Origin of the sequence: Reyranella aquatilis (assembly GCF_020880995.1) — a bacterium.
GTDB classification, from domain to species: Bacteria; Pseudomonadota; Alphaproteobacteria; order Reyranellales; family Reyranellaceae; genus Reyranella; species Reyranella aquatilis.
Genome location: NZ_JAJISD010000004.1, coordinates 223,768 through 279,477, shown reverse-complemented (window position 1 = coordinate 279,477; position 55,710 = coordinate 223,768). Strand labels below are relative to the sequence as shown.

Here is a 55,710-nt window from a genome sequence, read left to right as displayed (position 1 = left end):
CGGTAATGAAGGCCATCAAGGTCGCGGTGCCGGCCGACGTCGATCGTGGCATTGCGGCCTATGCGGGCGTCGCCGACCGCCTGATGTTCGACGCCGCCGACGGCACGCTGCCGGGCGGCAATGCGACGGCGTTCGACTGGACGATCCTCTCGGGGCGCACCGTGCCGGTACCATGGTTCCTCGCCGGCGGCCTCACGCCGGCCAATGTCGCCGAGGCCGTGCGCATGACCGGCGCACCTGCCGTCGACGTTTCCTCTGGTGTGGAATCGAGTCGCGGTGTGAAATCGATTGAACTGATCCGCGCTTTCGTCGGCGCAGTAAACACCTTGTAAGGAGCAGGCGGCATGAAGATCGAAGAACGGCTGAAGGAGCTCGGCATCGAACTGCCCGAGCCGACCACGCCGTTGGGCAGCTACGTCAATGCCGTCCGCACCGGCAACCTGATCTACATGGCGGGCAAGGGCCCGGGCCTGCCGGGCAAGCCGCTGCCGGTGGGCAAGGTCGGCCGCGATTTCTCGCTCGAACAGGCCAATCGCCTGGCGCGCGACACCGGCCTCAGCATCCTGGGCGCCCTCAAGGCCGAGCTGGGCGACCTCGACCGCGTGAAGCGGATCGTCAAGGTGCTGGGCATGGTCAACGCCACGTCGGAATACGGCAGCCATCCCGAGGTCATCAACGGCTGCTCGGATCTCTTCGTCGAGGTGTTCGGCGAGAAGGGCCGCCATGCCCGCTCCGCGGTCGGCATGGGCTCGCTGCCGCGCGGCATTCCGGTCGAGATCGAGGTGATCGTCGAGATCGAGGACGACGCCCCGCCGCCGCGGGTCGCCGCCGCGCGGCCGGCCGCAAAGCCCAAGGCTGCGCCGAAGCCGAAGGCCGCCCCCAAGGCAAAAGCCGCCAAGAAGAAGAAAATCTAGGGCTTTTGACCGACCCCAGCCGGGACTGCTAAGCCGGCCCGTCCCGATAGGAAAAGCAATGCCCAGCGCACCCAACAGTTTCCGTACCGGCCCCGACGAGCGGGGCCATTTCGGCATTTTCGGCGGCCGCTACGTCGCCGAGACGCTGATGCCGCTGATCCTCGATCTGGAGAAGGCCTACAACGCGGCCAAGGCCGATCCGACGTTTCAGAACGAACTCGATTATCTGCTGGAGCACTATGCCGGCCGCCCCAGCCCGCTTTATTACGCCAAGCGCCTGACCGAGAAGCTGGGCGGCGCCAAGATCTACTTCAAGCGCGACGAGCTCAATCACACGGGCAGTCACAAGATCAACAACGTGCTGGGTCAGGTCCTGCTGGCCAAGCGCATGGGCAAGACGCGGGTCATCGCCGAGACGGGCGCCGGCCAGCATGGCGTCGCCACCGCGACCGCCTGCGCGCTGTTCGATATTCCCTGCGTGGTCTTCATGGGCGCCGTCGATGTCGCCCGCCAGGCGCCGAACGTCGTGCGCATGAACATGCTGGGGGCGGAGGTGCGCGCCGTGACCGCGGGGTCGGCCACCCTCAAGGACGCCATGAACGAGGCGCTGCGCGACTGGGTCGCCACCTGCGAGAACACATTCTACTGCATCGGCACGGTGGCGGGGCCGCATCCCTATCCGGCGATGGTGCGCGATTTCCAGTGCGTCATCGGCAACGAGACCCGCGTGCAGATGATGAAGGCCGAGGGTCGCCTGCCCGACACGCTGGTGGCGTGCATCGGCGGCGGCTCGAACGCCATGGGCCTGTTCCATCCGTTCCTCGACGACAAGGGGGTACGCCTCGTCGGCGTCGAGGCGGGCGGCAAGGGCGTGGAGACCGGCGAACATGCCGCGTCGCTCACGGGTGGCCGCCCGGGCGTGCTGCACGGAAACCGGACCTATCTTCTGCAGGACGCGGAAGGCCAGATCACCGAGGCGCATTCGATCTCCGCCGGCCTCGACTATCCGGGCATCGGGCCGGAGCATTCCTGGCTGAAGGAAGCGGGTCGCATCGAATACGTGTCGGCCACCGACGACGAGGCGCTCGCGGCCTTCCAGATGCTGTGCAAGCTGGAGGGCATCATTCCCGCGCTCGAACCGGCCCATGCGCTGGGGCACGTGATCAAGCTCGCGCCCACCCTGCCGAAGGACAATCTGCTGGTGATGAACCTGTGCGGACGCGGCGACAAGGATGTGTTTGCCGTTGCCGAACGCCTCGGGATGAAGATCTGACCATGAGCCGCATTGCCAAGCGCTTCGCCCGTCTCAAGGCCGACAAGCGGGCCGGTCTCGTCACCTATGTCACCGCCGGCGATCCCAACCTCGACGTCAGCTACCAGATCCTGAAGGGCCTGCCCGCGGCCGGCGCCGATCTCATCGAGCTCGGCATGCCCTTCACCGACCCGATGGCCGACGGCCCGTCGATCCAGCTCGCGGGCCAGCGCGCCCTGAAGGCCGGCATCACCGTCGATGCGACGTTCGACATGGTGCGCCGCTTCCGCAAGGAAACCGGCGACAACGACACGCCGATCCTGCTGATGGGCTACTACAATCTGGTCTACCAGCGCGGCCCCGAGCGCTTCTGCAAGGATGCCGCCGCCGCCGGTGTCGACGGTTTCATCCTGGTCGACCTGCCGCCGGAAGAGGCCGACGAACTCAAGCCCCATGCGGTCGCGGCCGGCATCGACACGGTGCTGTTGACCGCCCCGACGACCGACGACGCGCGCCTGCCGGCGGTGCTGAAGTATTCGTCCGGGTTCGTCTACTTCGTCTCGGTGCTCGGCATCACCGGCACCAGTTCGGCGACGGAAGAAGCCGTGCGCACCCATGTCGAGCGGATCAAGCGTCATACCGATTTGCCGATCGGGGTGGGCTTCGGCATCCGCACCCCGGATCAGGCCGCGGCCATCGCGCGTCACGCCGATGCTGCCGTCGTGGGCTCGGCCATCGTCGAGCGCGTGAAGGCGGGCCTCGACGACGGCGGCAAGGCCAAGCCCGATCTCGTCCCGGGCGTGTTCGCCTACATCAAGGCGCTGGCCGACGGTGTCAGGGGCGTGCGGAAGGCTTAAGTTTTCCCGGCAAGCCAGCTTTTGGCCTCATCCTGAGGAGTGCCCACAGGCGCGTCTCGAAGGATGGGTTACAGGCGCAGTGCGCGTGTCGATGCTTCGAGACGGCTGCTTTGCAGCCTCCTCGGCATGAGTTTCTCTCTTAATCTTCGAAGTTCAGGTCCGCCACGTAGGGATTGGTCTTGCGTTCCCAGCCGAAGGTCGAGGTCTGGCCGTGGCCGGGGACGAAGGTGATGTCGTCGCCGAACGGCCAGAGGCGGTGGCGGATCGAATCGAGGAGCTGCTCGTGGTTGCCGCGCGGGAAATCGGTGCGGCCGATCGAGCCCCGGAACAACACGTCGCCGACGAACGCGACCTTGGCCGGCCTGTTCACGAACACGACGTGCCCGGGCGTATGGCCGGGGCAGTGCACCACGTCGAAGGTGACGTTGCCGAGGTCGACCGTCTCGCCGTGGGTCAGCCAGCGGTCGGGCACGAACGGCTTGTAGACCGGGAAATTGTACTTCCTGCCCGATTCCGGCAGGCCCTCGATCAGGAACAGGTCGTCCTCGTGCGGCCCCTCGATCTTCACGCCGTAATGCTCGGCCATGGTGCCGGCGGCCGAGGCGTGATCGACGTGGCCGTGCGTCAGCAGGACTTTTGTCACCTTGATGCCCTGCTGGTCGATCGCCTGTTTCAGCATGTCGAAGTCGCCGCCGGGATCGACGGCGGTGCCCTCCATGGTCTCGTCGCACCAGACGATGGAGCAATTCTGCTGGAACGGGGTGACGGGGGCGATCATGACCTTGAGCATGCATCCGATCTAATGCCTCCCGCGGGCGGTTGGAAGGGCGTATGGTGGCGGCTCGTCCCGCATCGATGGCAATGAACGTGCGTCTTCTGCTGTGCATCCTGGGCCTTGTCGCCCTGTCGCTGACCTCCGCGCGAGCCCAGATCGCCTCCGTCGCCTCGCCGACCGGCCCGGTTCCCGCGGGTCCCTATGTCGTGGTCGACGTGGCGACCGGCGAGGCCCTGCTGGACCGCAATGCCGGCGCGCCGTGGTATCCGGCCTCGCTCACCAAGATCATGACGATCTACATCGTCTTCGAGGAACTGAAGGCCGGCCGCCTGCAGCTCGCCTCGACGCTTCCCTTCTCGGAGAATGCGCGCAAGAAGCCGGCCTCGCATCTCGGCCTCGCGCCCGGCCAGGCCATCACGGTGGAGCAGGGGATCCAGGCGCTGGTCGCCCGCTCCGCCAACGACGTCGCCACCGCCTTCGGCGAGCAGATCTCGGGCTCGGAGCCGGCCTTCGCCCAGCGCATGACCGATACGGCAAAGCGTCTCGGCATGACGGCCACGATCTTCCGCAACGCCAACGGCTGGCCCGACCCGGAGCAGGTGACGACGGCGCGCGACATGGCCATCCTGGCGCTCGCGATCATCAAGGACTTTCCCGAGTATTACGGTTATTTCCGCACCAAGGAGTTCATGCTGGGCAAGCAGCGGATCGGGCCGGGCGTGAAGTTCCTCGACCTCTATTCGCCCTATGCGGACGGGCTGAAGACCGGCTTCATCTGCGCCTCGGGCTTCAACATCGTGGGTAGCGCGGTGCGCGACGGGCGGCGGCTGGTCGCCGTCGCCTTCGGCTTCCGCCGCTCCGACCTGCGCGACGAGGCCCTGGTCCGCCTGTTCGACGAGGCCTATGCGCTGAAGACCGGCGGGAGCCGCCAGAAGATCTGGCAGACCAAGAATTCGGGAGGCGCACCGACGACGGTGTTTCCCTATGCCGAGTGCAATCCCATGCGCTACGACTATCCCGGCGATGCCGTCTGGCTCGGGACCTTCGGCGACTGGCGCAGCGCCAAGAGCGCGTTCGACGCCGGACAGGCGAGACTCATGGCGATGGGCGTCGCTCACGCCGGGAAGGAATGGATCCTGCCGGTCGCGTCGAACCAGGTGACGAAACAGGCCGCCATCATTGCGGACCTGCAGCCGGAAGCCGCGCAGAAGCTGTGCGCCGAGTACCAGGCCCGGAAATCCTTCTGCGTCGTGAAGAAATCCTCGGAGATCGCCGCGCCGTTCAGCGGGTTCTGGCGCTGACCTTGGCCCGCCCCCTCATTCGTGCGATACCGCGCTCATGAACTGGCTGACCAATTTCGTCCGCCCCAAGCTGCGCGCGCTGGTCGCCCGCAAGGAGACGCCGGACAATCTCTGGGTTAAGTGCCCGAAGTGCGAACAGATGCTGTTCACGCGCGACTGGGAAGCCAACCAGGAGGTCTGCAACCACTGCGGCCATCACATGCGGCTGCGGCCGCTGAAGCGGCTGCCGCACCTGTTCGACGAGGGAAAGTACGAGCTTCATCCGCTGCCGCGCGTGAACGCCGACCCGCTCAAGTTCCGCGACACCAAGCGCTATGACGCGCGCCTCAAGGAGGCCCAGGCCAAGGCCGAGGGCACGACCGATGCGCTGGTCGTGGCGAGCGGCCTCATGGGCAGCCGCCTCTCGATCGTGGCGCTGCTCGACTTCGGCTTCATGGGCGGCTCGATGGGTACGGCCGTGGGCGAGGGGCTGGTCATGGCCGCCGACCTCGCGGTCGCGCGCAAGGCGCCGCTGATCGTCTTCTCGGCTTCCGGCGGCGCGCGCATGCAGGAAGGCATCCTGTCGCTGATGCAGCTCACGCGCACGACCATCGCGGTGCGCAAGGTCAAGGAAGCGGGCCTGCCCTACATCGTGGTGCTGACCGATCCGACGACCGGCGGTGTCTCGGCCTCGTTCGCCATGCTGGGCGACGTCCACATCGCCGAACCCGACGCGATCATCGGCTTCGCCGGCCCGCGCGTCATCCAGGACACGATCCGCCAGGAACTGCCGCCCGGTTTCCAGCGCTCGGAGTATCTGCTGGAGCACGGCATGGTCGATGCGGTCGTGCATCGCCACAAGCTGCGCGAGACGCTGATCCGCATGGTCTCGCTGTTCATGGATCCGCTCGTCGTCGACAACCGCCCGCTCGCGGTCACGTCTTCGCGCTGACGGGATCGCCGCCGTGACCGCGAACGACCCGATCGTTCAGCGTCTGATGAGCCATCATCCGAGGGTCATCACCCTCGGGCTTGAGCGCATCGAGAGGCTGCTGAAGCGGCTGGGATCCCCGGAGAAGAAGCTGCCGCCGCTGGTCCACGTCGCCGGCACCAACGGCAAGGGCTCGCTGGTCGCCCATCTGCGCGCCATGGCCGAGGCGGCGGGCTACCGCGTCCACGTCTACACCTCGCCCCATCTCGTGCGCTTCAACGAGCGCATCCGCATCGCCGGCCGACTGATCGACGATCACGAGCTCGACGAGATGCTGACCGAGTGCGAGGAGGCCAACGGCGACACGCCGATCTCCTTCTTCGACATCACCACGGCGCTGGCCTATCTCGCTTTCTCGCGCGTGCCGGCCGACCTTGGCATCATCGAGGTCGGCATGGGCGGCCGCTTCGACAGCACCAACGTGATCGAACCGGCTCTCTCGGCCATCACGCCGGTCGGCTACGACCACACCGGATTCCTGGGCGACAAGCTCGAGGGCATCGCCTGGGAGAAGGCGGGTATCCTGAAGCGCGCGACCCCCGCGGTGATCGGCCGCCAGCGCGACGTCAGTGCCCAGGTCATCGAGACCGAGGCGGCCAAGCTCGCGGCGCCACTGTTCCGCATGGGGCGCGAGTGGCAGGTGACGCCACATGCCTCGGGCTTCCGCTACGAAAGCGACCTGTTGACCCTCGATCTGCCCGCGCCGGCGCTGATCGGCGCGCACCAGATCGACAATGCCGCCACCGCGGTGGCCTGCATCGAGCGGCTGCGGGCCGCGCGCTTCGACATCGACGAGGGCGCGATCCGCAAGGGGCTCGCCTCGGTGGAATGGCCGGCACGGCTGCAGCGTCTCACGCGAGGGCCGCTGCCGGATTCGCTGCCGCCCGGCTGCGAACTCTGGCTCGACGGCGGCCACAACGAGGATTGCGGCATCGTGCTCGGCCGGATGGCGGCGGAATGGGCGAAGGAGCCGGCCCCGCTGCCGCTCTATCTCGTCTTCGCCATGCAGACGACCAAGGATGCCTCGGGCTTCCTGCGGCCGCTGGCGCGCTACGCCACCGCGGCGCGCGCGATCCCGTTCCCGGAAGGTCATGCCGCCTATACGCCGCAGGAAGCCTGCGCCAAGGCTGCTGACGTCGGCCTCGACTGCATCCCCGCAAACGACATCGGCGCGGCACTGGAAGACCTGTTGGCCACCCAGCCCGCGCCGATGCGCATTCTCATCTGCGGCTCGCTCTACGTTGCGGGCGAGGTCCTTGCCCGCAACGGGTGAGCCGCCCGCTTCAGGTCAGACGACGGTGTTGATCCAGCTCACCAGCTTCTGCTTCGGCTCGGCGCCGATCTTGGTGGCGGCAACCTGGCCGTTCTTGAACAGCAGCAGGGTCGGGATCGAGCGCACGCCGTAGCGCGTCGGCGCCATCGGGTTCTCGTCGATATTGATCTTCACGACCTTGAGCTTGCCGTCCATCTCCTTGGAGATGTCCTCGAGCGAGGGGCCGATCATGCGGCAGGGGCCGCACCACTCCGCCCAGAAGTCGACGAGGACGGGCGTGTCGGACTTCAGGACTTCCTGCTCGAAGGAAGCATCGGTTGCTTTAACGGTCATCGTGGGTTCTCCCAAATACACTACTGGCCGGTCGATGGACCGGCGCCGCCCTTGGCCCAGAAGCTAGGAACGCACGCCCCCGGAGTCAAGGTGGGCCGGCATAAGGCATTGATTTATCGAGTGTTTCCGCAGAAATCTCCATCAGGCGCGGGGCCGCTGTCCAGAGCAGGAAAGCCCTGACGATGCGGCCGGGATAGATCTGCTGCAGCAGCGCCCGGTAGAGCGCGAGCTGGCGGCGATAGGCGAGCGCCACGCCTGCGGCGGATTCGGGCGGCGGGCGGTTGGTCTTGTAGTCGACGATCAGGACCTCGCGGTCGGAAACGGCCAGCCGGTCGACCTGTCCGCTGACCGTGAAGGTGCCCCGCGGCGTTTTCACGGTGCCGATCAGCGGCACTTCCGCGCGCGATCCGGCTGCGAACAGGGCGGCATGAGCCGGCGCCTCGGTGACGGACAGCGCCTCCGCGGCCCAGCTCTCCACATCCTCCGCCGCGAGCGCATGGGCGGGCTGGGCGAGAAAGCGGCGGGCGGCATCGGCGCGCTCGCCGGGCGGCAGGCCGGGAAGATGGCGCAGCAGGTCGTGCAGCAGCAGACCCCGCTTCCAACGTCTGGGGTCGTCGGCGATCAGTGGACTGTAGGCCCGCGGTTCGGCGGCGGCCTCGTCGGGCAGCGGCTGCGACGGCGCGAGCGGCGTCGGCGGATCGGGCTCGCCCGGAGCGGGCTCGCTCCACCAGTCGGGCAACGGCGCCTCCTCGTCGATCGGCAGCTCGGGCTGCTCGCTCTCGACGATGTGTCCTTCATTCACCAGCTCGTAGCCAGCGCCCGACCAGCCTGCGGCGCCGAGCGTGGGGGCGAAGTCGAAGTCACGCGGCACGGCGCGGACACGGTGCGGTGCGTCGGCGGGCAGCTCGGCCTCGGCGCTCGCGCGCAGGCCGGCCTCGATGCGTTCGTACCAGCAGCCGCGATCGGGTTTGCGCGTGCCCGTCCATCCCCCGACATAGAGCCTGTCCTCGGCACGGGTCATGGCGACGTAGAGGAGTCGGTTCTGTTCCTCCAGCGCCCGGTCATGCACCTCGCGTCGCCAGGTGCGCGCCGCGTCGTTGGCGTCGTCGGTGCGCGGCAGCCAGAGGCGGGACTCGTCGCGATCGTCGGCCAGCAGCCGCTCGCGGTTCTGCGGCACGCGCGTGGTGTCGGGCAGATAGACGATCGGCGCCTGCAGGCCCTTGGAAGCGTGGACGGTCAGGATGCGCAGCTCGCGGCGCCGGTTCTGGTCGAGGTCGCGCTTGATCTCGCCGCCGCCGGTCTCGAACCAGCGCAGGAAGCCCTGCAGCGAACCGCCCTCGATCCCCTGATACTGCAGCGCGCGCGCCAGCAACTCGTCGATCGGGTCGGACGCTTCGCGGCCCAGCCGTTCCAGCAGGCGGCGCCGGCCGCCTTCCGGTCCCAGCACGCGGGCGAAGAAGTCGAACGGCGTTTCGTAGTCGGCGCGGCGCAGCCAGTCGGAGAGGGTCGCATGGGCGGCAGCGAACGCGGCCTCGCTGCGGCGCTCGCGCAGGGCGCGCCAGAGGTGACCGGGTCTGTTCCAGGCGAGCGTGAAGAGTTGCTCCTCCCGCAGGCCGATCAGCGGCGACTTCAGGAGCGCCGCGAGGTTGAGGTCGTCCTGCGGCAACAGGACGAATCGCGCCATGGCCAGCAGGTCCTGGATGGCCAGTTCCTGGCCGAGGTTGAGCCGGTCGACGCCTGCGACCTCGACACCTTCGCGCTTCAGCGCGCGTACCAGTGCGTTCACGAACTCGTTGCGTCGCCGCACCAGAACCATGAAGTGACCAGCATGCAGCGTCTCGCCGTCGCGCGCCCGGCGCTCCGTGCCGATCAGCCCCTTGGCGTGCGCGGCAATGAGCTGGGCCAGCCGCTCGTGCGGCAGGGCGAGGCCTCCACCGCTGCCGGCGGCTTCGATGTCCTTCGTATCGACATCATCCTCGCCGCCGGCGACCAGCGGCCACAGTTCCACGCGGCCGGGCTCGTTCTTGCGGCTGGGCAGGTGGACGACATGGCCGGGCTCGGCGACGCCCTTGGCGGCCTCGATCTCCCCGAACACCCAGTCGACCGCATCGAGCACGGCCGGCGTCGAGCGGAACGAGACGTTGAGCTCGACCGGGACGAACATGCGATCGGCGACGCGACTGCGATCGTCGAACCATGTGCGCATCTCCTTCAGCTTGCGCGGATCGGCGCGCTGGAAGCCGAAGATCGACTGCTTGGTGTCGCCGACCGCGAAGATCGTGCGGCTGCGCCCGACGGCCGCACCATCGCCCACGAAGAACTCCGCGGTGAGGCTGCGGATCACTTCCCACTGGTCGGGGTTGGTGTCCTGCGCCTCGTCGACCAGAACATGGTCGATGCCGCCGTCGAGCTTGAACAGCACCCAGGCCGCATTCTCCGCGCTTTCCAGCAGGCGGCGCGTGGCGACGATCAGGTCGTCGTAGTCGAGCACGGCGCGGCGGCGCTTGGCGTTGGTGTAGCGCTCGCTGACATCGAGGCCGAGCCGCAATAGCGCCAGCGTGTGTTCGACCAGCGTGGCGCCGTTGATGCGGTCGAGCGTGCGGGACAGCCGCTCGGCCTCGCCGCGCAGCACGTCCTCGATCCCGGGCATCGCCTGGATGGCAGCCTTGGTGGCGAGCCGTGCCAGGATCTCGCCCTTGGCGGTGAAGAAAGCCTGCGCGTAGGCGGGCAGCATCGCCGCACGGTCGGATGCGGCCAGCCATTCGGCGATCGTGGCGCTGCGGATCTTGTCCTGCTTGCCGCCGCTCGCCAGCGCGCGGGCGGCCTCGCGCAACGCCGCGGCGTCAAAGGCCGAGTCGACGCAGGCGCTTTTCGTCAGCTCCGCGGCCGTATCGTCCGGACGGCAGCCCATTGCCTTGGCGATGCGGGCGCGGACACGGTCCAGGCCGGCCTCGTCGCCGATGCGCGCCAGCAGCCACGCGCGCTCGCTCAGGAGGCGCGTCATCAGCTCGGCATACTCGGCGATCGAGACCTTGCCCGCGACGGTGGCGAGTGCGGCAGCTAGTTCCGGCGGCGCATCGCTGCGGGCCAGCGCCTCCATCTGTTCGTCCTGCACGCGACGCAGGATGGTCTGTGCCTCGGCCTCGTCGAGGATCTCGAAGCCCGGCGCCACGCCGGCTTCCAGCGGGAAGCGCTTCAGCAGCGCCTGGCAGAATGCGTGGATGGTCAGGATGTTGATGCCGCCCGGGGCGTCGAGCACGCGCGCGAACAGGCGGCGCGCGATCACGCGCTCCTTCGCGGTGGGCGCGCGGTCGATCAGCCGGGCGACACCTGAATCGAGCGTCGCCTCTTCGGCCAGCGCCCAGCGGCCGAGCTGGTGGGCGAGGCGGTTACGCATCTCCGCCGCCGCGGCCTTGGTGAAGGTGAGGCAGAGGATGCGCTCGGGCTTGACCTCGTTCAGCAGCAGCCGCGTGACGCGATCGGTCAGGACCTTCGTCTTGCCGGTACCGGCATTGGCCTCGACCCAGGCCGAATGATCGGGTGTGGTGGCGCTGCGCTGCGCGTCGGTCGCCAGAGCGAGGGCATCGAGCAGGTCGCTCATTCGTCACCGCCGCCCGCGGTTGACCATTCGGCGACGCGCTCGAGATGGGCATAGTCGTTGAAATGCGGGCCGTAGGCCGGCCAGGGCAGTGCGGGATAGGGCGTGTCCGGATGGGCGAAATGGTTCGCCATCTTTTCGACCAGCACCATCATCTCGGCCACGAGCGTGTCGCTATCCTTGATCGGGCTCACCTTGCCGCCGTCACCGAGACCGTTGGCCTGCCAGTAGGAGAGACGCACCGTCTCCGCCCTGCCGTCGATCTTCTCGAAGCCGCCGCGTTCGGCCATCGCCGCTTCGAGCAGGAGTTGCGGCGCAAAGAGCGCGTCGAGTTCGTCCTTGGTGGGGACCCGGCCGGTCTTGTAGTCGATGATCTCCCAGGCGCCGTGCTCCAGCTCGTCGACGCGGTCGGCGCGGGCCTCGATGCGCAGTGGGCGACTCGCGGGCCCGACCGTCATCGCGGCCTTGCTCTCGCTGTCGAGCAGCCTCGCGCCGGTGGCGCGCCGCTTGTTCTCCTCGGCGACGAACCAGTGAGCGAGGCGCCGGAAGCGTGGCCACCAGAAGGCTCTTTCGGCGGGCGCGGTCAGCAGATCGGCCAGATGCTTCTCGCCCAGCGCCTCGAATTCCCGCACCGCGTCGGGCGGCAGGATCCCGGACGGATGGGCTTTCAGGAACGCGTCGAGGGCGTCGTGCAGGGCGTTGCCGCGATCGGCGGCGCCCAATTCCTCTTCCAGCGATTTCAGCGCCTCGAGGCGAAGGATGCGGCGTGCGTAGAGACCGTAGGGATCGCGCCGCCACTGTTCGACGCTGGAGACCGAGAGACGTATGGGCCGCGCCTCTACCGGTGGGCGTGGCTCCGGCCGCAGCCAGGGTTCGTAGTTGTCGGGCCGGTCGATCCGCTCGGCCCAGGCCACGAAGCTGCGGCGGCCGCGCTGGATGTATTCCGGCACCGGCGCAGAGCCGCCGGGTTCGTAGCCGAACAGGGCGTCGAGACGGGCCAGCCAGCGCGACGGCACGGTCGGCGCGCCGCCCACCCGCTCGGCGCGCGTCAGCAGGACGCGTTCGGCGCCGAGGGCTGCGATGAAATCGTGGGCGGAGAGACCGATGCGCCGCTCGGGTTGCTGCAGCCCGAGATCCTTGCGCATGGGCCGGTTGATCCATGGGCCGGTCTCGACGGCCGGCGGCCACGTCCCTTCGTTCAGGCCGCCCAGCACCAGCAGGTCGGCGCGCTGCAGTCGCGCTTCGAGCGGACCCCAGATCGAGAGACGGGGATGGCGGCCGAACGACGGACGGATCGTCTCGGGCTCCAGCATGGCGGCGAACAGGCCGGGCCATTCGCCCGCGGCGATCGCCGGCTGGCCCGTCCAGGCCGTACGCAGGCGGCCCAGCGCGTCGGCCAGCGCGGAACCGGCTTCGCCCGCCCACAGCGTCTCCGGCGGCGCGATGTTCTCCGCCGCGGCGACGGTCGCATCGAGCAGCGCGTCGGGTGCGGACTCGCCCTGCATCCGGGCGACGAGGGCGGCGGTCGCCTCGTCGAGGCGATCGATCAGCGTCCGGACCGTCGTGCGATCGTCCGCATCGCCGAACGTCGCCTGCTCGACCAGGGCGCGGATCGAGGCCAGGCCGGGAGCCGGCTTCAGGCCGCGCAGGCATTTGCGGTCGAGGCGCCGCGTCGCGTCGAGCACGGCGGCGCGCTCGCCGCCCAGGGTGCACAGCGGATGCTTGAGCAGCGCCAGCAGCTCGACCGGTGCGAAGCCCGAATCGACCGCCGCGATCAAGGCGTGCAGCAGGCCGGCGGGCGGCGTGTCGGCGAGCGATGCGCCGGCCGAATCGTCGATGTCGATGTTCCAGCGCTTCAGCTCGGCGGTGACGCGCCGCGCCAGTTCGCGGTCGGGCGTGACGAGCGCGGCGGTGCGCGTCGGCGTGTCGAGCACGCTGCGCAGCGCCAGCGCCACGACCAGGGCTTCCTGATGCGGCGTCGCGCAATCGGCGCGCGTCACATGTTCGAGCGAGGCGGCGTCGGGCTTGATCCAGGCTTCGCTGGTCTCGGCGGGCCGCATCAACTCGGTGAGGAGGAGATGACGCGCCGGGCCGCTGGCGATGCCGGGCCACTCTTCGACGTCGGCGCGCGCGCGGCCGAGCGCAAGCAACAACTCGCGCAGGCCGTATTGCGGATGCGACGGTTCGAGCGCGTCCCAGCTCGCCTCGTCCATGTCGCGGTCGAGGCCCGGCAGGACGACGGCACCCTGCGGCAGCTCGGCGATCGCCGCGAGGAGATCGCGCGTGGCGGGTTGCGAGCCGGTCGAGCCCGCGGCGATCACCGGCGTTGCCGGAGGATTCGCGCGCCAGCGAGCGGCCTGGTTGCGGATCGCGCGTGTGCGTCGCTCGATCGCATCGATCCGTCCGCGCTCGGCCAGGACCTGCGGCCAGGTCTCGCCGACGATGGCCAGGAACCGCAGGGTGCGCTGCCAGTGGGTCGCGAAGTTGCCCTCGACGAGTCCCTCGAGCTGGGCGAAGGACACGCCTTCGATGGCGAGTTCGTCGAGCAGGCGGCCCAACTCGCGCGCGAGCTTCAGGGCCTGCGCTGACGATTGTGCGATGGGATGTCCCTGGCCGTCCTTGAAGCGCGCGACGAACTGCGCGAGCAGCGCCTCGCGCTCGGCGGTCTCGATGGCGGGCGGCAGCGTGAGTGCATCGCCGTCGCCGGATGCGATCTCCCATTCTCCGTCGTCGACGTCGCCCAGCGGCGCCATGCGCGGCAGGATCGTAGGCGTGCCGCCGGCGGCGCGCAGGAAGGCTTCGCGCAGGGCGCGGACCGAGCGCCGGGTCGGCAGCAGGATCAGCACGTCGGCCAGCGCCAGCGGATCGTCCGCGTGTTCGGCGAGCACCACCCGCGCCAGCTCGTCGACGAACCGGCGTTCCGTGCCGATGGTGAAGAGTCCCTTCATCCCAGCACGCGTTCAGCCTCGGCCAGCGCGGCCGGCGTGCCGACATGGAACCAGTCGCCGTCATGCACGAGTCCGTAGAGGCGGCCCGCCTGTTCCGAGCGGCTCCACAGCTTCAGGAGCGAAAAGGGACCCTCGGGCGAGCCGTTGAAAAGACGCGAATCGCAGACCGAGATGGACGCGAACAGGTAGGGCGCGGTCTCGGCCGTGCCACGATGACGGGCGCGACCGTCGGGTTCGAGATAGTAGTCGCCACGATCCTTCTCCTCGCGGCCGATGGTCTTCGCCAGCGGATGCAGCAGCAGCAGCGCATCCATGCGGTTGGGATCCCACATCGCGGCAAGGCGCCCCAGCATCGAGTCCGGCCCGTCGCGCCACAGACCGTCGCCGTTCAGCACGAAGAACGGCGCGTTGCCGAGCAGGGGCAGCGCATTGCGGACGCTGCCGCCGGTCTCCAGCAGCCGGTCCTCGCGAACGATGCGGGCGCGGTTGCCGATCCGCTCGGCGATCTGGTTGCCGAGGTGATGCACGTTGACGACGACGTTCTGCACGCCGCTGCGTTGCAGCCGGTCCATCGTGCGCTCCAGCATCGAGCGGCCGGCGACGGGAATGAGCGGCTTGGGAATCGAATCAGTCAGCGGCCGCATGCGTTCGCCACGGCCGGCCGCCAGGATCATGGCGCTGCGGATCACGACGTGGCTCCGATGCGGCGCAGTTCCGGCGGCAGGAGCCGGTCGACCCAGGCGCGCAGCGGCGAAAGCGCCTCATGCTGCAGCGACCGTTCGAACATGCGCCAGACTCGCGGCAGGTATTGCAGGTAGTCGGGCTTGCCGTCGCGCCGCAGCAGGCGGACGAAAACGCCGATGATGCGGGCATGGCGTTGCGCGGCCATCAACGCGAAGCCGGTGCGAAAGCCCGCGGCGTCGGCGATGCCGGCTTCCCCGATGTAACGGTCGAGGCAGGCGGCCTGAACGGCGGGCGCCACGTCGCGGCGCGCATCCTCGATCAGGGACACGAGATCGTAGGAGGGGTGGCCGCGCTGGGCATCCTGGAAGTCGAGCAGGCCGCACGCCCGGACGCCCGGCCGCGCCGGCAGCCACAGGAGATTGTCCTTGTGATAGTCGCGCAGCAGCAGCGTCTCGGTCATGGGAGGAAGAGCCGCCAGGCATTGATGCCAGGCCGCGGTGTAGCATTCGATCTCTTCCGGTGGCGTGGGCTTGCCGGTCGCTTCCGGCAGGTACCATTCGGGCAGCAGCAGCGCGGCCTCGATCAGCGCGTCGCCGGTATAGGCGCCGAGGCCCGGCAGCAGGCTGCGCTCGCCGGCGCGATAGAGCGTGACCAGCACGTCGGTGGCGCGGCTGTAGAGTTCGCCCTCGTCGCCCCCGGCCTTCAGCACCTGGGCGTAGGTGTCGTCGCCGAAATCCTCCAGCAGCAGGAAACCATGCTCGACATCCTCGGCGATGATCTCGGGCGCGCTGAGGCCGAGCCCGATCAGGTGGCGGCCGATCTGAACGAAGGGCCGCACGTCTTCCTGCGGCGGCGGCGCGTCCATCACGACCGCCGAGCCGCGCGGCCGGCTCAGCCGGAAATACTTCCGGAACGAGGCGTCGCCCGCCAGCAGCCGCTCGCCGGCATCGCCCCAGCCGGCGCGGCTCACGAATTCGGCGCGCAGATGGTCGCGTTCAGACTTCGCCAAAACGGGAATCTCCTTCGAGGGTCGCGAGGCGGCCGTCGCCCTCGACCGACAGGTTGATGGTGAGCCGCTCGCGCGGCAGCAGCGGGCCCAGCCGCTCGGCCCATTCGACCAGCGCCACGCCGTCGATCCGGGCCTCTTCCCAGCCCAGTTCGAAGACCTGTTCCGGCTCTTCCAGCCGATAGAGGTCGAAATGCCAGAAGCTGCCGCGTGGCGTCTCGTAGACCTCGACCAGGGTGAAGGTCGGGCTGGGGACGATCAGCGCCGGCTCGCCCGCGGCGGCCCGCAGGATGGCGCGGGCCAGCGTCGTCTTGCCGGCGCCCAGGCCGCCCTCCAGCGCCACGACGTCGCGCGGCCGCAGGCGGGAGGCCAGGCGCGCGCCCAGCCGCTCCGTCGCGGCTTCGTCGGGAAGGGGCAAAGAAAAAGTCGGCATCTTTCGATGCCGACTTCTTAGCATGGGCTCCGGGTCGGCCGCTGTGGGCCGTTACGGATCGCCTAGTAGCGGTAGAGATCGCCCTTGAACGGGCCAGCCTCGGGCACGCCGATGTACTTGGCCTGGTCGGGGCGCAGCTTGGTCAGCTTGGCGCCGACCTTCTCGAGGTGGAGCGCCGCGACCTTCTCGTCGAGGAACTTCGGCAGCGTGTAGACCTGCTTCTCGTACTTGCCCGGGTTGGTCCAGAGTTCGATCTGGGCCAGCGTCTGGTTGGAGAACGAAGCCGACATCACGAAGCTGGGGTGGCCCGTGGCGTTGCCCAGGTTTACCAGGCGGCCTTCGGACAGCACGATGATGCGCTTGCCGTCGGGGAACTCGACCTCGTCGACCTGCGGCTTCACGTTGTGCCACTTGAAGTTACGCAAGCTGGCGATCTGGATCTCGCTGTCGAAGTGGCCGATGTTGCAGATGATGGCGCGATGCTTCATCGCCTTCATGTGCTCGAGCGTCAGCACGTCGACGTTGCCGGTGGCGGTGACGAAGATGTCGGCCTTTGGGGCCGCGTCTTCCATCGTCACGACCTCGTAGCCTTCCATCGCCGCCTGCAGGGCGCAGATCGGATCGACCTCGGACACCATCACGCGGCAGCCGGCCTGGCGCAGCGAGGCGGCCGAGCCCTTGCCCACATCGCCGAAGCCCGCGACCATCGCCACCTTGCCCGACATCATGACGTCGGTGCCGCGGCGGATGCCGTCGACCAGCGATTCACGGCAGCCGTAGAGGTTGTCGAACTTCGACTTGGTCACCGAGTCGTTGACGTTGATGGCCGGCCACAGGAGCTTGCCTTCCTTCGCCATGTTGTAGAGGCGATGGACGCCCGTGGTCGTCTCCTCGGTGACGCCGCGGATCGAGGCGCCGAGCTTGGCGTACCAGCCGGGCTTTTTCTTGTTGGTCTTGAGGATCGACTTGTAGAGGACTTCCTCTTCCTCGTTGGTCGGGTTGGCGACCAGCGACGGATCCTTCTCCGCGCGGGCGCCGAGATGGACCAGCAGGGTGGCGTCGCCGCCGTCGTCGAGGATCATGTTCGGCTCGCCGCCGTCATGCCACTCGAAGATCTTGTGGGTGTAGTCCCAGTATTCCTCGAGGCTCTCGCCCTTGATGGCGAAAACCGGCGTGCCGGCCTTGGCGATCGCGGCGGCGGCATGGTCCTGCGTCGAGTAGATGTTGCACGAGGCCCAGCGCACGTCCGCGCCCAGCGCCTTCAGCGTCTCGATCAGCACGCCCGTCTGGATGGTCATGTGCAGCGAACCGGCGATGCGCGCGCCCTTGAGCGGCTTCTTCGTGCCGTATTCCTTGCGGATCGACATCAGGCCCGGCATTTCGGTCTCGGCCATGTCGAGTTCCTTGCGGCCCCAGTCGGCGAGTCCGATGTCCTTGACGATGTAGTCGGCCATGTGGCGCTCCTTGAAGTGTGCCCGTTTCGGCAGGCGACGAATTGCGAAAGCGGGCGTGTTCTATCAGCGGCGGGAAGCGGCCTCAACGCGCCGGATCAACATATAAGCAATAATTTATGTCGGTATGCGCAGGCCTTTATGCAGGCCTCGCCATCTCTCAATCCTCGCCGAACTTTCCTTCGACGAGCGACGAAATGGCGGCCATCGCCTCCGCGGCCTGGCGGCCCGAGCAGGCCACCTCGACGGTGCTGCCGATCCCGGCGGCGAGCATCATCAGGCCCATGATCGAAAGGCCCGAGACTTCCTGACCCTTGAAGGACACCCGCACGACGGCGTCGAACTGACCCGCGGTGCGCACGAACTTGGCGGCCGCCCGGGCATGCAGGCCCCGCTTGTTGGCGATCGCGAGGCTGCGCTTCAGCGCGCCGATGCTGGCCTCGGCACTGGATCCGGGCAGGGTGTCGCTCACGACGCTTCCTTCGCCAGGATCCGCGAGGCCACCGTGATGTATTTCCGGCCGGCTTCCTGCGCCATGCGAACGGCCTCGGCGATCGGCCGCGTGCGGACGCTGGCGAGTTTGACCAGCATCGGCAGGTTGACGCCGGCGAGTACCTCGACGCGCGCCTGCTCCATGATGGAAATCGCGAGATTGGAGGGCGTTCCCCCGAACATGTCCGTCAGCACGATGACGCCTTCGCCTGTCTCGCAGGCCCGAACCCTTTCCAGGATTTCGGCGCGTCGCTTCTCCATGTCGTCGTCGGCGCCGATGCAGACCGTCGACAGGCACTGCTGCACCCCGACGACATGTTCCAGCGCGGCCTTGAACTCCTGCGCCAGATTGCCGTGAGTCACGAGTACGATACCGATCATATTTTTCTCTACCCTGCGCCCCCGGCCTCCCCGGCCGCCCCGACGTCCCGGTGCGAGAGAGTGACGGACCGGCCTGCGCTTCGCAACCAGTCTGCAAGCTCCTCGGCCAGCGCCACCGAGCGATGTCGCCCTCCGGTGCAGCCGATCGCGATGGTCAGATAGCTCTTGCCCTCCGCATCGAACCTCGGCAGCAGCGGCCCGATCAGGCTCTGCAGGTTTTCCACAAACGGACGGTAGTCGGGATCGGTTGCGATGAATGCCGCCACGGATGGATCGCAGCCGGTCAACGGCTTCAGCACAGGGTCGTAGTGTGGATTCTTGAGGAAGCGGGCGTCGAACACCAGGTCGGCCTCGCGCGGCAGGCCGCGACGAAAGGAAAACGACATCACGGAAATCCGGGTGCCGATGCTGCGTCCGCGGCCGAAATAGCCGCTCAGCATCTGCTTCAGACGGTGGGGCGAGAGCGACGACGTGTCGATGGTGAGATCCGCCGCATCGCGCATCCAGCCGATCTGACGGCGCTCCTCGGTGATGCCGTCGATCACCGGGCGGTCGGGTGCCATCGGGTGAGGCCGGCGCGATTCCGTGTAGCGCCGCTGCAGCGTTTCGGTATCGGCTTCGAGGAACAGCAGCCGCACGGCGAGGCCGGGATGCTCGCGAAGTTCGGCGATCTGGTCGACCAGAGCCCGTGCGTTGAAACCGAAGGTGCGGGTGTCGATGCCGAGGGCCAGGGGCGGGGCTGCTTCACCGGGCGCACCGCCGGTCGAGCGCATCAGGTCGTTGAGCAGCACCAGCGGCACGTTGTCGACGGCGACATAGCCCAGATCGTCCAGCACGTTCAGCGCGGTGCCGCGGCCGGCGCCCGACAGGCCGGTGACCACGACGAACGGCCGACGGTGATCTTGCGTTGTGGCAGGGTCGGGTAGGGCGGGGCTGTCTGGCATAAGCGGGCTATCCCGATCATGCCGCCGGGATTCGCGCGAGAGCAAGGCGCAACTTCGCAGAGGCCGATGCCTCGAACGGTGCGAGCGCGATGACCGGCAAGTCGACGCCCAGCACGTCCTCGCGGGCCGGCTCGGGCATGCGCTCGATCTTCTCCGGCGTCACGAGGTCGACCAGCAGCGCGACCGGCACCCGGGCACGTTGCCTGGACCGGCCGACCTGCACGATGCCGAGGCCCCGCACCTCCATCAGGCCCGAGATCGTGCCTGGCGGTGCGGCGATGAGGGAGCGCCCGCGCCTGAACAGGGCGGTCTGGTCGTCCGCCACCAGCTTCGCGCCGGCATCGATGAGGCGCAGCGCCAGGTCCGATTTGCCGGCGCCCGAGGGTCCGCGCAGCAGGACGCCGCGCCACTGGCGGCCGCTTGCCTGCAGTGCAACGCAGGTCGCGTGGACGTAGGTCTTTACCGTGACGGTCACTTCCGTCCGCTGGCCGAGGGCAACCGCACCGTGAAGCGCGCGCCCAGGACCCTGCCATCCGGCGCGCGCCTGTTGCTCGCGGCGATCGTGCCGCCGTAGGTCTCGACGATCTGGCGGCAGATCGAGAGGCCGAGGCCGGAATGCTGGCCGAAATGCTCGGTGGGGCGCTCCGAGTAGAAGCGCTGGAAGATCGATTCGAGATTGTCCTCGGGAATGCCCTGGCCCTCGTCGTCGATCGTCACGACGAACGGCCCGTTTCGCGGTTCGCGGCCCAGTTCGACGATGATCTTCGAGCCCTTCGGCGAGAAGGAGATCGCGTTGTCGATGACGTTACGGAAGACCTGGCCGTAGCGCCCGTCATGCCCGTGCGCCACGAAGGGCGGATTGGCGGCGACGCGATACTCGACCTCGACGCCGGACTTCTGGTTGGCGGTCACGGCGTAGTGATGGACCATGTCGCGCAGCAGCTTGTCGAGTTCGACCGGGCGGACCTCGCCGCGCATCAGCTCGGCATCGAGGCGCGAGGCGTCGGAGATGTCGGAGATCAGCCGGTTGAGGCGGTTGATGTCGTCCATGACGATGCCCATCAGCTTCGCGCGGCGCTCGGCATCGAGATTGGGATGGCCCGCCATCTCGATCGCCGAGCGCAGCGACGTCAGCGGGTTCTTGAGCTCATGCGCCACGTCGGCGGCAAAGCTCTCGATGGTGTTGATGCGCAGCCACAGCGCCTCGGTCATCGAGCGCAGCGCGTCGTTCAGGTCGCCGATCTCGTCGCCGCGCTTGCCGAGATCGGGGATCTCCGGGCGGCTTTCGCGGGCGAGGCGAACCTCGTCCGCGGCACGGGCCAGACGCACGATCGGCTGGGTGATGGTGCCGGCAAGATAGAGCGACAGCAGTACGGTGATCCCGAGCGCGGCTGCCGCGATGGTCAGCATGTCGTAGCGCACCTCGCGCAGCGATGCGGCGATGGCGCGATTGTCGCGCGTCAGCAGCAGGGCCCCCAGCACCTGCTTGTAGCGCTGCACCGGCACCGCCGCGCTGAGGATCAGCCGGCCGTCGCCGGCGCTGCGCACGGCGGAGGCGTTGAACCCTCGCAGCGCGCTCGCGGCTTCGGGGAAGTCGCGCAGGGTCGGCACCGGCTTGTCGACGTATTCGGGATAGTGATCGACGCGCGAGAGCTGGCGGGCGATCCATTCGCTGACGCGATCGGCAATGTTCGTCTCTGCCTCGGGCGGCGCGCCCGGCGTTTCGGGCGGCGGCAGGGGCACGACGTGTATGCGGCCGACCTCGTTCAGCATCGCCGAATCGCCCAGCAGTTCACCTGTCTCGCTGAACAGCCGGGCGCGCACGCCGGTCGGGCGGACGAGGCGCGTCAGCAGCTGGCGCGCGGCGTCGGCGTCCATGCGGTTGACCGTCGTCTCGCCGCCGACCACCGCGACCTCGCCGATGCCGGCGGCCACCATCTCGCCCTGCACCAGCAGCGAGGCGAGCTCGGTGTCGATCAGCTCCTCCTCGTAGTCGCTGAGGTAGACGGCGCCCAGGGTGAGCAGCGCCACCGGGATCAGGTTGAGCAGCAGGATGCGCCGGGTCAGCGGCGAGTGGCCTCGACCCACGCTGCGCCGCCGGCGCAGCAGCGACGGCGAATCGGCGGAGCCCGTCGCCGGCGGTGGCGCCTTGCGCACCGCACGTGGAAACAGGCGGCCGAGCGCCGTCGCGATCCGGGAACTTAGAGTCGGTGACCCGAGCGGACGCGGCGCGGGCTCAGGAGTCGCGGTATCGATATCCGATGCCATACAGCGTTTCGATCTGCTCGAACTCGCCATCGACCTCGCGGAACTTGCGGCGGACGCGCTTGATGTGGCTGTCGATGGTGCGGTCGTCGACGTAGATCGTCTCGCCGTAGGCCGCGTCCATCAGCTGGTCGCGGTTCTTGACGTGGCCGGGCCGCTCGGCAAGCGACTTCAGCAACAGGAACTCGGTGACCGTGAGGTGCACCTCCTTGCCCTTCCAGGTGCACTGGTGGCGGCTGGGGTCGAGGACCAGTTCGCCGCGCACGATGCGCTCGGCGGCGGACTCGCCCTTGGCGCCGCCCACGTCGGCCCGGCGCAGCACGGCGCGGATGCGCTCGAGCAGCAGGCGCTGCGAGAACGGCTTGCGGATGAAATCGTCGGCGCCCATGCGCAGGCCCAGCACCTCGTCGATCTCCTCGTCCTTCGAGGTGAGGAAAATCACCGGGAACTGCTGCGTCTTGCGGATGCGGTTGAGGAGTTCCATGCCGTCCATGCGCGGCATCTTGATGTCGAAGATGCCGAGGTCGGGCGGTGCCTGGTTGAGGCCTTCCAGAGCCGATGCCCCGTCGTTGTAGGTCTTGATCTGGAACCCTTCGGCTTCGAGCAGCATCGACACCGAAGTGAGGATGTTGCGATCGTCGTCGACGAGGGCGATGTTCTTGCGCACGGCGTGGCTTCTCCTGCAGCGGACAACGGCAATTCGACCATGCTATCACAGACCGGGCCGTCGCCGCCGCCTCCCCGGTCCACAATACTCAACGAATAATTGCGGCTTTTTTGAACCGAAAATGACCCAAGACGACATGTCTCGCACCGTGCGTGCCCTCCTGCGCGGCCTCGATCGGGCGTCCCTGGCCACATTCCTGCCCGCCGAACCGGCCGGCTGGCCCTACGCATCGCTGGTTCTGGTGGCGGTCGATCACGACCTGACGCCCATCCTTCTGCTGAGCGATCTGGCCGAGCATACGCGAGCGATCCAGGCCGACGGGCGGGTTTCCCTGCTGTTCGACGGTACCGCGGGGCTCGATCAGCCTCTGACCGGGCCGCGCGTCACCGTGCTGGGGCGCGCCGAACGGACGCAGGACGAAAGGCTGAAGGGCCGATTCCTGGCCCGTCATCCGGACGCGTCGCTCTATGCGGGCTTCAAGGATTTCGGCTTCTATCGCGTCGCCGTCGAGAGGGCGCACCTGGTCGGTGGCTTCGGCAAGATCCGCTGGATCGAGGCGGCGGAACTGGCGGCTCCACAGGCCCCGGGCCTCGCCGAGGCGGAGCCGGGCATCGTCGGTCACATGAACGAGGACCATGGCGACGCCGTGCAGCTTTATGCCGAGAAGTTGATCGGCCGGACTGCCGGGGGCTGGACCATGACGGGAATCGATCCGGAGGGTCTCGACCTTCGGCGGGGCGGCGAGACCGCCCGGATCGACTTCGACGCTCCGCTCAAGGACGCCGGCGAAGCGCGCAAGGTGCTGGTGGCCCTGGTCGCCCGGGCGCGGACCGCTCCTGCAGCGAAACCGCAGCGAGAATGATTCCGCGGCGCGGCATTCATTTCGCGGTTGCGAAGTCCGATCCACATGATCCTCGACACTAACTTGTCGCAGGCCCTTGCCACCCTATAGCCCTACCAGTAGCGCATAGGGCAAGAACACCCTTTGCCATTCGGATCAGCCGGAAAGCAGGAGAAACGCTGTGCATCAGGCGGGCTTCGTCGTACCGAAACTTGGACTGGAAACGCTCGGACTCAAGAACCCGGGCAACGTCTACTGGAATCTCCAGGTTCCCTCGCTCTACGAGGAGGCGGTCCGCCGCCGCGAAGGTGTGGTGGCCGATGGTGGCGCCCTGGTCGTCCGCACCGGCATCCACACCGGCCGCTCGCCCAACGACAAGTTCATCGTCGAGGATTCCGAGAGCAAGCCCCGCATCGACTGGGGCAAGACCAACAAACCCATCACCCCCGACCGCTATCGCGCGCTCTACAACCGCATGCTGGCCTACGCGCAGCGCCGCGATCTCTTCGTGCGCGACTGCTGGGCTGGTGCCGATCCCGCCCATCGCATCGGCGTGCGCGTGGTCAACGAGACGGCGTGGCACAACCTGTTCGCCCGCAACATGTTCCTGCGGCCCCGGCGCGAGGAACTCGAAGGCTTCAGGCCCGAGTTCACGATCCTGAACCTGCCGGGCTTCCAGGCCGATCCGAAGCTCGACGGCACGGCGTCGGACTGCGCCATCCTCGTGAATTTCACCGACCGCGTCGTGGCGATCTGCGGCACCTGGTACGCCGGCGAGATCAAGAAGTCGGTGTTCACGATCCTGAACTACCTGCTGCCGGACAAGAACGTGCTGCCGATGCACGCGTCCGCCAATCTCGGCCCGAAGGGCGACGTCGCGGTCTTCTTCGGCCTGTCGGGCACCGGCAAGACCACGCTTTCGGCCGATCCGACGCGCACCCTTATCGGCGACGACGAGCATGGCTGGGCCGAGGACAGCCTCTTCAATTTCGAGGGCGGCTGCTACGCCAAGGTGATCAAGCTCAGCCGCGAGGCCGAGCCCGAGATCTACGCCACCACCGGCCGCTTCGGCACGGTGCTGGAGAACGTCGTGATCGATCCGGCGACCGGCCGCCTCGATCTCGACGACGGCGCCTACACGGAAAACACCCGCGCCTGCTATCCGCTCGACTTCATCCCGAACACCTCTTCCACCGGCATCGCCGGCACGCCGGAGAACATCGTGATGCTGACGGCGGACGCGTTCGGCGTGCTGCCGCCGATCTCGCGGCTGTCGCCGGAGCAGGCGATGTATCACTTCCTCTCGGGCTACACGGCGCGCGTCGCCGGCACCGAGAAGGGCGTCACCGAGCCGCAGGCGACCTTTTCGACCTGCTTCGGTGCGCCGTTCATGCCGCGCCATCCGACCGTCTATGCCAAGATGCTGGGCGAGAAGATGGCCCGCCAGAACGTGAAGTGCTGGCTGGTCAACACCGGCTGGTCGGGCGGCGGCTTCGGCGTCGGCGAGCGCATGTCGATCCGCCATACGCGCGCCATGGTGCGCGCCGCGCTCGACGGCACGCTGGCGGGTGTCGCCTCCTCGACCGATCCGCACTTCGGCATGCAGGTGCCGAGCGCCTGCCCCGACGTGCCGGGCGACGTGCTCAACCCGAAGAACACCTGGAAGGACAAGAAGGCCTACGACAGCGCCGCACGCGATGTCGCCCAGCGCTTCGAGAAGAACTTCCAGCAGTTCGAGAGCCACGTCGACGACAAGGTCAACAAGTCGGCCATACGCGCCGCCGCCTGAGGCCAGCGCGACATCGCTTCTGCACGGCGGACATCCTATGATGTCCGCCGCGTGAGCCCGATCTCCGAAAATTCCCTTCCTGCAGCGGCAGCCGCCATACGCCGGCGCTGGCGCCTGCCCATGGTGGCGGCGCTGGCGCTCGCCTTCGTCTCGCTCTCGCTGATTTCCGGCGTCGCCTACATCGTCGTTCTGGCCGGGGCGAGCGGTACGGCTGAACGGTTGCTGGTCGATCGGGCCGCGCGCGTGGTCGACGGCCAGGTTGCGCTCGTGCGCAGCCGGCTCGACCCGGTGGGCGAGCAGCTCGAACTGATCGCGGGGCTCGCCGCGGCCGGGCGCATCGACATCGAATCGCCCGTTGACGTCCGCGAGTCGCTGGCGGTCATGATGCAGCAGGTGCCCGCCGTTTCGGCCGTGGGCTTCGCCACCCTCGACCTCAAGCTGCACCGCGCCATCCGCGAGCCGGATGGCCATATCGATCGTGACACGGTCTCGCTGGTCGACATGCCGCAGGGCATGCAGCGGTTTCGCCAGCTCCAGACGGCACAGAGCACCTTCTGGGGCGCGATGTTCTGGAGCGAGTCCCTCCAGCAGCCGGTGGTCAACGTCCGGACGCCCGTGCGCCGCATCGACAACGCCTTCATCGGCGGCCTGATCGCCACGGTGGCGGTCGGCGATCTCTCCTATCTCATCGATCCCAAGAGCGGCGGCGACGGCGGCTTCTTCATCCTGATCGGCCGGGACAAGGTCCTGGCGGCGCGCCGCCTCATCGACCCGCGCGGGCTGGGCCTCTCCGAGGACCATCCGCTGCCCACGATCAAGGACGTCGACGATCCCGTCCTCGCCAAGATCTGGGATCCTCCGGTGCGCTCGCCGCAGATCGACCGCGCGCTGGGTTCGCTCGGCCATGTCGTCGAGTCCGGCGGGCGGCGCTGGGTGTTCGTCTATCGCGAGTTGAAGCGCTTCGGGCCCGACCCGTGGCTGATCGGCCAGTACTACCCGATCGAGGATGCGACCAGCGATCTCGACCGGCTGACCAACGGCGCCATCGTGGGCGCCATCACCCTGGCCGTGGCGGCGCTGCTCGCGCTGCTCATGGGGTTGAGCATGGCACGCTCGATCCGGACCCTGACGTCGGCCGCCGAATCGATCGAGCATCTCAGGTTCGACGAGCCTTTCCACGGCCGGTCGCGCCTGCGCGAGATCGACGATGCCGGCCACAGTCTCGACAAGGCGCGCGGCGCGCTGAAATGGTTCGGCGCCTACGTTCCGCATCGCCTGGTCTTCCGGTTGATGGAGCTCGGCGAGGACGCCGTGGCGTCGCGCCGCCGCGTCGTCACCGTGATGTTCACCGACATCGTGGGCTTCACACCGCAGGCCGAGGACCTGCCGGAGCAGGAAACGGCCGACATGCTCAACCATCACTTCGCCCTGCTGGGCGCCTGTATCGAGAACGACCAGGGCGTGATCGACAAGTATATCGGCGACTGCGTGATGGCCGTATGGGGCGGCCTCTCCAAGATGGAGGACCATGCCGACCACGCGGTGCATGCCGCGCTCGAGATGGCGCGGGTCGTGAGGGAGGACAATCGCCAGCGGGCCGCCTCGGGCAAGGCGCCGGTGCGACTGCGAATCGGTCTTCACTCTGGACCGGTGGTCGTCGGCAATATCGGCGCGCCGGGCCGCGTCAATTACACCGTCGTCGGCGACACGGTGAACGTCGCGCAGCGCTTCGAGCAGCTCGGCAAGGAATTCCTGCGCGACGACGAGGACGTCATCGTGCTCGCGAGCGGCGATACGATCGAGGCGATGAAGCATCCGGAAGTGCTGGGCCAGTTGCCGACGCCGGAATTGCGGCACGTGAAGGGCAGGGACGAGCCGGAGCAGGTCTATCGCCTGGTGTGAATGAAGGCCCCGCGCTGGACGGGATACGGTCTTCGCCGGTACTGTGCGGCCGTTCTTTTTCGTCGGCATTTTGAGGAGACGAGCAGCACATGGAACGACGCAAACTTCTTGCATTGTCGACGGCCGCTCTCGCTCTTGCCCCCTTCCACGCGCTGCGTGCGCAGGACTCCAACCAGCCGTTCACCCGCGAGCAGCTCGACCAGATGCTGGCGCCGATCGCGCTCTATCCGGACGCGCTGCTGGCGCAGGTGTTGATGGGCGCGACCTATCCGCTGGAGATCGTGGAGGCGGCCCGCTGGTCGCAGGCCAATCCCAACCTGAAGGGCGACGCCGCGGTCGCCGCTGTGAAGGACAAGAGCTGGGACGTCAGCGTGAAGTCGCTGACCGCCTTCCCGCAGACGCTCCAGATGATGAGCAACCAGCTCGACTGGACCCAGAAGCTCGGCGACGCGATGATCGGCCAACAGAAGGACGTGGCGGCCGCGGTCCAGCGGCTGCGCGCCAAGGCCGAGGCGGCCGGCAACCTGAAGTCGACGCCGCAGCAGAAGGTGACGACGCAGTCGAGCGGCGGCGCCAATGCGATCGTGATCGAACCGGCGAACCCGGAAGTCATGTACGTGCCGTACTACAATCCGGCCTGGGCCTACGGCCAATGGCCGTATCCGTCCTATCCGCCGCCCTATTATCCGCCGCCGCCCAACTACGGCGCGGCGCTGATGACCGGCCTGATGTTCGGCCTCGGCGTGGCGGCGGGTGCTGCGATGTTCGGCGGCTGGCACTGGGGCTACAGCGGCGGCGGCTGGGGCAACAGCTACACCACCGTGAACGTCAACCGGGCGACCAGCATCAGCGCCAACAACTTCAACGCCGACCGCTATCGCAACGGCCAGTGGAACCACGATCCGGCGCATCGCGACGGCGTGCCGTACCGGACGCCGGCCGAGCGTCAGGAGTTCGGCCAGCATCGTCCCGATGCCCAGCAGCGCGAGCAGTTCCGCGGCCAGCTCGACGGACGTGGCAACTACACGCAGCGGCCGGGCGAGAATCGGCCGGCCGAGAACCGTCCCGCGGAGAACAGGGCGGCGGAGAATCGCGGTTTCGAGAACCGGTCCGCCGGCGATCGCGGCGCGTTCGGCGACATCAACCGTGGCGGCGCCGGTGCCAGCCGCGACTTCGAGCGCGGCAGCCAGTCCTGGGGCAACCGGAGCTGGGGCGGCGGCGGCGGTGAGCATTTCGGCGGTGGTGGCGGCAGGTTCGGGGGAGGACGGCGATGAGCGGCACGATGTTCCGGCGCGGCCTCCTGGCCCTTGTCGCGTTCGTCGGCCTTGCGGGGGGCCTCGCAGGGGGTATGGCGGGCGGTGCGATCGCCCAGCAGGCGGCCCAGTCCACGGCAAAGCCGCAGGGTTTCCCGACCGCCGAGGCGGCCGCGAACGCCTTCACCGAGGCCGTCCGCAAGATGGATACGAAGAGCCTGGGCGAGCTGCTCGGGCCGGAATGGCGCGAGTTCGTGCCGGCGACCTCCGAGCAGCTCCAGGCTCGGCGCGCGGCCTATCTGGCCGCCTGGGACGCGGCCCATGAGGTCAAGATTTCGGGCGACAAGGCGACGGTCGTGGCCGGCAAGGCCGGCTGGACGCTGCCCATCCCGATCGTGAAGGACGGGACGGAATGGCGGTTCGATGCGGTGGCGGGGTGGCGCGAGATGCGCCTGCGCCAGATCGGACATGACGAAACCGCCGTCATCCAGACGATGCTGGCCATCGTCGACGCCCAGCGCGACTACGCCGCGATGGATCCGATGAAGACCGGCTCGCCGGTCTATGCGCGTCGCCTGCTCAGCTCGCCCGGCAGCAAGAACGGCCTCTACTGGGAGACCAAGCCCGGCGAGCCGCAGAGCCCGCTGGGGCCGGCCGTCGCCCGCGCCCAGGTGGACGGCAATTCGCCGGACGGCCATTACGGCTACTACTTCCGCCTGCTCTATGCGCAGGGGCCGGCGGCGCCCGGCGGCGCCCGCGACTACATCGTGAACGGCCGCATGATCGGCGGCTTCGCAGCCATCGCCTGGCCGGTGCGCTACGGCGTGACCGGGGTGATGACGTTCATCGTCGACTACAAGGGCGAGGTCTATCAGCAGGACCTCGGGCCGGAGACGGCGCAGCGCGCCGGGATGATGACGACCTTCAATCCTGATAAGGGTTGGGTTAAGGCGGACATGACGCCTCCGTGACGGAGGCGTCCGCGTGAAGGGGAGAGGTTAGATGAAGACGAAAATCCTGACGCTGATCGTGGCTGCGGGTTTCCTCGGCGGTTGCAACCAGCCGATGTCCGATGGCGAGAAAGGTGCGCTCGTGGGCGCGGCCGCCGGCACCGGTATCGGCCTCGTGACGGGCGGCAGCTTCGGGACGGTAGTCGGCGCCGGCCTGATCGGCGGCGCGGTGGGCTATCTCGGCGGCACCGCCATCGGCAACAGCAAGTAGGGGCGATCGGCATGACCTCCAGGATCCTCCTCGCCCTCGCGGGCTTCGGCGCCGTCGCCGCCGTTGCGACCTCGGCCCAGGCCCAGATGCCGCCGCTCAACTTCGACCAGGCCGCCTACATCACCTGCAAGGAAGCGCATGCGATGAACCCGGAAGCCCGCAAGGCGCTGGCGGTGTTCCTCGCGGAGCATTCGGCGCGTGTGCGCGGCGTGGTGATCCCCGACGGCGAGCAGGGCGCCCAGCTCGCCCACCTGGTGCGCGGCGGCTGCACCCTGTCGCCCGACGCCTACCTGTTCACGGTGGTGGATCGCGCCATCCTGGCCGAGATGGCCAAGCTGCCGAAGCGCCGCTAGTTACGTCTCGCTACAGCTTCCAGCGGGTCACGCCGAGCGCTGCCAACAGCAGGTGGGTGGCGTGACGCAGGCGGCAGAGGCGAAGTCCTGCGCGTCGGAAGTCTTTCATCTGGAGCGCCGACGGATACCCGAGATACTGGCCGTCCGAGAGCCGCTGCGCTTGTCCCGTGGTCCTGTCGGCCGCGAGACGCGCCAGCGCGGTCGGCAGGGCGCGCGCACCGGCGGAGAAGAATTGCGTCGTCAGTTCGCCGACCGACGTCGCGCCATCGATCGGCACTTCGACCTGGGCAATGATGCGGCCGGCGTCGATCGTGCCGTCTTCAATCGCGTGAACCGTGGCGCCTGAAATGTGCTCCTGCCTCGCTCGCGCCCACAGCACGGGGCAGGGGCCACGCAGTCTTGGCAGCAGGGACGGGTGAACATTCACCGCCGCCACCTTCGGCAGACCGATCAGAGGGGGCTGCAGGATCTGGTCGAAATTCATGACGACGATGAAATCGGGGGCGCAAGCCTGTACCTCGGCAAGCGCCTCGGCGGAATTGACGTCGGATGTTTCGACGAACCGCGCACCATGGCGCCGCGCCAACTCGGGCAACGTCGCCAGTGAAGGGGGGCGGCCGGTGAGGCGCGAGAGCCAGCGCGCGAAAAAGGCGACGACCGGTACCGATATCAGGTCGAAGCCCAACCAGAGGTTGAGAGGGATCCCGAAGCGCCGGAAGCCAGAGGTCGTCTGCTCCCAGAAAGTGCCGTGACTGGAGCCGAACCGCCGCGAGGACAGGACAAGGCCAATGTGGTCGCCGAGCTCTGCGAACACCGCGTTCAATGCCGGAAGGCAGCACAGGCTGTCGATATGGCAAAATACGATGGTGCGCGTCTTTGGCCCGTTCTCCGTGGCGGAGGGCATGCGGCCCTACTCCTTCAACATCCGCGCACTCAGCCAGGCGGGAAGCAACGCCGTAAACCAGACGCCGATGGCGAGGCCGAAGGGGAATGCGATGCGCGGCCTGTTGCGGGAGAGACCCTGCCGAATGATCTGCGAGGCGCGACCGGTGCTCATCGTTTTCGGTCTGGGATCGGCAATCGCATCGGTCATGCGGCTCGTGACATAGCCCGGGCAGACGACGCTCAGCCCGACATTCGCCTTTGCGAGGGGGAAGCGAAGGCTCTCTCCCCAGACGCGTATCGCGGCCTTGCTCGCGTTGTAGGAAGCGGATCGCGGACGACCGAAGAAAGCCGCAAGGGACGCGATCACGCCGACCTGTCCTGCACGCCGTGCCATGAGGCGATCGATCAGCGGTTCGACGGTGTTGAGTACGCCGGTGACATTTACCGCGATGGTCCTGTGGGCCGAATCGAAGGGTTCGATTCCCAGGTTGTTCTGATCGAGCGATATTCCGGCGTTGGCAATCAGCAGGTCGACGGGATATGCGTCGTCGAACGCCCTCAGCCAGTGCGCCATTGCAGATCGGTCGGTGGTATCGACGGTATCGGCGAGCACGATCGCGCCCTTGGCTCGGCAGGCATCCGCAACCGCGGACAGACGCCGGGCGTCACGGCCCGTCAGACCAAGAACGACGCCGGTAGCGGCATAGTCGATGGCCAGCGCCTCCCCGATGCCACTCGAAGCGCCAGTGATGATGATGTGGCGGAATGTTTTCATGTGGGGCAGAAGTCCCGAAATGATAGTGACCTTGCGGGTGGTGGACCACGCATTTATGTTGATCGGCAGCGCATTGGCCGATGGTCGAAAGTCGGGACGTGACCCGTAGATTGCTGTTCGACGTCACCGGGCTGCTTCACTGGTACGCCTTTTTCCCGAATCCCTCTGGCATCCAAAGGGTGACCGAAAAGCTGCTGTCCTCGACCGCCGTTCAACGGAGCGCGCAGGTGGAGTTCGTGGCGCGGGCGCTTGGCGGTGACGTGCTGTACAGGGTCGATGGCGGCACATTGCGTGACCTCCAGGATCCGCTGCGGCGCCAGGCGGCGATAGCCCGCCTGCGCGCCCTCTTCACGATGACCATGCGACAGGCAAGGCGCAGGGGGCCGTCGTCGGACATGGCCATCGTCCACGTTCCCTACTTCCTCCTCGGCCGGGCTCGTCTGGAGTCGGTGGTCGAGGCATGGTTCGGCAGGCGATTGCCGACCGCCCTGCCGCCGCTGGACGTCGTGCCGGAGCCCGGGCCGCAGGACACGTTCTTCAACCCAGGAGATTTGTGGTGGCAGAATCACTATGCCCCGTTCGTGCTTGGGCTGAAGGCCCGCACAGGGGTGAAGGTCGTGCAGATGATTCACGACCTCTTCTTCCTCGAACGGCCCGACTGGGCTTCGCCGACCTTCAAGCACACATTCGTGTCCACGTTCGGCCGGGTCGCCCCCGGCGTTGATCGTTGGCTGACCAATTCGGCCTTCGTGAAGGAACAGCTCGGGACCTACATGGCGAGCCACTCGCTGCCTCCGCGACCTGTCGAGGTCCTACCCATGGGCTGGGACAGTTTCGCGGTTCCAAGGGGGGAGGATTGCTCCGGCCCCACGGCGGCGCTCCGGCGCTACGGGCTCGTCGGTCGCCCCTTCATCCTGTTCGTCGGAACGGTCGAGCCACGCAAGAATCTGGCAACGCTCCTCGATGTCATGGAGGGCTTGCGCCGGGATCTCGGCGAGCGTGTCCCGGGATTGGTGGTCGTGGGCGGCTACGGCTGGAGCGCGAAGGGTCTTGCGGCGCGCCTGTGGCGTACCCCGCACACCAAGTGGTTGACCAGGGTTCGCGACGCCGATCTGTCCATCCTCTACCGCGCCGCGCTCTTCACCGTGTCGCCCAGTCATTCCGAGGGATGGGGACTGCCGGTGCAGGAGAGCATCGCCCATGGCGTGCCCTGCATCGCCTCGGACGGCGGAGCGTTGCGCGAGTCCGGCCATGGCCTCGCGGTTCATTTCGATTCTTCCGATCCGGCGAGCTTGAAATCCGCGATCGCCCACTGGATCACCGATGCCTCCGCCCTTCAGCGAGAGCGGGTGAGAATTGCCGAGGCCCTGGGCACGAAGCGTTTCCCGACGTGGAACGATGCGGGCCAGGTGTTGCTGAAGCAAGTGAGTCTCGACGGGAACGGAAGCCACCTGTGAGCGCACGGTTGCTCTACGACCTCACGGGGCTGGTTCATTGGTATGCCTACTTCCGGCACCCAGGCGGCGTGCAGAGAGTTATCGAAAAGGTGGCGTCCTCAGATGTCGTCCGCCAATCGCCCGCCGTCGAGTTCGTGGTGCGCATACTCGGCAGCGATCGCTTCTACAGGATCGCCCCCGAGCTGATTGCCCACCTCGGGAGCGGTCGCTCCTCGGCAATATCGCGCCTGCGACGCATCCTGGCGCAGGGGTTGAGATTGGCGACGCTTCCGGAAATGATGTCCGAAGGTCGTCATTTCCATCTGCCGTATCTGGCGGCCGGGCTGACCCGGATGGAAGGCCTCATCGAGGCCTGGACGGAAGGAGCCGCGCGCGAGTCGTCGCCGGCGCTCGACATCGTTGCGCCGCCCGGCGCGCAGGACGCGTTGTTCAATCCCGGCGATCTCTGGTGGCAGAAGAAATACGCCGCGACGGTCGCCGGCCTGAAGAAGCGAACCGGGGTGCGGATCGTCCAGATGATCCACGACCTCTATCTCATCGAGCGGCCGGAATGGACTCCCGCCGGCGCGGTGCGGATCTTTGCCAGGCAACTTCACGGAATCGCCCCGAGCGTGGATTGCTGGCTGACCAGTTCGCAATTCGTAAGGCACCAGGTGCAGCGCTACCTCGCTGACCGGTCGGTCCCGGAAAAGCCGATCGCCGTCCTGCCGATGGGCTGGGACAGCTTCGATGCCTTGCGCGACGCGACCCGCGATCGTCTCTCCCAGCGCATGGTCCTCGAGCGTCACGGACTGACCGACAGGCCCTTCGTGCTGTCGGTCGGCACGATCGAGCCCCGCAAGAACGTGCCGGCGCTTCTCGATGCAACCGATGGGCTGCGCGCCCGCTTTGGCGACGCCATGCCGCTCCTGGTCGTAGCCGGCGGCTACGGCTGGAAAGCGGCCGAGGTGCGCGCCCGGCTGGCAGCGGGCTCCCGCAACGGCACTCTGCTCTGGCTCGACAATCTTTCCGACGGCGATCTCGGCGTCCTCTACAGGAACGCTCTCTTCACGGTCATGCCGAGTCACGGTGAAGGCTGGGGGCTGGCGGTACAGGAGAGCCTTGCTCTCGGCGTACCCTGCATCGCCTCGAGTGCCGGGGCGACACGCGAGGCCGGGCTCGACCTCGCCACGTATTTCGATCCCGCAAGTGCCGAGGGATTGGCGCGGGCAATGGCCGCCTGGATCTCCGACGGCGCGGCCTTGGCGGCCGCGCGGGACAGGATCGCGCAGGCGCTGGCGACGCGGAGGTTTCCCAGCTGGAACGACGCGGGAAGCGTGCTGCTCAGGTCAGCTTTATCATGACGTGCCGGGCATAGGCCGGGCGCGTCGTCAGCCGCTCGTACCACGCCCGGACGTTCTTCAGGTCCGGGCGTTCTATTTCCAGCGCATACCAGCGATGGATGAAGCAGCCGACCGGGATGTCGCCGATCGTGAAATGGTCGCCCGCGACGTAGCGCTTGCCCGCAAGCCAGCCGTCGAGCCGACCGAACAGCCGGCCGGCCTCGGCGGCGGCCTTGCCGATGGCCGCCATGTCGCGCTTTTCCGGCGGCGTGCGGATCAGGCCCCAGAAGGCGATGCGCATCGGCTCGGCGATGGTGCTGAGCTGCCAGTCCATCCAGCGGTCGGCCTCGCTGCGCTGCCCGGGGTCGGTGGGCCACAGCGAGCCCGCGGCATATTTGGCTGCGAGATAGCGCACCGCCGAATTGCTCTCCCAGATGACGCGCCCGCCATCGTCGATGGTCGGCACGACGCCGTTCGGGTTCATGTCGAGGTACCATTTCTGGTCGTTGCCGCCGAACGCCCCGCCGACGTCGGTGCGCTCGTACTTCACGCCGCACTCATCGGCGCACCACAGCACCTTCATCACGTTGATCGAATTGGCGCGTCCCCAGATTTTCATCGGATCACTCTCCTTGAGTTCAGCATTCCCATTCAGGCTTCCCGTCGACGATGCGCAGGATTTGTTTCGCGTTCGGATCATCGTTGGGGAACGGAGATTCTCCTTGGAATCCTACTCGCGAGTCGTCGAGCCACACGGGATTGGACCGCAGGCCATATTCTTGGCCCGTTCCCGGACACGAAGGTAGGCCTGGCAGGCGAATTCCGATGGGCGTTGCCTGCCTCAGGTCTATCAGTTCCAGGCCGCCGTTCGGATACCCAATGCTGTTGTCCACGCCTATCGCATACTTGCCCGAAGGCGAGAGAAGAGGTGGAGATCCGACGGGCAAGAGGCGGCCGTCCCGAGCGGAGGCCAAATACACTTCCAGTCCTTCCCAAAGAGCGACTTCGACGATGTACTGGCGATGGCTTGGCCAATATCCGATCAGTCGATGCTTTCGGCAGCCATCATATCCTTCGCAAGACTCGCCGACGATGGTGTTGTCGATGAACTTCAGGGACCGATCGTTATCGAGCTTGAGCTGGAGGACGATCCCATTGCGATAGGCGCGGTCGCGCAACTTCTCCAGAGCCGCACGGTCGGCGCTGTCTGGAACGGAGATATGCTGACTCTGCCAGTCGCAGCATTTCTCCTGGACGACCACTGCGATGGAAGGAGTCGTGATAAGCGGCGGCAGGGCCCCTATTTCCTGCGCGAACACGCCGGGGGCGACTGCCGCAAGGAGCAGGGCGAGGAAGGCGCGCACGCTCTCGCCCCTAGTGTGCTTCTGCCCAGTTCTGGCCGACGCCGGCTTCGACGACCAGCGGCACCGTGAGTGAGGCGGCGCTTTCCATGATCTTGCGTGCCACGTCCCTGGTCTTGTCGAGTTCCTTCTCGGGCACCTCGAACAGGAGTTCGTCGTGTACTTGTAAAAGCATCTTCGCCTTGAGCTTGGCGGCGGTGAGTGCGCCGGGCAGGCGGATCATCGCGCGCTTGATGATGTCGGCGGCGCCGCCCTGCAGCGGGGCGTTGATCGCGGCACGCTCGGCGAAGGCGCGCATGCCCTGGCTCTTGTCGTGGATGAAGCGCAGGTGGATCTTGCGGCCGAACGGCGTCAGCACGTACCCGTGCTTTCGCGCGAAATCCTTGGTCCTCTCCATGTAGTCGCGGATGCCGGGATAGCGCTCGAAATATCGGCCGATATATTCCTTCGCCTCCTGCTGGCCGATGCCCAGCTGGTTGGCGAGGCCGAAGGCCGAGATGCCGTAGATGATGCCGAAGTTGATGGCCTTGGCGCGCCGGCGCATCAGCGGGTCCATGCCCTTCACCGGTACGCCGAACATCTCGCTCGCCGTGATCGCGTGGATGTCGTCGCCCCGCGCGAAGGCTTCCTTCAGTGCCGGAATGTCGGCGACATGCGCCAGCAGCCGCAGCTCGATCTGAGAATAGTCGGCGCTCAGCAACTTGTGGCCGGCCTCGGCGATGAAGGCCTGGCGGATCTTGCGGCCTTCTTCCGATCGCACCGGGATGTTCTGCAGGTTGGGATCGGTCGAGGCGAGCCGTCCCGTGGCCGCGCCGGTCATGTGATACGAGGTGTGGACGCGGCCGGTCTTCGCATCGACCTGTCGCATCAGCGCGTCGGTGTAGGTGCCCTTGAGCTTGGCCAGCTGGCGGTGCTCCAGGATCTTCACCGGCAGGGGGTGACCCTGCGCCGCGAGGTCTTCCAGCACCGAGGCGTCGGTCGCCCACGAGCCGTTCTTGTTACGCTTGCCGCCGGGAAGCTTCTGCTCGTCGAACAGGATTTCGCCCAGCTGCTTGGGTGAGCCGACGTTGAACTCGCGGCCGGCGATCTTGTGGATCTCGCCCTCGAGCTCGGCCAGGCGTTTCTCGAAGTCGGCGCTCAACCCCTTGAGTTTCACCGCATCGACCTTGATGCCGGCGCTTTCCATCGACAGCAGGACCGGGATCAGCGGCCGCTCGATCGTCTCATACATCGAGGTGACGCGCTCGGGAACCAGACGCGGCTTGAGGCGCGCCCAGAGCTGCATGGTGACGTCGGCATCCTCGGCGGCATAGTCGCGTGCCTTGTCGAGCGGCACCTTGTCGAAGGTCACCTGCTTGGCGCCGCTGCCGGCCACGTCTGAGAACTTGATGGTCTTCTGGCCGAGATGCAGCTCGGCCAGCTCGTCCATGCCGTGATTGTTCTTGCCGGCGTCGAGGACGAAGGAGATCAGCATCGTGTCGTCGACCGGGCCGATCTCGATCCCGTGCCGGCGGAACACCGCCATGTCGTACTTGATGTTCTGGCCGACCTTCAGCACCGCCGGGTCTTCCAGCAAGGGCTTCAGCCTGGCGATGGCGGTCTCGAGCGGGATCTGCCCGTCGAGCAGCTTGCCGGCATCCCTGTCGCCGCCGTCGCCCAGGAGATCGAGCGCCCCCTGCACGGCGCCGCCGGGCGTGCGATGCATCAGCGGCAGGTAGGCCGCGCGCCGCCGCGTCGAATTGACGTCGCCCCACGGTCCTTCGAGCAGGGCCAGCGACACGCCCACCAGGCCCGCATTGTTCGAATCGAGTCCGTCGGTCTCGCAGTCGAAGGCCACGGTGCCGGCCCGCGTCGCCTCGGCGATCCACTCGTCGAGCAGCTTCACGTCCTGGATCAGCTCGTAGTCCGCGGTCGTGAAGTCGCGGTTGGGCTTCTTCGACGCGGAAGCGGCAGGTACGGCCGTCGGCTCGGCCTTCTTCACCGGCTCGGGCGCGGACGTCGGCGCGACCGGCGCCGTGGCCTCGCCCAGCTCGCTGGTGAAGCGCTGCAGCAGCGTCCGGAAGCCCTGTTGTTCGAGCCACGGCAGCAGCACGTTGGGATCGGGGCGGCGCTTGTCGAAGGAATCGGGATCGGCCGGTGCCGGGACGTCGTCCCGCAAGGACACGAGCTGCTTGGAGATGCGGATCAGCTCGGCATTGTTCTCCAGCGATTCGCGCCGCTTGGGTTGCTTGATCTCCTTGGTGCGCTCCAGCAGCGTTTCGAGCGATCCGTACTCGTTGATGAGCTGCGCCGCCGTCTTGATGCCGATACCCGGCGCACCGGGCACGTTGTCGGTCGAATCGCCGGCCAGCGCCTGCACGTCGACGACCTTGTCGGGCGTGACCCCGAATTTCTCGAACACCGCCTCCGGCCCGAGCTTGATCTTCTTGATCGGGTCCATGAGCTCGACGCCCGGCCGCACCAGCTGCATCAGGTCCTTGTCGGACGAGACGATGGTGCAGGTGCCGCCGGCTTCCAGCGCCAGGCGGGCGTAGGTCGCGATCAGGTCGTCGGCCTCGTAGCCCTCGAGTTCGCACACCGTGACATTGAAGGCGCGCGCGGCCTCGCGGATCAGCGGGAATTGCGGGATCAGGTCCTCCGGCGGATCGGGCCGGTTGGCCTTGTACTTGTCGTAGATCTTGTTGCGGAAAGTGACGCTGCCGGCGTCGAGGATCATCGCGATGTGGTCGATCTCGGGATTGTCCAGCAGGTCGGCCACCAGCATGCGGCAGAAGCCGAACACCGCGTTGATCGGCGTGCCGTCCGGCCGGTTCATCGGCGGCAAGGCATGATAGGCGCGGAACAGGTAACCCGAGCCGTCGATCAAATAGAGGTGACGGATCGGCTTGTTCTCGCCGTCCGCCGGGGTCTTCGCGGGAGCCTTGGATTTCGCCATGGCCAAGGCCTAGCACGCGGCGCCCTGCGGGGGGAGGTGCGCCGTGCTAGGATCGGTGCATGGCTATCGTGCTTTCCGAAAACTTCCGCGCCCTGTTCTACGCGCCTTTCTACGCGGCCCACGCGACCGGCGCCTTCGCGCGCGCCGGCGTAGAGGTCGAACTGCGGCCTTCGCCCGATCCGCTGGCCGCGGCCCGGGCGCTGCGGGCCGGCGAAGTCGACGTGATGTGGGGTGGCCCGCTGCGCGTCATGATCGCGCGCGATACCGATCCGACGTCGGACCTGGTCTGCTTCTGCGATGTGGTGGCGCGCGATCCGTTCTTCGTGATCGGCGCGCGGCCGCGTCCCGACTTCAGGCTCGCCGATCTCCTGTCCGTGAAACTCGCGACGGTATCGGAAGTGCCGACGCCCTGGGTGTGCCTGCAGGACGATCTGCGGCGCGCCGGGATCGATCCCGCGAAGGTCGACCGGGTCACCGACGGGACCATGGGCGAGAACGAAATCGCGCTGCGCGAAGGCAGGATCGATGCGATCCAGGTCTTCCAGCCCTATGCCGAGCGCCTGATCTCCACTGGCGCGGGGCACGTCTGGTACGCCGCCGCCGATCGCGGCCTCACCGCCTACACGACGTTGGTGACGCGGCGCGGACTCCTCGAGAGCCGGGCCGACGAACTCTCGCGCATGATCCGCGGTGTGGATGCGACCCTGAAATGGTTCGGCACGGCGCCGTCGTTCGACATCGCCGATGCGGTGCAGTCGTTCTTTCCCGACGTGTCTCGCGACCTGTTCGCCGCCTGCATCGACCGCTATCGCGCGCTCGGCCTGTGGGGGGCCGATCCGGTGATCCGCCGCGAGGGGTACGATCGCCTGCACGCCGCCATGCGCTCGGCGGGCACGCTGTCGAAGGACATCGCCTTCGACGATGTGGTCGACACGAAGCTTGCCTCCGCCGCAATCGCGGGCGTCACTCGGGCTTGATGCCCTTGTCCTGGATGATCTTGCCCCAGCGAGCGGACTCGGCGCGCACGAAGGCGGTGAACTCGGCCGGCGTGTTGCCGCCGGGTTCGGCGCCCAGGGCCGCCATCTGCTCCTTCACGCTGGCGCTGCGCAGGGCCTTCGCCACCTCCTCGTAGAGCCTGCCGGCGATCGCGGGCGGCGTGTCCTTGACCAGGAAGAGTCCGTTCCAGCCCACGACCTCGTAACCCGGCAGGCCGGATTCGGCGATCGTGGGAATCTCCGGCGCCAGCGCCGCGCGATGGGCGGTGGTGACGCCCAGCGCCTTCAGCTTGCCCGACTTCACCAGCGGCAGGGTGCCCGGCATGTTCTCGATCATGAAGCTGAGCTGGCCCGCGACGAGATCGGCCAGTGCCGGTGCGCCGCCGCGATAGGGAACGTGCGTCACGTCGATGTTCGCCATCGAGCGGAATAGTTCGGTGGCGAGGAACGGCGTGCTGCCGACGCCGCCCGAACCGTAGTTCAGTTCGCCGGGCTTGGCCCGCGCCAGCGCGATCAGCTCCTTGACCGAATTGGCCGGCAGCGAGGGATGGGCGACCAGCAGCAGCGGCGCGGTGTTGACCAGGGTGAGCGGAATGAAATCCGTCATCGGATCGTAGGGCATCCTGGCCATCAGGAAGGGATTCACGACCAGCGACGGATTGCCCATCAGCACCGTGTAGCCATCGGGCGGCGCCTTCGCGACGACGTCGGCGCCGATCGTGCCGCCTGCGCCGGGGCGATTGTCGATTACGATCTGCTGGCCGAGCGCGGGGCCGAGATGCTGCGCCAGCAGACGCGCCATGATGTCGAGGACGCCGGCGCCCGCCGGGAACGGCACGACGATGCGGACGGGCCGGTCGGGCCAGCTTTGCGCAAAGGCGGTGCGCGCGAGCGGCGCGGCGAGAAGCGGGAGGGGCAGGGACAGAGCGAGCAGGCGACGCTTGGACAGGGACGGCATCAGGCACCTCGAAGCGATCATGCAACTCTAGTGCACCATGGCCATGATGCCAGCGTCGTGCTGCGAGGCGTTCGCAAGAAACCGCGACGTTCGGTGCCTTGCAGGTGTTGTCGCAGCGGACTATTTACGCCCCGTCATCGGGGAGTAGCCGGCCTCACCCCAGAGGCGGATGTGTCAACAGACTTGGTTCTCCGGAACCATGGCCCATCCGGCGACCGACGGTCCAACGGACCGCGCTTGGCGAGACCTTTGGCTTTCCAGTGCCTTTACCCGCGGGATCGGGCGGCATCGGGAGCCATAGGTTTATGCTCGGTCCCGCCATGTGATTCCGCCGTGGAAGCCTTTCTCGTTTCAACAGGACTCGTTGCCGTCGCCGAGATCGGGGACAAGACGCAGCTCCTGGCCATGATCCTCGCCACTCGCTATCGCCGTCCGGTGCCCATCATCCTGGGCATCCTGGTCGCGACGCTCGCCAATCACGCGCTCGCCGCCTGGGCCGGCGCCACGGTCGCCGCCTGGCTGGGACCCGACGCGATGCGCTGGATCCTCGGCGTCATGTTCCTCGCGATGGCCGTCTGGTGCCTGATCCCCGACAAGGCCGACGAGGGCCCCAAGGTCGCGGGCGCGGCCGGCGCGTTCATCGCCACGGCGGTCGCCTTCTTCCTGGTCGAGATCGGCGACAAGACGCAGATCGCCACCGTGGCGCTTTCCGCGCGCTTCAACGATCTGGTCGCCGTCACCGCCGGCACGACCTTCGGCATGATGATCGCCAACGTGCCCGCCGTGCTGTTCGGCGACGTGCTGTCGCGCAAGGTGTCGCTGAAGCTGGTGCGCTCGCTCGCGGCCGCCGCCTTCGTCGCGCTCGGCCTGATGGCCTTGCTGAAGTTCGACATGGGCCTGCTGGGCTGAACCCACGCTCTTCTCATCCCCCGTCTTACGGGGAGGAATTGAACTTGGCTAAGCCACCTTGTTGGTGAGTCGGCCCAGCCCGTCGATCTCGATCGTGACACGGTCGCCGCGCTTCAGGAACTTCGGCGGCGTGAAGCCGATGCCGACGCCGACCGGCGTGCCGGTGGCGATGACGTCGCCCGGCTTCAGCGTGATGCCGGCGGAGATCGTCTCGATCAGGGTCGGGATGTCGAAGATGAGGTCGCGCGTGTTGGCGTCCTGGCGCAGCTCGTCGTTCACCCAGCACTTCACGTTGAGGTTCTCGGGATCGACCTCGTCGGACGTCACCAGCCAAGGACCCATCGGGCAGAACGTGTCGAGCGATTTGCCGAGGAACCATTGCTTGTGCTTGCCCTGCAGGTCGCGCGCCGTGACGTCGTTGATGATCGTGTAGCCGCAGATGTGGCGGTACGCGTCGGCCTTGGCGATGCCGCGACCGCCCGTGCCGATGACCAGGCCGAGTTCGGCTTCGTAGTCGACCGAATCGCTGACGCCCTCGGGATAGCGAATGTCCTCGCCGTCGGCGATCACGCATTCCGGCGCCTTGGTGAAGATGATCGGCGCCGTCGGGATGGCATCCGCCGCCGAGCTGGCGCTGCTGTCGAAGCCCGAGCGCGTGAACTCCTTCGCATGCTCGTGATAGTTCTTGCCCACGCACATGACGTTGCGCGCCGGCCGCGGAAGCGGCGCCTCGATCTTCACGGCCGACAGCGGCAGGCCAGCGCCCGCCGGCTTCAGCCTCGGCTTGATCGCGTCGAGTTCGCCGACGATGGCGCCGAGATCGGGAACGGCGCGGCCCAGCATCTCTTCCAGCGGCCAGAAGGTCCTTCCGTCGGCGGCCACCAGGGCGGCCTTCAGGGCGCCCGCATGCGTGATCGTGGCGAGCTTCATTGTGCCTTGGCCTACTCGCCCGCGTCCTTGCCCCAGCCCTTCTTCTCCGCATCGAAGAACGAGGCGAAGACCTTGCGGATCGTGCTCTCGCCGATATCGCGCGTGATGAACACGACGCGGCTCTTGCGGTCGTCACCCTCGGGCCAGGCGTCGAGCGTGGCCGGCGGATGGAAGACGTGCTGCACGCCGTGGATCACGACGGGCTTGTCGGTGTCCTTGACGTTCAGGATGCCCTTCATGCGCAGCAGGTCGGGGCCGCGATAGGTCACCAGCGCATCGAACGCCGCCGCCACGGTCGACCAGCTCATCGGCTCGTCGAAGGTCATGCAGAAGGAGCGGATGCGGTCGTCGTGGCGGTTCACGTCGTGCGGATCCTGCTCCCCATGGCCGTGCCCATGATCGTGGCCATGGCCGTGGTCGTGACCATGGTCGTGCCCGTGATGGTGATGGCCGTGCCCGTGTCCATGTCCATGGTCGTGGCCACCCTCGTAGGCCTCGGCCTGCAGCCATTTCTTCACGTCGGCGCTCTTGGTCTCGGGATTGTAGAGGCCGGCATTGAGGATCTGGTTGGGGTCGATCTCGCCCGTCGCGACCGTGTGGAACGGCGCGCCGGGGTTGAGATGCTGCAGCCGGTGCTTCAGCTCGGCGAGCTTGGGCGCGTCGGCGATGTCGACCTTGGTGAGCAGCAGGCGGTCGGCCACGGCGGCCTGCTTCACCGCCTCCTCGTGATTGTCGAGCGTGCTGGCGCCGTTCACGCCGTCGACCGTCGTGACCACCCCGTCGAGGCGGTAGCGCGAGGCGAGCAGCGGATCGGTCATCAGCGTGTGCAGGATGGGCGCGGGATCCGCGAGGCCCGTGGTCTCCACCACCATGCGCTTGAACGGCGAGACTTCGCCGCGCGAGCGCTTCAGGAACAGCTCGCTCATGGTGCGCACGAGATCGCCGCGCACCGTGCAGCACAGGCAGCCCGAGTTGAGCGTCACCATGCCTTCGTCGTCGGACTTCTCGACCAGCAGATGGTCGAGGCCGATCTCGCCGAACTCGTTGATGATGACGGCGGTGTCGGCGAGCTCCGGCCGGCGCAGCAGCTTGTTCAGCAGGGTGGTCTTGCCGCTGCCGAGGAAGCCCGTCAGCACGGTGACGGGAATGCGCTGCTCGCCGGCGTTCTGCGTATCGCTCATCGGGGGATCCTGTGGGGTATCCTGTGTTCTGGCTTCACGCCCGCCAGAAACGCCCGGCCTTCCTGAACTCCTTCCAGGCCCGCTCGAGCTTGCGGCGCCGGCGCTTCTCGCCGCTTGCCGCCTGCCTGGCGAGACCCTTGAGAGGCGCGGCCGCGTCCTCGGTGGGACGGGCGGCCGTGGCGATGTCGGCCAGCATGCGGGCCGCCACCGCCCGATCGTTCAAGGCGCCGAGCGCGCCCTGCAGGCGCACCGTTGCTTCGATATAGGGCTTGGCGGCAGGCGACGCAAAGGCGGGGCTGAGATAGGTCGCGGCGTAGCGCAGCTTCTTGATGTCGATGCGCAGGCGGTGGAGTTGTTCCTCGCTCAGCCGCTCGAAGGATCGTCCGCGCCGAAGGGCCTTGCCGTGACGCGCGTCGAGGATCGCCCGGCCGAAGATGTCGAGACGGGTCGGCGCCCCATCGGGAGTCGTCTCCGTGGCCCAGGGCTGCGCTGATCGTCCGGCAGCGAACGCTTCGAGCTGCTCGTCGAACGCCGCATAGCGGGCGCTCGACAGGGCAGCACGGGCCCGCTGCAGGTGACTGTCGGCAAGGCGCCCGGCAATTCGCTTCACCACCGGCGGAACGTCGGTGACGCTTTCCGTCAGGAAAACATGCAGATCGCGTGCGGGTCCGCATTCTCCCGCCAGCCATTTTGCCTCGGCCGACAGGGCTCGGATCGTCGAGCCGTCCACGGCGGGACGGAACACGCTGAAGGCGGCGCGCAACCGGCGCAGCGCCACGCGCGCCTGATGGATGCCGATGGGCCGCCGGCTCTTGAGCACGATGGCGCGAAACTTCGACAGGTCGGCCCGGCAGGCGGCCGCGATCTGCCGCAGCGCGACATCGGGGGATGTTTCGGCGTCTATTCGGGACCTGGCGGCAGGCATCTGTCCGACCGTAGCGGCCATGGGACGGGGGGCAACCTCAAAGAGCGACAGTCTGATGAAGGTTTTATTGCAGCACGGAGGCTGTGGAATTCTCCCCACTAGCGCGAATTTTCGCTTGCCGGCCCGAGGGTTAGGGGGCGCCCGAGCGGTCGATTGCAGTGGCGGCAGGCGTCCGGCGTGGCCTAAAATCGCGCCATGAGTATCGATGCGGCAGCGTTCAAGAAGGGCATGCGCCACCTCGCGGCGAGCGTAACCCTGATCACCACCCGTCTGAAGGACCAGCGAGGCGGGCTGACCGCCACCGCGGTCTGCTCGGTGTCGGCCGAACCGCCGCAGATCCTGGTCTGCGTCAACAAGACCGCGAGCGCCCACGATCCCATCGGCGAGGCCGGCTTCTTCTGCGTCAACATCCTCTGTCCCGACCATCGCAAGCTGGCCGAACGCTTCGCCGGCATGGACGGGATCGAGGGAGACGACCGGTTCAACGACCTGGGAGAATGGACGACGCTCACGACGGGTGCGCCGGTGCTGAAGGGCTGTCCGGTATCCTTCGACTGCAAGCTGGTCACCGAACTCTCGGCCGGGACGCACACGATCTACATCGGCGAGATCGTCGACGTGGCGCTGCACGACACGGCGTCGCCGCTTCTGTATGCCGACGGTACGTTCGTGCACGGTGCCGCGCTGAAGAAGGCCGCCCAGGCGGCGTGACGCAGCGGGGTTGCGCCCCCGCGCCAACCCACTATGTTCCCGCCCGCCCGAAAGAGCGCCTGCTGGGGCGTCGCCAAGCGGTAAGGCAGAGGATTTTGATTCCTCCATTCCCAGGTTCGAATCCTGGCGCCCCAGCCAAAGCGCCCTGTCCGAGGGCCTGGACGTCCGTCCGGGATGAACCGCTCGAGCGACAAGGTCTATGAACTTTCTCAAGAATACGCTTCTCGTCGTCGTCCTTACGGCCGTGTGTGCGCTCTGCCTCGAGGGGATGACCCGGTTGTTCCTCGACACAGGCATGCTCTACGAGCTGGAGATGTGGCGCTATGCGCGCGATGTGAAGGTGCGCGACATGCGGCCCGATCTCGGCCACCGCCATCGTCCCAATGCCGAGGCCCAGCTCATGGGCGTGAAGGTGACGACCGATTCGCGCGGGTTCCGTTCTTCGGAGATTCCGGAGAAGGCGCCGGCCGGCGTGGCGCGTATCGCCTTCGTCGGCGATTCGACGACCCTGGGTTGGGGCGTCGCGCAGGACGAGACCGCCGCCGCCCGCGTCACGGCCGCCCTGCTCAAGGAAGGGCGCAAGGTCGACAGCTACAATCTGGGCGTGGGCAATCACAACACGCTGCAGGAACTCACGCTGTTTCGCGACACCGCCGCGAAGCTGAAGCCCGACATCATCGTGCTGAGCTATTTCATCAACGATGCCGAGCCGATGCCGACGTACAACCAGACTTCCTGGCTCGACGAGCATTCGGCGGCCTGGGTCGTGTTCAAGTATCGTCTCGATTCGCTGATGCGCCAGTTCGGCGAGGCGCCCGACTGGAAGCGCTACTATCGCGAACTCTACAAGGATGACGCGGCCGGCTGGCAGCAGACCCGCAAGGCCATCCAGGGCTTCGCCGCGACCGCGCGCGAGATGGGCGCCAGGCTGGTCGTGTTCAACATTCCCGAGCTGCGCGAGCTGAAGCCCTATCCGTTCAACGACGTCACCGCCAAGGTGAAGGCCGATGTCGAGGGGCTGGGCGTGCCGTTCTTCGACATGCTGCCGACGGTCCAGAACCTCGACCCGGCCAGCCTCTGGGTGACGGTTCCCGACCCGCATCCCAACGGTGCGGCGATGGCTGCCTTCACCACGATGATGGTGCCGGAACTCAACAAGCTGCTCGACGGTCTGTGCAAGGACCAGGGCAAGGGCTGCAAGTAATGCGCTTCCTGAAGGACGCACTGCTCTTCCTGGTCTCGATCGCCATGTGCGTTGTCGTGGCCGAAGGCGTCGTCCGCTACATCGACGGCTACACGATCTTCTACATGCCGCTCAGCGAGCCGACCGGGCTCGCCAGCGTGAAGCAGGACTCCGTCGACAAGGTGCCGCGCGCGCCGGGCGTCGAGCGCGACTGGTTCGCCACCGAGCCCGCGCCGCTTCCCAACAAGCGGGCCATTCCGGATGAGTGGGAGCGGATCTATCGCTACGTCGAGGCCAATCCCGTCGGCGGCTGGACGTTCCGTCCCTCCGATGTCTTCAAGGTCTGGAACACGAGCTTCTCCGGCGATCCCTGCAAGCACTGGTTCCTGCGCCACGCGCCGGGCCAGCTCTTCCTCTACGATGCTCCCGACGGCCAGGACCGGCCGCCCTATCGCTTCCTGCCCGACGTCACCATCCCTAGCGGGCTCACGACCAACCAGATCGGCTGGCGCGGTCCGCCCATCGAGAATCCGCGACCCGAGAAGACGGTGCGCATCGTCTTCGTCGGCTCCTCGACCGTGGTCGAGGCGCACCATCTTCCCTATTCCTGGCCCGAATATGTCGGTCACTGGATGAACATGTGGTCGAAGGCCAAGGGCCTCGGCATCCGGTTCGATGTGCTGAACGCTGGCCGCGAGAGCATCATCTCCGACGATATCGCGGCGATCGTGCGCAACGAAGTGTTGCCGCTCCGTCCGGATCTTGTCGTCTATCACGAGGGCGGCAACCAATTCCGGCCGGCCTCGATCGTTGAGAAAGTGCCGACCGATCCCGTCACCCGCCCGTCGAACGCGCAGGAGCCGGCGGCGGTGACGTGGTTGAAGGCGGGCGCGCGCTATTCCGCCCTGATCGGTCGCATCCAGGCCGCCTTCGCCATGGCGGGCGCCGGGACCGGCGGCGGCGGCGAATGGCCCAAGCCCGACTACAAGGTGATCTGGCCGGAAGGGCTCGACGAGATGTCGCCGCAGCTCGACTTCGCCAGGCTGCCTGTCAGCCTGAACCTCATCCAGTGGGACCTCGACCAGATCCGCGGCGACCTCAAGTCGATCGGCGCCGACATGGCCCTTTCATCCTTCTTCTGGATGGTGAAGGACGGGCTCGTCGTCGATCCGGTCCGCCACCGCTACATCATCGAACAGCTCAACGCCGCGAACTGGCCCTACCGCTATCGCGACCTCGAACGGCTGGCGAAGTTCCAGAACCGCTACTTCGCGAAGTATGCCGCGACGCACGGCATCGAGTTCCTCGACATTGTGGGCAACATGCCGTTCGATCCGGACCTGTTCACCGACGCCGTCCACACCAACTATGCCGGTACGCGCATCCGCGCCTGGGCGGCGTTCAACCTGCTGGTGCCGATCGTGGAGAAGAAGCTGGCGGACAAGGCCTGGCCGCGCGCCTGGCCCGCGGGCGCCTCGACGGCGCTGCCAACCTTCACGCCGCGGCTGACCAAGCTCGAGTGCAAGAAGTAACTCAGGCCGCGTAGCGGCCGAGATGGTCCAATAAAAGTTCGTTCACTCGTGCCGGCCTCTGGTCGGCGGCGTAGTGGCCGACACCGGGCAGCACCTCGAAGCGATAGGGCGCGTCGATGAACTCGCCCGTGCCCTCGGCCGCGGCGCGGCCCACCGTGTCGTCGGCGTCGCCCCAGATATAGAGCGTCGGCACCTTGATGGGCCCGAGCGGCATGCGCTCGCCACGCGCTCGGTACCAGGCGAGGGCGGCTTCCATAGCCGGCGCCGAGCCCAGCACGGAGAGGTGGAGGTCGATCGCGTCCTTCGGCACGCCTTCCTTCGCATGACGCTTCCTAAGCCAGGCGCAATCGTCCGCCAGCAGCTTCGGTACGGCATCGGGTTCGAGGAAAGCCTGGTGGTGGCCGGAGCGCCGCTTCTGGTCGCCGTCGGGCATCGCGAGCGCCCGCGCGAACGACATCGGATGTGGGCGGGACAGGATGGTGAGCGACCGCAGCTTCTCCGGGTGGCGGAAGGCGATGGCCCAGGCGAGGCTCGCGCCCCAGTCGTGGCCGACCAGATGGAAACGCTTGTCGCCGTGTCCCAGCGCCGAGACGATGTCGAGCGCGTCGCCCGTGAGCCTATCGAAGCGATAGGATTCGAGATGGGTCGGATCAGGCCGCGCGCCGGCCGAGTAGCCGCGCTGGTTGGGCGCCACCGCGAAGTAGCCCGCCCGGCCCATCACCGGCACCTGCGCCTTCCAGAAATGCCGCGAGACTCCGAAGCCGTGCAGCATCAGCACCAGCGTGTCGTCGTCCTTGCCGGCCACCGAGGCATCGAACACCAGGCCGGGCGCGGTCTCGATCCTGCGAACTTCCATTCCGCTCATTCTCCCTCGTCGCTGCCCGCGCGCCCCCATTTGGCTTCCAGGCGACGCCAGGCACGAGCCAGCCGCGCGGCGCGATCCTCGAACAGGTCGGGCGCGCCGTCCTTGCCCAGCACCATTTCCTCTACCGCATGATGGGGCCGCCTGCTGCCATCGGCCAACAGATGTTCGACGGCCACGCCGCGCTCTGCGAGACGGCGCGCTACCAGCACGGTTCGATGGCAGTCGAGCGGTTCCTTCTCCGCGCACATCAGGCAGAGCGCGGTGTCGCGCGCGCCTTCGATCACGCGATCGAGGCCGGCCTTGAAGTCGGGGCGCGCGGCGAGCTGATCGTAGCTGCTGCCGGCGCCAGATTTGTCCACGGGCGGCTTGCCGCCGAGCGCCGCGCCCTCATGCACATAGTCAATGCCCGCTTCGGCCAGCGACCTCGCGAGCCTGTCGCGGCCGAACTGCGGATGACGGCGCGACCACGGCGTGGAGCGCACGTCGACCAGCCGCTCGACGCCGCCCGCCTTCAGCAATTCCACGAAGCGTTCGATTGGATGATTGGAGTGTCCGATGGTCCTGATCGGTTTCATGCGAGGCGACGCACCCGGTCGATGAAGGCCAGCGTCGCGGCCGAGGCTTCGTCGCGGCGACGGGCGAGGTTGAGCGGCACCCGGAAGGGCGGTCGCCCGGTCAGCGGCCGGTAGGTTACACCTTCCAGCGGGAGACGGCTGAGCGACGCCGGCACGATGGTGATGCCGAGCCCGGCCGCTACGAGATTGAGCGTCGAGACGATGCGCGGCGCCTCCTGGCTGATGTGCGGGCTGAAGCCAGCCGCGCTGCAGGCCGCGATGATCACGTCGTACAGGCCGCGCCCTTCGGAACGGCGGTAGAGGACGAAATCCTCGGCTGCGAGATCCTTCAGGGCGAGCTTTGGGCGGCGCGCGAGCGGGTGGCGCGCCGGCAGGGCGGCGGCCATCTCCTCGTGCAGCAGCTCTTCGACCGCGAGTCCCTGCGGGTCGGCGAGGCCGGCGCGGATGAAGGCGATGTCGAGCCGTTCGTCGCGCACGGCCGCCAGCAGGTCGCCGGAACTGTTCTCCTCCAGAACGAAGGAGATGTCGGGCCGCTCGCGCCGGAACTCGCGGATGGCGCGCGCCACCAGCGGATGGAACGGCGCCGAAGTCGTGAAGCCCACGGCGATGCGGCCGGTTTCGCCGCGCGCCGTGCGCCGGGCCTTCACGGTGGCGCGTTCGACCGACGCCAGGATCGCCTCGGCGTCGGCGAGGAAGGAGCGGCCGGCATCGGTCAGGCTGACGCCGCGGGGATGGCGCAGCAGCAGCGGCGCCCCGATCTCGCGCTCGAGTGCCCGGATCTGCTGGCTGAGCGGCGGTTGCTGCATGTGCAGCTTCTCGGCCGCCCGTGTGACGTGACCCTCGTGGGCCACGGCGACGAAGTAGCGGAGATGGCGCAATTCCATGAGGATATCCGTTAGGTATCGAGAGACTATTTATCATATATTTGAACACTGCATACACCGGGACTAGATCGGACCTCGTCCTTCCCGAAAGCGCGCGGGGTGCTTTCCGGAGGACAGGCGAGGGCGGAATGACGATCGCGACGGCGCTGGGACTTGGCCTCCTGATGGTGTTCACCGCCTTCCTGTCCGGCATCTTCGGGATGGCGGGCGGCATGGTGCTGATCGGCGTGCTGCTGTTCGTGCTGCCGCTGCCCATGGCCATGGTGCTGCACGCGGTGACGCAAATGGCGTCGAACGGCTGGCGCGCCTTTCTCTGGTGGCGGCACATCCAATGGCGGATCACGGTCTACTACGTCACGGGCTGCTTCATCGCCGTCGGCCTCTGGTCGCTCACGCTCTACGTGCCGGAGAAGGCGGTTGCGCTGCTGATGCTGGGCCTATCGCCCTTCCTGCTGCGGATCGTGCCGGCGCGGCTGATGCCTGCAACCCTGGGGCCGCTGCAGGCGCTGGGCGGCGGTGTCGCCTGCATGGCGCTGATGCTGCTGACCGGCGTCACCGGCCCGCTGATGGACCAGCTCTTCCTGCGCTCGACCATGAACCGGCGGCAGATCGTGGCGACCAAGGCCTCGTGCCAGGTGTTCGGCCATGGCTCCAAGCTGCTCTACTTCGGCGCGCTGATCGAGGGCGCGGGTTCGGTCGAACCCTGGGTGCTGGCGATGGCCGTGGCTGCCTCGATGCTCGGCACATCGCTCGGCAAGCAGATCCTCGAACGCCTGTCCGATGCCCAGTTTCGCAGCTGGGCCGGCCGGCTCATCACGGTGCTCGGCCTCTACTATGTCGGCTATGGCTTGGTGCTGCTGGCCGGGATTGCCTAAGATGGCGCGTGGACATTCCGGCAGGATTTAGAGAACTCACCGAAGCGACCGGCTTCACCGCGGCCAACGGACCGTGGTTCGAGAAGGTCGAGGGCAACAGGGTCTGGCGTGGCTTCATGCCCGGCCCGCAACATGCCAATGCGCTGGGCATCGTGCATGGCGGCATGCTGGCCGCCTTCATCGATGCGGCGCTGGGCTCGGTCGTCTATCGCGCGATCGACCGGCGCTGCGTCACCCTGAAGCTGACGCTCGACTACCTGACGCCGGCGCGGGTCGGCGACTGGCTGGAGGCGACGGGCGAATTGCTCGGCCATGACGAGCATGTGGCGCAGGTGAGGGGCCGACTCTATGGTCCGCGCCACGATGTGCTGGCCGGGCTGGGCGATTTCGCGCTGCTGCGGCCGGGACGCCCCCTCAAGGTCCGGAGTTAGCGTGTCTTCAGAAATACCCGACGATCCGCCCGAGGGCTTCAAGCTCGTCGATTTCGCGCGCGGTCGGCCCGAGCCCACCTTCAACACCCATGTCGGCAACATGTATGTGAAGCGCGGCGAGAAGGGCACGCGCGACGAGTTCGTGCTGGCCATCCGCGTCCAGCAGAACATGTGCAACCCGGCGGGCGGGCTGCATGGCGGCATGATGATGACGGTGGCCGATCTGGTCGGAACGATGGGCGGCGGCTATCTCGCGGGTCTGCGCAAGTTCCTGCCGACCGTCAGCATGACCTTCGACTTCGTGGCTCCCGCGCGGGTCGGCGACTGGGTCGAGGGCCGCGCCGAGCTGATCCGTCAGACGCGCACGCTGCTCTTCACCAACATCTACCTGACGGTGGGCGAGCAGAAGATCCTGCGCGCCTCCTCGATCGCCAAGATTTCGTCGGGCGACGGGACCGGCTACACGAAGACCTAGACTCTTAACGCGTCGAGTTCACCAATCCACCTCATCCTGAGGAGGCGCGCAAAGCGCGCCGTCTCGAAGGATGGGCTGCAGACGTAGTGCTCGTACCCACCCTTCGAGACGCTCACTGCGTTCGCTCCTCAGGGTGAGGCGTTGTTTGGATACCTGCCGTGATCAGCCCTCGCCTGGAAAGGCGCTAGCGGCCCGGCGGGCGCGACCTGAGGGACGACTTCAGGAAGTCGACGAAGGAGGTGACGCGGGCCGAGATGCCGCGCCGCGCCGGGACCAGCGCCAGGATGTCGGCGCCTTCGAACGACCAGGGCGCCAGCACGCGCCTGAGCTCCCCGCGCTTGACGAAGGGCGCGGCGTCCCATTGGGAGCGCAGCACGAGGCCGAGACCCGCCACCGCCCAGTTGCGCACGACCTCGCCGTCGTTGCTGGTGAGCGTCGGCGTCACCCGCACGGCGCCTGCGCGGCCGCCGCGACGATGGCGCCACAAGGTTACGTCCTCGTTGTTCTCGCGCACGCAGAGGCAATCGTGCTGCAGGAGATCGCGCGGATCGGCCGGGATGCCGCGCCGCTCCAGATAGGCCGGCGCGGCGCAGACCCAGCGGTCGTTGCGCGCCAGCACGTGCGCGACCCAGGTGGAATCGCGGACCGCGCCGATATGGACGAGGACGTCGGCGTCCTCGCTGTCGGTCCACGGCCGTTCGGAGAGATCGAGCGTGACGCGGATCGCTTTGTGGCGTTCGGCGAAGCGGGCAACCAGCGGCGCGACGTGCAGCCGGCCGAAGCCGAAGGGCGCCACGATCCGCAAGGGCCCCGACAGGGCGCCACCCTCCTTGCCGATCAGGTCGGTGAGGGCGCCGATGCGGGCCAGCATCGCCTGCGCCTCGCTCACCAGATGCTCGCCCTCGCCGGTGAAGCGGACGCGACGCGAGCTGCGCACGACGAGGCTGACGCCCAGCGCCTGCTCGAGCTTCTTGAGGCGCAGCGACAGCGCGGGCGGCGTGACGTTCAGCGACCGGGCGGCGCCGCTCAGTGAGCCGGCCCGCGACAGCGCGTCCATGAATTGCAGGTCGGCGAGCGAGATCATTCAGTTTTCCTTAACTGAACTGTTGGTCTGATTTAAGCACCGATGGCCCGCCGCCTGCTACCGTGACGGCATGACGACGACCTTTCCCAAAGCCGTGCTGTTCGACCTGCTCACCGCGCTGCTCGATTCCTGGACGCTGTGGAACGACGTGGCCGGCTCCGAAGAACGCGGCCGCGCCTGGCGCGCCGAGTATCTGCGGCTGACCTATGGCTGCGGGGCCTACATTCCCTATGAGCAGCTGGTGCAGGAGGCGGCGGTGGCGACCGGGCTGCCGGCCGCCGCGGCCGACACATTGGAAGCGCGCTGGCTGGAGCTGCCGCCGTGGAGCGGCGCGCAGGCCACCCTCGACGCGCTGGCGGGGCGGACGAAGCTCGCCGTCGTCACGAATTGCTCGATCCGGCTGGGTCGGCAGGCGGCGAATCGCCTGCAGGTAAGTTGGGATTGCGTCGTCACGGCCGAGGAGGCGGGTTGCTACAAGCCCGATCCTCGCCCCTATCGGCGGGCGCTGGCGACGCTGTGCGTCGCGCCGCACGAAGCGGCCTTCGTTGCGGGCTCCGGCTACGACCTGTTCGGCACCTCGGCCGTCGGTCTCAGGACCTACTGGCACAACCGCGTCGGCCTCGCGCGTCCCGAAGGTGCGCCGCCCGCCGCCCTCGAGCGACGGACGCTCGACGATCTTCTCCCCTGGCTGGAAGGACGTTTGTCATGATCTTGCGCCGACTTCTGCTCGCCCTCGCGCCGCTCCTGCTGGCGGCCGGCACGGCCACCGCCCAGAGCTTCCCCACCAAGCCAATCACGCTGATCGTGCCGTTCCCGGCGGGCGGTCCCAGCGACGCGCTGGCCCGCGCGCTCGCGCAGGGCATGGCAGCGGATCTCAAGCAGACCGTCGTGGTCGAGAATATCGGCGGCGCCAGCGGCACGATCGGCCTCGCCAAGCTCGTGAACGCTGCGCCCGACGGCTACACGATCGGCTTCGGAACGATCGGCACGCACGTCGCGAACGCCGCCTTGTTCAAGAAACTGCCCTACGATCCGCTGACCGGCTTCGAACCGATCGGCCTCGCCGGCACGGCGCCGCTGCTGCTGGTCGCCAAGGCCGGCCTGCCGGTCTCGAACCTCAAGGAGTTCATCGCCTATGCCGAGACGAACAAGGCGGGCATGACCTATGGCAGCGCGGGTGTCGGTTCGATCTCTCACTATGCCTGTGTCGTGCTGTTGTCGGCGCTCAAGCTCAACATCACGCATGTCCCCTATCGCGGCGTGGCGCCGGCGATGAACGACCTGATGGGCGGCCACATCGATTTCATGTGCGACCAGACGACCACGGCGCTGCCGCAGATCGCCGGCGGCAAGATCAAGGCGCTTGCCGTGCTGAGCGACCAGCCGTTGCCGCAACTGCCGGGCGTCGCCACGGCGGCCAGCCAGGGCTACGACGTGAACCTGCGCTCGTGGAACGCTCTGTTTGCGCCCAAGGGCACGCCGCAGCCCGTCATCGCCCGCCTGAACGAGGCGCTGCGCGCGGCGGTGGCCGATCCGGCGCTGGTCAAGCAGATGACCGCCGTCGGTGTCGATCTGCCGTCGCCGGACGCGTTGCAGCCGGCTACCGTGACGACGCTGATCGCACGCGGGCTGGAGAAGGACGTGCCGGCGCTGAAGGCGCGTGGCGAGTATCTCGACTGAAGGGTGACCTCTTGAAGCTGATGGACATCGAAACCCCGGCGGCGCTGATCGACGAGCGCCGCATGGCAGGCAACATCGCGCGCATGCAGACCCATCTCGCCGCGCTCGGCGTGCGCCTGCGGCCGCACGTGAAGACGTCGAAGTGTGTCGAGGTTGCGCGGGCGCAGCAGCAGGCGGGCGCCGCCGGCATCACGGTCTCGACCCTGAAAGAGGCCGAGCAGTTCTTCGCCGCGGGCTTCTCCGACATGCTTTATGCGGTCTGCATCGCGCCAGACAAGCTCGACCGCGCCGTGGCGCTCATCCGCAATGGCTGCTCGCTGACGCTGCTCGTCGATTCGGTGACGGCGGCCGAGGCTGTCGTGGCCAAGGGCAAGGCCACCGGCCTGACCTTCGCCGTGATGATCGAGATCGATTCCGACGGGCATCGCTCGGGCGTGCAACCCGAGGCGCCCGAGCTGATTAAGATCGGCCAGGTGCTGCAGACGGGCGGTGCGACGGTGAAGGGCGTGCTGACCCATGCCGGCAGCTCCTACGATCTCGACACGCCGGCGGCGCTGCAGGCGCTGGCCGAGCAGGAGCGGGCGCTCTGCGTGCGCGCCGCCGAGCGGCTGCGGGCCGTGGGCATCGCCTGCCCTGAGGTCAGCATCGGCTCGACCCCGACGGCGATTGCCGCGCAGAACCTCGAAGGTGTCACCGAGGTTCGCGCGGGCGTCTACGTGTTCTTCGATCTCGTGATGTCCAATGTCGGCGTCTGCACGCCGCGGGACGTGGCGCTTTCCGTATTGACCACAGTGATCGGGCATCAACCCGAGAAGGGCTGGGTGATCGTCGATGCCGGCTGGATGGCGATGAGCCGCGACCGCGGCACGCAGCGCCAGA

General features: G+C 67.5%; 54 protein-coding genes, 1 tRNA gene and 1 riboswitch (2 of these 56 cut by a window edge). Of the genes, 28 read left to right on the top strand and 27 right to left on the bottom strand.

The features are described 5' to 3' along the window. The 4 genes in view from LJ725_RS11760 to trpA are tightly spaced (at most 58 nt apart) and all read left to right on the top strand, a layout consistent with a single transcriptional unit that may run on beyond the window. On the top strand, positions 1–332 hold the 3' portion of the coding sequence (locus LJ725_RS11760; RefSeq protein WP_230550841.1) for a phosphoribosylanthranilate isomerase. The gene continues 307 nt to the left of window position 1, outside the view; 332 of the gene's 639 nt are visible here — the last part of the coding sequence; its start codon lies off the left edge, out of view; the stop codon is at positions 330–332. 12 nt (positions 333–344) lie between these two features. Further along, positions 345–914: a RidA family protein gene (locus LJ725_RS11755; RefSeq protein ID WP_329958359.1), complete on the top strand. Its 570-nt coding sequence runs from the start codon at positions 345–347 to the stop codon at positions 912–914. A 58-nt stretch (positions 915–972) separates the two neighbouring features. Continuing rightward, positions 973–2,187, top strand: coding sequence for a tryptophan synthase subunit beta (trpB, locus tag LJ725_RS11750; RefSeq protein WP_230550840.1), 1,215 nt, complete (start codon positions 973–975; stop codon positions 2,185–2,187). Positions 2,188–2,189: 2 nt separating this feature from the next. Beyond that, a complete protein-coding gene (trpA, locus tag LJ725_RS11745; RefSeq protein ID WP_230550839.1) occupies positions 2,190–3,023 on the top strand; it encodes a tryptophan synthase subunit alpha in 834 nt (277 codons plus the stop codon). A gap of 139 nt (positions 3,024–3,162) precedes the next feature. Here trpA and LJ725_RS11740 read toward each other — a convergent pair whose 3' ends face one another. After that, entirely contained in the window at positions 3,163–3,813 is a 651-nt protein-coding gene (locus LJ725_RS11740) for an MBL fold metallo-hydrolase (RefSeq protein WP_230550838.1), read from the bottom strand. Between the two features lie 71 nt (positions 3,814–3,884). Here LJ725_RS11740 and LJ725_RS11735 point away from each other — a divergent pair, with 71 nt between their 5' ends. Genes LJ725_RS11735 through LJ725_RS11725 form a run of 3 tightly spaced genes read left to right on the top strand, consistent with a single transcriptional unit; the run spans position 3,885 to position 7,342 of the window. Continuing rightward, positions 3,885–5,099, top strand: coding sequence for a D-alanyl-D-alanine carboxypeptidase family protein (locus tag LJ725_RS11735; RefSeq protein WP_230550837.1), 1,215 nt, complete (start codon positions 3,885–3,887; stop codon positions 5,097–5,099). A 37-nt stretch (positions 5,100–5,136) separates the two neighbouring features. Beyond that, positions 5,137–6,030: an acetyl-CoA carboxylase, carboxyltransferase subunit beta gene (accD, locus tag LJ725_RS11730; protein ID WP_230550836.1), complete on the top strand. Its 894-nt coding sequence runs from the start codon at positions 5,137–5,139 to the stop codon at positions 6,028–6,030. 13 nt (positions 6,031–6,043) lie between these two features. Further along, positions 6,044–7,342 carry a bifunctional folylpolyglutamate synthase/dihydrofolate synthase gene (locus LJ725_RS11725; protein WP_230550835.1) on the top strand — a complete coding sequence of 433 codons (1,299 nt, stop codon included), beginning with the start codon at positions 6,044–6,046 and terminating at the stop codon, positions 7,340–7,342. Positions 7,343–7,357: 15 nt separating this feature from the next. Here the strand turns inward: LJ725_RS11725 and trxA are convergent, their stop codons facing one another. The 13 genes from trxA to LJ725_RS11660 all read right to left on the bottom strand — a co-directional run bounded on the left by trxA (position 7,358) and on the right by LJ725_RS11660 (position 22,544). Further along, positions 7,358–7,675, bottom strand: a complete 318-nt coding sequence (trxA, locus tag LJ725_RS11720; protein WP_230550834.1) for a thioredoxin — start codon at positions 7,673–7,675, stop codon at positions 7,358–7,360. A gap of 85 nt (positions 7,676–7,760) precedes the next feature. Continuing rightward, the gene (gene addA / locus LJ725_RS11715; protein WP_230550833.1) at positions 7,761–11,276 is read right to left on the bottom strand and encodes a double-strand break repair helicase AddA; all 3,516 of its coding nucleotides are present in this window, start codon (positions 11,274–11,276) and stop codon (positions 7,761–7,763) included. Next, positions 11,273–14,221 carry a double-strand break repair protein AddB gene (addB, locus tag LJ725_RS11710; RefSeq protein WP_230550832.1) on the bottom strand — a complete coding sequence of 983 codons (2,949 nt, stop codon included), beginning with the start codon at positions 14,219–14,221 and terminating at the stop codon, positions 11,273–11,275. The genes addA and addB overlap by 4 nt, the downstream gene beginning before the upstream one ends. Then, entirely contained in the window at positions 14,218–14,910 is a 693-nt protein-coding gene (locus tag LJ725_RS11705; RefSeq protein WP_230550831.1) for a nucleotidyltransferase family protein, read from the bottom strand. The genes addB and LJ725_RS11705 overlap by 4 nt, the downstream gene beginning before the upstream one ends. After that, a complete protein-coding gene (locus tag LJ725_RS11700; protein WP_230550830.1) occupies positions 14,907–15,914 on the bottom strand; it encodes an aminoglycoside phosphotransferase family protein in 1,008 nt (335 codons plus the stop codon). The genes LJ725_RS11705 and LJ725_RS11700 overlap by 4 nt, the downstream gene beginning before the upstream one ends. Further along, a complete protein-coding gene (gene tsaE, locus LJ725_RS11695) occupies positions 15,901–16,344 on the bottom strand; it encodes a tRNA (adenosine(37)-N6)-threonylcarbamoyltransferase complex ATPase subunit type 1 TsaE (RefSeq protein WP_230550829.1) in 444 nt (147 codons plus the stop codon). Before tsaE ends, LJ725_RS11700 begins: the two co-directional genes overlap by 14 nt. Positions 16,345–16,406: 62 nt before the next feature. Then, positions 16,407–17,798, bottom strand: coding sequence for an adenosylhomocysteinase (ahcY, locus tag LJ725_RS11690; RefSeq protein ID WP_230550828.1), 1,392 nt, complete (start codon positions 17,796–17,798; stop codon positions 16,407–16,409). A gap of 157 nt (positions 17,799–17,955) precedes the next feature. Beyond that, positions 17,956–18,267, bottom strand: coding sequence for an HPr family phosphocarrier protein (locus tag LJ725_RS11685; protein WP_230550827.1), 312 nt, complete (start codon positions 18,265–18,267; stop codon positions 17,956–17,958). Beyond that, positions 18,264–18,668, bottom strand: coding sequence for a PTS sugar transporter subunit IIA (locus tag LJ725_RS11680; RefSeq protein WP_068189501.1), 405 nt, complete (start codon positions 18,666–18,668; stop codon positions 18,264–18,266). The genes LJ725_RS11685 and LJ725_RS11680 overlap by 4 nt, the downstream gene beginning before the upstream one ends. Positions 18,669–18,676: 8 nt before the next feature. Beyond that, entirely contained in the window at positions 18,677–19,549 is an 873-nt protein-coding gene (gene rapZ / locus LJ725_RS11675; RefSeq protein WP_230550826.1) for an RNase adapter RapZ, read from the bottom strand. 79 nt (positions 19,550–19,628) lie between these two features. Next, positions 19,629–20,087, bottom strand: coding sequence for an HPr kinase/phosphorylase (locus tag LJ725_RS11670; RefSeq protein WP_230550825.1), 459 nt, complete (start codon positions 20,085–20,087; stop codon positions 19,629–19,631). Beyond that, positions 20,084–21,880 (bottom strand): sensor histidine kinase, encoded by a 1,797-nt coding sequence (locus LJ725_RS11665; RefSeq protein ID WP_230550824.1) that lies wholly within the window; start codon positions 21,878–21,880, stop codon positions 20,084–20,086. The genes LJ725_RS11670 and LJ725_RS11665 overlap by 4 nt, the downstream gene beginning before the upstream one ends. Next, positions 21,849–22,544 (bottom strand): response regulator transcription factor, encoded by a 696-nt coding sequence (locus LJ725_RS11660; protein ID WP_082752272.1) that lies wholly within the window; start codon positions 22,542–22,544, stop codon positions 21,849–21,851. Before LJ725_RS11660 ends, LJ725_RS11665 begins: the two co-directional genes overlap by 32 nt. A gap of 121 nt (positions 22,545–22,665) precedes the next feature. Here LJ725_RS11660 and LJ725_RS11655 point away from each other — a divergent pair, with 121 nt between their 5' ends. The 7 genes from LJ725_RS11655 (at position 22,666) to LJ725_RS11625 (ending at position 29,903) form a co-directional block, all read left to right on the top strand. Continuing rightward, on the top strand, positions 22,666–23,406 hold the full coding sequence (locus LJ725_RS11655) for a HugZ family pyridoxamine 5'-phosphate oxidase (RefSeq protein ID WP_230550823.1): 741 nt from the start codon (positions 22,666–22,668) through the stop codon (positions 23,404–23,406). Positions 23,407–23,566: 160 nt separating this feature from the next. After that, positions 23,567–25,174: a phosphoenolpyruvate carboxykinase gene (locus LJ725_RS11650; RefSeq protein WP_329958358.1), complete on the top strand. Its 1,608-nt coding sequence runs from the start codon at positions 23,567–23,569 to the stop codon at positions 25,172–25,174. Positions 25,175–25,225: 51 nt separating this feature from the next. Beyond that, on the top strand, positions 25,226–27,076 hold the full coding sequence (locus LJ725_RS29170; RefSeq protein WP_230550822.1) for an adenylate/guanylate cyclase domain-containing protein: 1,851 nt from the start codon (positions 25,226–25,228) through the stop codon (positions 27,074–27,076). An 89-nt stretch (positions 27,077–27,165) separates the two neighbouring features. Next, the gene (locus LJ725_RS11640) at positions 27,166–28,350 is read left to right on the top strand and encodes a DUF3300 domain-containing protein (RefSeq protein WP_230550821.1); all 1,185 of its coding nucleotides are present in this window, start codon (positions 27,166–27,168) and stop codon (positions 28,348–28,350) included. Beyond that, on the top strand, positions 28,347–29,300 hold the full coding sequence (locus LJ725_RS11635; protein ID WP_230550820.1) for a DUF2950 domain-containing protein: 954 nt from the start codon (positions 28,347–28,349) through the stop codon (positions 29,298–29,300). The genes LJ725_RS11640 and LJ725_RS11635 overlap by 4 nt, the downstream gene beginning before the upstream one ends. A gap of 31 nt (positions 29,301–29,331) precedes the next feature. Then, a complete protein-coding gene (locus LJ725_RS11630) occupies positions 29,332–29,550 on the top strand; it encodes a complement resistance protein TraT (protein WP_230550819.1) in 219 nt (72 codons plus the stop codon). A gap of 11 nt (positions 29,551–29,561) precedes the next feature. Next, on the top strand, positions 29,562–29,903 hold the full coding sequence (locus LJ725_RS11625) for an HdeA/HdeB family chaperone (RefSeq protein ID WP_230550818.1): 342 nt from the start codon (positions 29,562–29,564) through the stop codon (positions 29,901–29,903). Between the two features lie 10 nt (positions 29,904–29,913). On the opposite strand, the gene LJ725_RS11620 is transcribed toward LJ725_RS11625, so the two are convergent. Then, positions 29,914–30,807, bottom strand: a complete 894-nt coding sequence (locus tag LJ725_RS11620; RefSeq protein ID WP_230550817.1) for a methionyl-tRNA formyltransferase — start codon at positions 30,805–30,807, stop codon at positions 29,914–29,916. A gap of 6 nt (positions 30,808–30,813) precedes the next feature. Then, the gene (locus LJ725_RS11615) at positions 30,814–31,563 is read right to left on the bottom strand and encodes an SDR family NAD(P)-dependent oxidoreductase (RefSeq protein ID WP_230550816.1); all 750 of its coding nucleotides are present in this window, start codon (positions 31,561–31,563) and stop codon (positions 30,814–30,816) included. Positions 31,564–31,673: 110 nt separating this feature from the next. Between LJ725_RS11615 and LJ725_RS11610 the strand changes: the two genes are divergently transcribed. Both LJ725_RS11610 and LJ725_RS29165 read left to right on the top strand, forming a co-directional pair. After that, positions 31,674–33,020: a glycosyltransferase family 4 protein gene (locus LJ725_RS11610; RefSeq protein ID WP_230550815.1), complete on the top strand. Its 1,347-nt coding sequence runs from the start codon at positions 31,674–31,676 to the stop codon at positions 33,018–33,020. After that, the gene (locus LJ725_RS29165) at positions 33,017–34,363 is read left to right on the top strand and encodes a glycosyltransferase family 4 protein (protein WP_230550814.1); all 1,347 of its coding nucleotides are present in this window, start codon (positions 33,017–33,019) and stop codon (positions 34,361–34,363) included. The genes LJ725_RS11610 and LJ725_RS29165 overlap by 4 nt, the downstream gene beginning before the upstream one ends. Here the strand turns inward: LJ725_RS29165 and LJ725_RS11600 are convergent. From LJ725_RS11600 to polA, 3 genes are read right to left on the bottom strand one after another with little or no spacing between them, the layout of a single operon-like run. Then, positions 34,344–34,961: a glutathione S-transferase family protein gene (locus LJ725_RS11600; RefSeq protein ID WP_230550813.1), complete on the bottom strand. Its 618-nt coding sequence runs from the start codon at positions 34,959–34,961 to the stop codon at positions 34,344–34,346. The genes LJ725_RS29165 and LJ725_RS11600 overlap by 20 nt on opposite strands. 19 nt (positions 34,962–34,980) lie before the next feature. After that, complete coding sequence (locus LJ725_RS11595; protein WP_230550812.1) at positions 34,981–35,706, bottom strand: hypothetical protein; 726 nt, start codon at positions 35,704–35,706, stop codon at positions 34,981–34,983. Between the two features lie 10 nt (positions 35,707–35,716). Beyond that, positions 35,717–38,638: a DNA polymerase I gene (gene polA / locus LJ725_RS11590; protein ID WP_230550811.1), complete on the bottom strand. Its 2,922-nt coding sequence runs from the start codon at positions 38,636–38,638 to the stop codon at positions 35,717–35,719. Between the two features lie 59 nt (positions 38,639–38,697). Here polA and LJ725_RS11585 point away from each other — a divergent pair, with 59 nt between their 5' ends. Next, complete coding sequence (locus LJ725_RS11585) at positions 38,698–39,615, top strand: ABC transporter substrate-binding protein (protein ID WP_230550810.1); 918 nt, start codon at positions 38,698–38,700, stop codon at positions 39,613–39,615. On the opposite strand, the gene LJ725_RS11580 is transcribed toward LJ725_RS11585, so the two are convergent. Then, positions 39,602–40,591, bottom strand: a complete 990-nt coding sequence (locus tag LJ725_RS11580; RefSeq protein ID WP_230550809.1) for a Bug family tripartite tricarboxylate transporter substrate binding protein — start codon at positions 40,589–40,591, stop codon at positions 39,602–39,604. The genes LJ725_RS11585 and LJ725_RS11580 overlap by 14 nt on opposite strands. A 127-nt stretch (positions 40,592–40,718) precedes the next feature. Then, a riboswitch (yybP-ykoY riboswitch) is annotated at positions 40,719–40,859 on the top strand. 65 nt (positions 40,860–40,924) lie between these two features. Here LJ725_RS11580 and LJ725_RS11575 point away from each other — a divergent pair. Then, positions 40,925–41,500, top strand: a complete 576-nt coding sequence (locus LJ725_RS11575) for a TMEM165/GDT1 family protein (RefSeq protein WP_230550808.1) — start codon at positions 40,925–40,927, stop codon at positions 41,498–41,500. 48 nt (positions 41,501–41,548) lie between these two features. On the opposite strand, the gene LJ725_RS11570 is transcribed toward LJ725_RS11575, so the two are convergent. From LJ725_RS11570 to LJ725_RS11560, 3 genes are read right to left on the bottom strand one after another with little or no spacing between them, the layout of a single operon-like run. Then, positions 41,549–42,430, bottom strand: coding sequence for a fumarylacetoacetate hydrolase family protein (locus LJ725_RS11570; protein WP_230550807.1), 882 nt, complete (start codon positions 42,428–42,430; stop codon positions 41,549–41,551). A gap of 11 nt (positions 42,431–42,441) precedes the next feature. Next, positions 42,442–43,611, bottom strand: a complete 1,170-nt coding sequence (locus tag LJ725_RS11565) for a CobW family GTP-binding protein (RefSeq protein WP_230550806.1) — start codon at positions 43,609–43,611, stop codon at positions 42,442–42,444. Between the two features lie 34 nt (positions 43,612–43,645). Continuing rightward, complete coding sequence (locus tag LJ725_RS11560; RefSeq protein WP_230550805.1) at positions 43,646–44,557, bottom strand: CHAD domain-containing protein; 912 nt, start codon at positions 44,555–44,557, stop codon at positions 43,646–43,648. Positions 44,558–44,731: 174 nt separating this feature from the next. Here LJ725_RS11560 and LJ725_RS11555 point away from each other — a divergent pair, with 174 nt between their 5' ends. The 4 genes from LJ725_RS11555 to LJ725_RS11540 all read left to right on the top strand — a co-directional run bounded on the left by LJ725_RS11555 (position 44,732) and on the right by LJ725_RS11540 (position 47,962). Continuing rightward, the gene (locus LJ725_RS11555) at positions 44,732–45,247 is read left to right on the top strand and encodes a flavin reductase family protein (protein WP_230550804.1); all 516 of its coding nucleotides are present in this window, start codon (positions 44,732–44,734) and stop codon (positions 45,245–45,247) included. Positions 45,248–45,310: 63 nt separating this feature from the next. Continuing rightward, positions 45,311–45,385 (top strand) — tRNA-Gln (locus LJ725_RS11550). A gap of 61 nt (positions 45,386–45,446) precedes the next feature. Continuing rightward, positions 45,447–46,451, top strand: a complete 1,005-nt coding sequence (locus LJ725_RS11545; RefSeq protein WP_230550803.1) for an SGNH/GDSL hydrolase family protein — start codon at positions 45,447–45,449, stop codon at positions 46,449–46,451. Beyond that, positions 46,451–47,962, top strand: coding sequence for a hypothetical protein (locus LJ725_RS11540; protein WP_230550802.1), 1,512 nt, complete (start codon positions 46,451–46,453; stop codon positions 47,960–47,962). The genes LJ725_RS11545 and LJ725_RS11540 overlap by 1 nt, the downstream gene beginning before the upstream one ends. 1 nt (position 47,963) lies before the next feature. On the opposite strand, the gene LJ725_RS11535 is transcribed toward LJ725_RS11540, so the two are convergent. Genes LJ725_RS11535 through LJ725_RS11525 form a run of 3 tightly spaced genes read right to left on the bottom strand, consistent with a single transcriptional unit; the run spans position 47,964 to position 50,286 of the window. After that, positions 47,964–48,818 carry an alpha/beta fold hydrolase gene (locus tag LJ725_RS11535; RefSeq protein WP_230550801.1) on the bottom strand — a complete coding sequence of 285 codons (855 nt, stop codon included), beginning with the start codon at positions 48,816–48,818 and terminating at the stop codon, positions 47,964–47,966. A 5-nt stretch (positions 48,819–48,823) separates the two neighbouring features. After that, positions 48,824–49,351: a DUF488 domain-containing protein gene (locus LJ725_RS11530; RefSeq protein ID WP_230550800.1), complete on the bottom strand. Its 528-nt coding sequence runs from the start codon at positions 49,349–49,351 to the stop codon at positions 48,824–48,826. A 47-nt stretch (positions 49,352–49,398) separates the two neighbouring features. After that, positions 49,399–50,286 carry a LysR family transcriptional regulator gene (locus LJ725_RS11525; protein ID WP_230550799.1) on the bottom strand — a complete coding sequence of 296 codons (888 nt, stop codon included), beginning with the start codon at positions 50,284–50,286 and terminating at the stop codon, positions 49,399–49,401. 128 nt (positions 50,287–50,414) lie between these two features. Here LJ725_RS11525 and LJ725_RS11520 point away from each other — a divergent pair, with 128 nt between their 5' ends. The 3 genes from LJ725_RS11520 to LJ725_RS29160 are packed head-to-tail and all read left to right on the top strand — an operon-like array spanning position 50,415 to position 52,067. Next, positions 50,415–51,161, top strand: coding sequence for a sulfite exporter TauE/SafE family protein (locus tag LJ725_RS11520; RefSeq protein ID WP_230550798.1), 747 nt, complete (start codon positions 50,415–50,417; stop codon positions 51,159–51,161). Positions 51,162–51,169: 8 nt separating this feature from the next. Then, positions 51,170–51,592, top strand: coding sequence for a PaaI family thioesterase (locus tag LJ725_RS11515; RefSeq protein WP_230550797.1), 423 nt, complete (start codon positions 51,170–51,172; stop codon positions 51,590–51,592). 1 nt (position 51,593) lies between these two features. Continuing rightward, a complete protein-coding gene (locus LJ725_RS29160; RefSeq protein ID WP_230550796.1) occupies positions 51,594–52,067 on the top strand; it encodes a PaaI family thioesterase in 474 nt (157 codons plus the stop codon). A gap of 184 nt (positions 52,068–52,251) precedes the next feature. Here LJ725_RS29160 and LJ725_RS11505 read toward each other — a convergent pair whose 3' ends face one another. Further along, the gene (locus tag LJ725_RS11505) at positions 52,252–53,151 is read right to left on the bottom strand and encodes a LysR family transcriptional regulator (protein WP_230550795.1); all 900 of its coding nucleotides are present in this window, start codon (positions 53,149–53,151) and stop codon (positions 52,252–52,254) included. A 70-nt stretch (positions 53,152–53,221) separates the two neighbouring features. Between LJ725_RS11505 and LJ725_RS11500 the strand changes: the two genes are divergently transcribed. The 3 genes in view from LJ725_RS11500 to LJ725_RS11490 are tightly spaced (at most 20 nt apart) and all read left to right on the top strand, a layout consistent with a single transcriptional unit that may run on beyond the window. After that, positions 53,222–53,860, top strand: coding sequence for an HAD-IA family hydrolase (locus LJ725_RS11500; protein ID WP_230550794.1), 639 nt, complete (start codon positions 53,222–53,224; stop codon positions 53,858–53,860). Next, on the top strand, positions 53,857–54,831 hold the full coding sequence (locus LJ725_RS11495; protein WP_230550793.1) for a tripartite tricarboxylate transporter substrate-binding protein: 975 nt from the start codon (positions 53,857–53,859) through the stop codon (positions 54,829–54,831). The genes LJ725_RS11500 and LJ725_RS11495 overlap by 4 nt, the downstream gene beginning before the upstream one ends. Positions 54,832–54,851: 20 nt before the next feature. Beyond that, a protein-coding gene (locus tag LJ725_RS11490; RefSeq protein ID WP_230550792.1) for a DSD1 family PLP-dependent enzyme crosses the window boundary here: on the top strand, positions 54,852–55,710 show its 5' portion. 266 nt of this gene lie beyond the right edge of the window; only the first 859 of its 1,125 coding nucleotides appear in the window; its start codon is at positions 54,852–54,854; its stop codon lies off the right edge, out of view.

Bases quoted from the DNA above. Each gene is read 5' to 3' on its own strand.
- LJ725_RS11755 (WP_329958359.1), top strand. From the start codon at position 345: ATGAAGATCGAAGAACGGCTGAAGGAGCTCGGCATCGAACTGCCCGAG.
- trpB (WP_230550840.1), top strand. From the start codon at position 973: ATGCCCAGCGCACCCAACAGTTTCCGTACCGGCCCCGACGAGCGGGGC.
- trpA (WP_230550839.1), top strand. From the start codon at position 2,190: ATGAGCCGCATTGCCAAGCGCTTCGCCCGTCTCAAGGCCGACAAGCGG.
- LJ725_RS11740 (WP_230550838.1), bottom strand. From the start codon at position 3,813: ATGCTCAAGGTCATGATCGCCCCCGTCACCCCGTTCCAGCAGAATTGC.
- LJ725_RS11735 (WP_230550837.1), top strand. From the start codon at position 3,885: ATGAACGTGCGTCTTCTGCTGTGCATCCTGGGCCTTGTCGCCCTGTCG.
- accD (WP_230550836.1), top strand. From the start codon at position 5,137: ATGAACTGGCTGACCAATTTCGTCCGCCCCAAGCTGCGCGCGCTGGTC.
- trxA (WP_230550834.1), bottom strand. From the start codon at position 7,675: ATGACCGTTAAAGCAACCGATGCTTCCTTCGAGCAGGAAGTCCTGAAG.
- addA (WP_230550833.1), bottom strand. From the start codon at position 11,276: ATGAGCGACCTGCTCGATGCCCTCGCTCTGGCGACCGACGCGCAGCGC.
- addB (WP_230550832.1), bottom strand. From the start codon at position 14,221: ATGAAGGGACTCTTCACCATCGGCACGGAACGCCGGTTCGTCGACGAG.
- tsaE (WP_230550829.1), bottom strand. From the start codon at position 16,344: ATGCCGACTTTTTCTTTGCCCCTTCCCGACGAAGCCGCGACGGAGCGG.
- ahcY (WP_230550828.1), bottom strand. From the start codon at position 17,798: ATGGCCGACTACATCGTCAAGGACATCGGACTCGCCGACTGGGGCCGC.
- LJ725_RS11680 (WP_068189501.1), bottom strand. From the start codon at position 18,668: ATGATCGGTATCGTACTCGTGACTCACGGCAATCTGGCGCAGGAGTTC.
- LJ725_RS11665 (WP_230550824.1), bottom strand. From the start codon at position 21,880: ATGGCATCGGATATCGATACCGCGACTCCTGAGCCCGCGCCGCGTCCG.
- LJ725_RS11655 (WP_230550823.1), top strand. From the start codon at position 22,666: ATGACCCAAGACGACATGTCTCGCACCGTGCGTGCCCTCCTGCGCGGC.
- LJ725_RS11640 (WP_230550821.1), top strand. From the start codon at position 27,166: ATGGAACGACGCAAACTTCTTGCATTGTCGACGGCCGCTCTCGCTCTT.
- LJ725_RS11635 (WP_230550820.1), top strand. From the start codon at position 28,347: ATGAGCGGCACGATGTTCCGGCGCGGCCTCCTGGCCCTTGTCGCGTTC.
- LJ725_RS11630 (WP_230550819.1), top strand. From the start codon at position 29,332: ATGAAGACGAAAATCCTGACGCTGATCGTGGCTGCGGGTTTCCTCGGC.
- LJ725_RS11625 (WP_230550818.1), top strand. From the start codon at position 29,562: ATGACCTCCAGGATCCTCCTCGCCCTCGCGGGCTTCGGCGCCGTCGCC.
- LJ725_RS11620 (WP_230550817.1), bottom strand. From the start codon at position 30,807: ATGCCCTCCGCCACGGAGAACGGGCCAAAGACGCGCACCATCGTATTT.
- LJ725_RS11615 (WP_230550816.1), bottom strand. From the start codon at position 31,563: ATGAAAACATTCCGCCACATCATCATCACTGGCGCTTCGAGTGGCATC.
- LJ725_RS11600 (WP_230550813.1), bottom strand. From the start codon at position 34,961: ATGAAAATCTGGGGACGCGCCAATTCGATCAACGTGATGAAGGTGCTG.
- polA (WP_230550811.1), bottom strand. From the start codon at position 38,638: ATGGCGAAATCCAAGGCTCCCGCGAAGACCCCGGCGGACGGCGAGAAC.
- LJ725_RS11585 (WP_230550810.1), top strand. From the start codon at position 38,698: ATGGCTATCGTGCTTTCCGAAAACTTCCGCGCCCTGTTCTACGCGCCT.
- LJ725_RS11580 (WP_230550809.1), bottom strand. From the start codon at position 40,591: ATGCCGTCCCTGTCCAAGCGTCGCCTGCTCGCTCTGTCCCTGCCCCTC.
- LJ725_RS11570 (WP_230550807.1), bottom strand. From the start codon at position 42,430: ATGAAGCTCGCCACGATCACGCATGCGGGCGCCCTGAAGGCCGCCCTG.
- LJ725_RS11565 (WP_230550806.1), bottom strand. From the start codon at position 43,611: ATGAGCGATACGCAGAACGCCGGCGAGCAGCGCATTCCCGTCACCGTG.
- LJ725_RS11560 (WP_230550805.1), bottom strand. From the start codon at position 44,557: ATGGCCGCTACGGTCGGACAGATGCCTGCCGCCAGGTCCCGAATAGAC.
- LJ725_RS11555 (WP_230550804.1), top strand. From the start codon at position 44,732: ATGAGTATCGATGCGGCAGCGTTCAAGAAGGGCATGCGCCACCTCGCG.
- LJ725_RS11545 (WP_230550803.1), top strand. From the start codon at position 45,447: ATGAACTTTCTCAAGAATACGCTTCTCGTCGTCGTCCTTACGGCCGTG.
- LJ725_RS11540 (WP_230550802.1), top strand. From the start codon at position 46,451: ATGCGCTTCCTGAAGGACGCACTGCTCTTCCTGGTCTCGATCGCCATG.
- LJ725_RS11535 (WP_230550801.1), bottom strand. From the start codon at position 48,818: ATGGAAGTTCGCAGGATCGAGACCGCGCCCGGCCTGGTGTTCGATGCC.
- LJ725_RS11525 (WP_230550799.1), bottom strand. From the start codon at position 50,286: ATGGAATTGCGCCATCTCCGCTACTTCGTCGCCGTGGCCCACGAGGGT.
- LJ725_RS11520 (WP_230550798.1), top strand. From the start codon at position 50,415: ATGACGATCGCGACGGCGCTGGGACTTGGCCTCCTGATGGTGTTCACC.
- LJ725_RS11505 (WP_230550795.1), bottom strand. From the start codon at position 53,151: ATGATCTCGCTCGCCGACCTGCAATTCATGGACGCGCTGTCGCGGGCC.
- LJ725_RS11500 (WP_230550794.1), top strand. From the start codon at position 53,222: ATGACGACGACCTTTCCCAAAGCCGTGCTGTTCGACCTGCTCACCGCG.
- LJ725_RS11495 (WP_230550793.1), top strand. From the start codon at position 53,857: ATGATCTTGCGCCGACTTCTGCTCGCCCTCGCGCCGCTCCTGCTGGCG.